Origin of the sequence: Sphingomonas kyungheensis, from assembly GCF_037120395.1 — a bacterium.
GTDB lineage: Bacteria > Pseudomonadota > Alphaproteobacteria > Sphingomonadales > Sphingomonadaceae > Sphingomonas > Sphingomonas kyungheensis.
The window spans coordinates 674,107-731,777 of the sequence record NZ_JBBBDM010000002.1; the positions used below are offsets into that span (position 1 = coordinate 674,107).

44 protein-coding genes and 1 tRNA gene (2 of these 45 only partly in view) are annotated in these 57,671 nt (G+C 68.7%); 24 read left to right on the forward strand and 21 right to left on the reverse strand.

Annotation, left to right across the window (positions count from 1 at the left end):
• From V8201_RS07235 to V8201_RS07250, 4 genes are all read right to left on the reverse strand, one after another.
• Window positions 1-580, reverse strand: partial view of a vWA domain-containing protein gene (locus tag V8201_RS07235; protein WP_336544855.1) — the 5' portion only. The gene continues 599 nt to the left of window position 1, outside the view; 580 of the gene's 1,179 nt are visible here — the first part of the coding sequence; its start codon is at window positions 578-580; the stop codon falls past the left edge of the window.
• Between the two features lie 44 nt (window positions 581-624).
• Window positions 625-1,176, reverse strand: coding sequence for a CHAP domain-containing protein (locus V8201_RS07240; RefSeq protein ID WP_037530975.1), 552 nt, complete (start codon window positions 1,174-1,176; stop codon window positions 625-627).
• Window positions 1,177-1,278: 102 nt separating this feature from the next.
• Entirely contained in the window at window positions 1,279-2,124 is an 846-nt protein-coding gene (locus tag V8201_RS07245) for an AAA family ATPase (RefSeq protein ID WP_336544856.1), read from the reverse strand.
• A gap of 71 nt (window positions 2,125-2,195) precedes the next feature.
• The gene (locus V8201_RS07250) at window positions 2,196-2,852 is read right to left on the reverse strand and encodes a DUF6975 family protein (protein WP_336544857.1); all 657 of its coding nucleotides are present in this window, start codon (window positions 2,850-2,852) and stop codon (window positions 2,196-2,198) included.
• A gap of 181 nt (window positions 2,853-3,033) precedes the next feature.
• On the opposite strand from V8201_RS07250, the gene V8201_RS07255 reads away from it, so the two are divergent.
• The 5 genes from V8201_RS07255 to V8201_RS07275 all read left to right on the forward strand — a co-directional run bounded on the left by V8201_RS07255 (window position 3,034) and on the right by V8201_RS07275 (window position 7,854).
• The gene (locus V8201_RS07255; RefSeq protein ID WP_336544858.1) at window positions 3,034-5,289 is read left to right on the forward strand and encodes a S9 family peptidase; all 2,256 of its coding nucleotides are present in this window, start codon (window positions 3,034-3,036) and stop codon (window positions 5,287-5,289) included.
• A 57-nt stretch (window positions 5,290-5,346) separates the two neighbouring features.
• On the forward strand, window positions 5,347-6,063 hold the full coding sequence (locus V8201_RS07260; protein WP_037530982.1) for an MgtC/SapB family protein: 717 nt from the start codon (window positions 5,347-5,349) through the stop codon (window positions 6,061-6,063).
• 62 nt (window positions 6,064-6,125) lie between these two features.
• Complete coding sequence (locus V8201_RS07265; RefSeq protein ID WP_037530985.1) at window positions 6,126-7,154, forward strand: aspartate-semialdehyde dehydrogenase; 1,029 nt, start codon at window positions 6,126-6,128, stop codon at window positions 7,152-7,154.
• A 31-nt stretch (window positions 7,155-7,185) separates the two neighbouring features.
• Window positions 7,186-7,437 (forward strand): FitA-like ribbon-helix-helix domain-containing protein, encoded by a 252-nt coding sequence (locus V8201_RS07270; RefSeq protein ID WP_081792847.1) that lies wholly within the window; start codon window positions 7,186-7,188, stop codon window positions 7,435-7,437.
• 231 nt (window positions 7,438-7,668) lie between these two features.
• A complete protein-coding gene (locus V8201_RS07275) occupies window positions 7,669-7,854 on the forward strand; it encodes a type II toxin-antitoxin system VapC family toxin (RefSeq protein WP_336544859.1) in 186 nt (61 codons plus the stop codon).
• Here V8201_RS07275 and V8201_RS07280 read toward each other — a convergent pair.
• Together V8201_RS07280 and V8201_RS07285 are read right to left on the reverse strand one after the other, a co-directional pair.
• Window positions 7,848-8,474, reverse strand: a complete 627-nt coding sequence (locus tag V8201_RS07280) for a YitT family protein (RefSeq protein WP_336544860.1) — start codon at window positions 8,472-8,474, stop codon at window positions 7,848-7,850. The genes V8201_RS07275 and V8201_RS07280 overlap by 7 nt on opposite strands.
• Window positions 8,475-8,575: 101 nt before the next feature.
• Window positions 8,576-8,848: a hypothetical protein gene (locus V8201_RS07285; protein ID WP_235199465.1), complete on the reverse strand. Its 273-nt coding sequence runs from the start codon at window positions 8,846-8,848 to the stop codon at window positions 8,576-8,578.
• 183 nt (window positions 8,849-9,031) lie between these two features.
• Between V8201_RS07285 and V8201_RS07290 the strand changes: the two genes are divergently transcribed.
• Entirely contained in the window at window positions 9,032-9,808 is a 777-nt protein-coding gene (locus V8201_RS07290) for an alpha/beta fold hydrolase (protein WP_271300593.1), read from the forward strand.
• 169 nt (window positions 9,809-9,977) lie between these two features.
• On the opposite strand, the gene V8201_RS07295 is transcribed toward V8201_RS07290, so the two are convergent.
• The 3 genes from V8201_RS07295 to V8201_RS07305 form a co-directional block, all read right to left on the reverse strand.
• Entirely contained in the window at window positions 9,978-10,517 is a 540-nt protein-coding gene (locus tag V8201_RS07295; RefSeq protein WP_336544861.1) for a hypothetical protein, read from the reverse strand.
• Between the two features lie 71 nt (window positions 10,518-10,588).
• Window positions 10,589-12,025 (reverse strand): AMP nucleosidase, encoded by a 1,437-nt coding sequence (locus V8201_RS07300; RefSeq protein ID WP_271300595.1) that lies wholly within the window; start codon window positions 12,023-12,025, stop codon window positions 10,589-10,591.
• Between the two features lie 247 nt (window positions 12,026-12,272).
• Window positions 12,273-12,752: a peroxiredoxin gene (locus V8201_RS07305; protein WP_037530998.1), complete on the reverse strand. Its 480-nt coding sequence runs from the start codon at window positions 12,750-12,752 to the stop codon at window positions 12,273-12,275.
• Window positions 12,753-12,874: 122 nt separating this feature from the next.
• Between V8201_RS07305 and V8201_RS07310 the strand changes: the two genes are divergently transcribed.
• The 9 genes from V8201_RS07310 (at window position 12,875) to trxA (ending at window position 26,948) form a co-directional block, all read left to right on the forward strand.
• The gene (locus tag V8201_RS07310) at window positions 12,875-13,435 is read left to right on the forward strand and encodes a YqgE/AlgH family protein (protein WP_271300596.1); all 561 of its coding nucleotides are present in this window, start codon (window positions 12,875-12,877) and stop codon (window positions 13,433-13,435) included.
• Between the two features lie 97 nt (window positions 13,436-13,532).
• The gene (ahcY, locus tag V8201_RS07315; protein WP_037531002.1) at window positions 13,533-14,969 is read left to right on the forward strand and encodes an adenosylhomocysteinase; all 1,437 of its coding nucleotides are present in this window, start codon (window positions 13,533-13,535) and stop codon (window positions 14,967-14,969) included.
• Window positions 14,970-15,131: 162 nt separating this feature from the next.
• Complete coding sequence (locus tag V8201_RS07320) at window positions 15,132-17,483, forward strand: PAS domain-containing sensor histidine kinase (protein ID WP_037531004.1); 2,352 nt, start codon at window positions 15,132-15,134, stop codon at window positions 17,481-17,483.
• Window positions 17,484-18,035: 552 nt separating this feature from the next.
• The gene (gene tsaE / locus V8201_RS07325) at window positions 18,036-18,482 is read left to right on the forward strand and encodes a tRNA (adenosine(37)-N6)-threonylcarbamoyltransferase complex ATPase subunit type 1 TsaE (protein WP_336544862.1); all 447 of its coding nucleotides are present in this window, start codon (window positions 18,036-18,038) and stop codon (window positions 18,480-18,482) included.
• Window positions 18,479-19,444, forward strand: a complete 966-nt coding sequence (locus V8201_RS07330) for an aminoglycoside phosphotransferase family protein (protein WP_336544921.1) — start codon at window positions 18,479-18,481, stop codon at window positions 19,442-19,444. The genes tsaE and V8201_RS07330 overlap by 4 nt, the downstream gene beginning before the upstream one ends.
• Window positions 19,441-20,196, forward strand: coding sequence for a nucleotidyltransferase family protein (locus V8201_RS07335; RefSeq protein WP_336544863.1), 756 nt, complete (start codon window positions 19,441-19,443; stop codon window positions 20,194-20,196). Before V8201_RS07330 ends, V8201_RS07335 begins: the two co-directional genes overlap by 4 nt.
• Window positions 20,189-23,155, forward strand: a complete 2,967-nt coding sequence (addB, locus tag V8201_RS07340; RefSeq protein WP_336544864.1) for a double-strand break repair protein AddB — start codon at window positions 20,189-20,191, stop codon at window positions 23,153-23,155. Before V8201_RS07335 ends, addB begins: the two co-directional genes overlap by 8 nt.
• Window positions 23,142-26,564, forward strand: a complete 3,423-nt coding sequence (addA, locus tag V8201_RS07345; RefSeq protein WP_336544865.1) for a double-strand break repair helicase AddA — start codon at window positions 23,142-23,144, stop codon at window positions 26,562-26,564. The genes addB and addA overlap by 14 nt, the downstream gene beginning before the upstream one ends.
• 60 nt (window positions 26,565-26,624) lie before the next feature.
• Window positions 26,625-26,948 (forward strand): thioredoxin TrxA, encoded by a 324-nt coding sequence (gene trxA / locus V8201_RS07350; RefSeq protein ID WP_037531017.1) that lies wholly within the window; start codon window positions 26,625-26,627, stop codon window positions 26,946-26,948.
• Window positions 26,949-26,986: 38 nt separating this feature from the next.
• Here trxA and V8201_RS07355 read toward each other — a convergent pair whose 3' ends face one another.
• The 3 genes from V8201_RS07355 to V8201_RS07365 all read right to left on the reverse strand — a co-directional run bounded on the left by V8201_RS07355 (window position 26,987) and on the right by V8201_RS07365 (window position 29,452).
• On the reverse strand, window positions 26,987-27,784 hold the full coding sequence (locus V8201_RS07355) for an inositol monophosphatase family protein (protein WP_336544866.1): 798 nt from the start codon (window positions 27,782-27,784) through the stop codon (window positions 26,987-26,989).
• 1 nt (window position 27,785) lies between these two features.
• A complete protein-coding gene (argJ, locus tag V8201_RS07360) occupies window positions 27,786-29,012 on the reverse strand; it encodes a bifunctional glutamate N-acetyltransferase/amino-acid acetyltransferase ArgJ (RefSeq protein WP_336544867.1) in 1,227 nt (408 codons plus the stop codon).
• Between the two features lie 182 nt (window positions 29,013-29,194).
• Window positions 29,195-29,452 carry a hypothetical protein gene (locus V8201_RS07365; protein ID WP_336544868.1) on the reverse strand — a complete coding sequence of 86 codons (258 nt, stop codon included), beginning with the start codon at window positions 29,450-29,452 and terminating at the stop codon, window positions 29,195-29,197.
• A 362-nt stretch (window positions 29,453-29,814) separates the two neighbouring features.
• Between V8201_RS07365 and V8201_RS07370 the strand changes: the two genes are divergently transcribed.
• Both V8201_RS07370 and secA read left to right on the forward strand, forming a co-directional pair.
• Window positions 29,815-30,069 carry a hypothetical protein gene (locus tag V8201_RS07370; RefSeq protein ID WP_336544869.1) on the forward strand — a complete coding sequence of 85 codons (255 nt, stop codon included), beginning with the start codon at window positions 29,815-29,817 and terminating at the stop codon, window positions 30,067-30,069.
• 94 nt (window positions 30,070-30,163) lie between these two features.
• On the forward strand, window positions 30,164-32,911 hold the full coding sequence (gene secA / locus V8201_RS07375; RefSeq protein WP_271300606.1) for a preprotein translocase subunit SecA: 2,748 nt from the start codon (window positions 30,164-30,166) through the stop codon (window positions 32,909-32,911).
• A gap of 303 nt (window positions 32,912-33,214) precedes the next feature.
• Here the strand turns inward: secA and V8201_RS07380 are convergent, their stop codons facing one another.
• From V8201_RS07380 to V8201_RS07400, 5 genes are all read right to left on the reverse strand, one after another.
• The gene (locus V8201_RS07380) at window positions 33,215-33,811 is read right to left on the reverse strand and encodes a CC0125/CC1285 family lipoprotein (protein ID WP_271300607.1); all 597 of its coding nucleotides are present in this window, start codon (window positions 33,809-33,811) and stop codon (window positions 33,215-33,217) included.
• A gap of 123 nt (window positions 33,812-33,934) precedes the next feature.
• Complete coding sequence (locus tag V8201_RS07385) at window positions 33,935-34,351, reverse strand: secondary thiamine-phosphate synthase enzyme YjbQ (protein ID WP_037531032.1); 417 nt, start codon at window positions 34,349-34,351, stop codon at window positions 33,935-33,937.
• A gap of 48 nt (window positions 34,352-34,399) precedes the next feature.
• The gene (locus V8201_RS07390; protein ID WP_336544870.1) at window positions 34,400-37,669 is read right to left on the reverse strand and encodes an error-prone DNA polymerase; all 3,270 of its coding nucleotides are present in this window, start codon (window positions 37,667-37,669) and stop codon (window positions 34,400-34,402) included.
• Window positions 37,669-39,450 carry a Y-family DNA polymerase gene (locus V8201_RS07395; protein WP_336544871.1) on the reverse strand — a complete coding sequence of 594 codons (1,782 nt, stop codon included), beginning with the start codon at window positions 39,448-39,450 and terminating at the stop codon, window positions 37,669-37,671. The genes V8201_RS07390 and V8201_RS07395 overlap by 1 nt, the downstream gene beginning before the upstream one ends.
• Window positions 39,368-40,126, reverse strand: coding sequence for an ImuA family protein (locus tag V8201_RS07400; RefSeq protein WP_336544872.1), 759 nt, complete (start codon window positions 40,124-40,126; stop codon window positions 39,368-39,370). Before V8201_RS07400 ends, V8201_RS07395 begins: the two co-directional genes overlap by 83 nt.
• Window positions 40,127-40,574: 448 nt before the next feature.
• On the opposite strand from V8201_RS07400, the gene V8201_RS07405 reads away from it, so the two are divergent.
• The 3 genes from V8201_RS07405 (at window position 40,575) to V8201_RS07415 (ending at window position 45,889) form a co-directional block, all read left to right on the forward strand.
• Window positions 40,575-41,246, forward strand: coding sequence for a DUF6445 family protein (locus V8201_RS07405; RefSeq protein WP_336544873.1), 672 nt, complete (start codon window positions 40,575-40,577; stop codon window positions 41,244-41,246).
• A gap of 206 nt (window positions 41,247-41,452) precedes the next feature.
• Window positions 41,453-44,320, forward strand: coding sequence for a TonB-dependent receptor (locus tag V8201_RS07410; RefSeq protein WP_336544922.1), 2,868 nt, complete (start codon window positions 41,453-41,455; stop codon window positions 44,318-44,320).
• Window positions 44,321-44,383: 63 nt separating this feature from the next.
• Window positions 44,384-45,889, forward strand: coding sequence for a tryptophan halogenase family protein (locus V8201_RS07415; protein ID WP_336544874.1), 1,506 nt, complete (start codon window positions 44,384-44,386; stop codon window positions 45,887-45,889).
• 10 nt (window positions 45,890-45,899) lie between these two features.
• On the opposite strand, the gene V8201_RS07420 is transcribed toward V8201_RS07415, so the two are convergent.
• Window positions 45,900-46,949, reverse strand: a complete 1,050-nt coding sequence (locus V8201_RS07420; protein WP_271300613.1) for a LacI family DNA-binding transcriptional regulator — start codon at window positions 46,947-46,949, stop codon at window positions 45,900-45,902.
• 146 nt (window positions 46,950-47,095) lie between these two features.
• Here V8201_RS07420 and V8201_RS07425 point away from each other — a divergent pair, with 146 nt between their 5' ends.
• From V8201_RS07425 to V8201_RS07440, 4 genes are read left to right on the forward strand one after another with little or no spacing between them, the layout of a single operon-like run.
• Complete coding sequence (locus V8201_RS07425; protein WP_336544875.1) at window positions 47,096-48,937, forward strand: alpha-amylase family glycosyl hydrolase; 1,842 nt, start codon at window positions 47,096-47,098, stop codon at window positions 48,935-48,937.
• Window positions 48,934-50,556 carry an alpha-glucosidase gene (locus V8201_RS07430; RefSeq protein WP_037531042.1) on the forward strand — a complete coding sequence of 541 codons (1,623 nt, stop codon included), beginning with the start codon at window positions 48,934-48,936 and terminating at the stop codon, window positions 50,554-50,556. Before V8201_RS07425 ends, V8201_RS07430 begins: the two co-directional genes overlap by 4 nt.
• Complete coding sequence (locus V8201_RS07435; protein ID WP_336544876.1) at window positions 50,553-52,643, forward strand: glycoside hydrolase family 97 protein; 2,091 nt, start codon at window positions 50,553-50,555, stop codon at window positions 52,641-52,643. The genes V8201_RS07430 and V8201_RS07435 overlap by 4 nt, the downstream gene beginning before the upstream one ends.
• A gap of 2 nt (window positions 52,644-52,645) precedes the next feature.
• Window positions 52,646-54,148 carry an MFS transporter gene (locus tag V8201_RS07440; RefSeq protein WP_336544923.1) on the forward strand — a complete coding sequence of 501 codons (1,503 nt, stop codon included), beginning with the start codon at window positions 52,646-52,648 and terminating at the stop codon, window positions 54,146-54,148.
• A 42-nt stretch (window positions 54,149-54,190) separates the two neighbouring features.
• On the opposite strand, the gene V8201_RS07445 is transcribed toward V8201_RS07440, so the two are convergent.
• The 3 genes from V8201_RS07445 to rodA all read right to left on the reverse strand — a co-directional run.
• Entirely contained in the window at window positions 54,191-57,010 is a 2,820-nt protein-coding gene (locus tag V8201_RS07445) for a TonB-dependent receptor (protein WP_271300616.1), read from the reverse strand.
• A gap of 402 nt (window positions 57,011-57,412) precedes the next feature.
• A tRNA-Lys gene (locus V8201_RS07450) sits at window positions 57,413-57,488 on the reverse strand.
• A 116-nt stretch (window positions 57,489-57,604) separates the two neighbouring features.
• Window positions 57,605-57,671, reverse strand: the final stretch of a protein-coding gene (gene rodA, locus V8201_RS07455) for a rod shape-determining protein RodA (protein WP_037531046.1). The gene runs 1,043 nt beyond the window's last position; the window shows 67 of its 1,110 coding nt (coding positions 1,044-1,110); the start codon falls outside the window, past its right edge; its stop codon occupies window positions 57,605-57,607.

A 57,671-nucleotide genomic window follows, 5' to 3' on the forward strand; every position in this document is an offset into this window, starting at 1 on the left:
ACCGCCGCAGCCGGCGCAGCGCGACCTTGATGTTGCGCGTGCCGAGCTCGACGTCGGCGTCGAGATTGCGGAAGTCGCGCTGCTCCCACACCTTGATCGCGCGACCGTGGCGGCTCTCGCCGCCGATGCGGACGCCTTCGGGATTATAGCCGGCATTGCCGAACGGGCTGGTGCCGCCGGTGCCGATCCACTTGCTGCCGCCCTGGTGGCGGCCGTGCTGCTCGGCGAGCCGCTCGCGCAGCGCCGCCATGATCTCGTCCCAGGAGCCGAGCGCCTGGATCCGCGCCATCTCCTCCGCGTCGAGATAGCGTGCCGCCACCGCTTCGAGCCATTCGGCAGGCAGATCCTGCGGCGCGACGCCCGCGTCGCTGACGACGCCGTGGAAGACCTTGCCGAACACCCGATCGAACCGGTCGAGCAGCGCCTCGTCCTTCACATAGGTCGCGCGGGCGAGGTAATAGAAGGCCTCGGGCGTCGACTCGATCACCGCGGCATCGAGCGCCTCGAGCAGCACGAGATGCTCCTTGAGGCTCGCGGCAATGCCGGCGGCGCGGAGTTCGTCGAGGAAGCGCAGGAACATCGACGCACGCTACGCCGCTTCGCGCGGGCGCGACAGCCCCCGGCTCAGCGCGGCGCGTAGGCGTCGATCAGCGCGCCGACATAATCGGGGTTGCGGGCGGTGAGCTGTTTCGACGGATGGCCGCCGTAGATGAAACCCTTGACCGGATAGATGCCGCCGCCGAGCCCGTCATTGTCGCGATACCAGACCTTGACCTGGCTCCAGTCATTGTGCGGCGAGACGTCGTAGAGCGTGACGTCCTGTTCGGCATGGCCGCGCTCGCCGTTCTGGCGCGACCAATTGGCGTGGGTGAGCATCAGCACGCGCTGTTCGACGACGCGGCTGACCACCGCGACATGGCCGAGCGGCAGCCGGCCGGTCTTGGCGAAGACGATCACCGATCCCTCGCGCGGGCGATGGCCCCGGTCATAGCGTCCCCCGGCCTGCTCCCACCATGTCCAGGCATCGCCGTAGATCTCGATGCCCGAGGCGGCGCGGGCGAAGGGCACGCATTGGCCGACATAGTCGAGCAGCCCCGAGGCGGCGAGCGGCGCGGTAAAACTTGCCGCCTGACCGGCAAGGCACGTGATCACGAATCTGGCAAGAAGGCCTCGCATTCCGCTGGCTTAGGGCGGTGCGGATGACTGCGAGATTGGCAGCTATGGTTAATTGCCGGGCCACCCGGCAAAAACTTGCCGGTCGTTGCGAGGCTGAAACGATCAGCGCTGCCGCTTCGCCATGAAGGCGAGCCGTTCGAACAGCATGATGTCCTGTTCGTTCTTGAGCAGCGCGCCGTGCAGCGGCGGGATCGCCTTGGTCGGATCGCGGTTTTGCAGCACGTCGAGCGGCATGTCCTCGTGCAGCAGCAGTTTGAGCCAATCGAGCAATTCGCTGGTGCTCGGCTTCTTCTTGAGGCCGGGGACGTCGCGCACCTCGTAGAAGATGTCCATCGCGCGGCGGACGAGCATCGCCTGGATGCCGGGGAAATGCACGTCGATGATCCGCTGCATCGTCTCACGATCGGGGAAGCGGATGTAATGAAAGAAGCAGCGGCGCAGGAAGGCGTCGGGCAGCTCCTTTTCATTGTTGCTGGTGATGACGACGATCGGGCGCTCGACGGCGCGGATCGTCTCCTTGGTCTCGTAGACGTGGAACTCCATCCGGTCGAGTTCCAGCAACAGGTCGTTCGGGAACTCGATATCGGCCTTGTCGATCTCGTCGATCAGCAGCACCGGCGGGGTCGGGCGGGTGAAGGCTTCCCACAATTTGCCGCGTCGGATGTAATTGGCGATGTCGTGGACGCGCGGGTCGCCGAGCTGACCGTCGCGCAGCCGCGCCACCGCATCATATTCGTACAGGCCCTGCTGCGCCTTGGTGGTCGACTTGACGTTCCACTCGATCAGCTCGGCCCCCGCGGCGCGCGCGATCTCCTGCGCGAGCACGGTCTTGCCGGTGCCTGGCTCGCCCTTGACCAGCAACGGCCGGCGCAGCGTCACCGCGGCGTTGACCGCGACCTTGAGATCCTCGGTCGCGACATAGCTTTGCGTGCCTTCGAAGCGCTTCATGCCGGTTCCCGCAGCTGGTGGAGGCAACGGTGGTAGGCGCAACCCGCGCGATCAGGCAAGTCGCGCGGGGATCACCCCTGGCGGGCGCTGGCGCGTGCTTCGAGCAGATCCCACAAGGCGCGATGCTGGGCGAGCAACTGTTCCGCACCGAAGCGCACCGCGCGCTCGGTCGCCGGGGTGCCGCCGAGCCGCGTCACGCTCGCCGCGGTTTCGGAGAGGCTCGGAAAGGCCGCCGGCACGGGGTCGACGCCGAACCGTTCGGCGGCGTGATCGAGCATCAGCCGGATCGCGGTCCAGTCCTGCACCAGCGCCGCCACCGCGCCGGTGGCGCAGCCGCGCCGTTCGGAGCGGGCGAGCGTCTCGAGCGCATGGCGGCTGGCGATCAGCGCCGCTTCGGTGTCCGACTGGCCGGGGGTCGACGGGGTCGGGCCGGCAGCGGCGGCGAGCCGGGCGATATAGGCGCGTTCGAGCACGAAGCCGTCGGCGACCGCCGACAGCCAGTCGCAGGCATCGGGCTGGACGCAATGGGTGCGCGCCTCGACCGCGAGGCCGGGGGGATCGCCATGAACCGCGCACAGCGCATGCACCGCATCCGACAGGTCGCGCGACGCCGCCGCGGGAGAAAGGAGCATCGACAGGTGCGGATGCGCGACGCTGCCGTCCGTCGCGCCGATCCGCGTGACCAGATCCCATGCACCCGCAGGCCAATGCTGTTGCGCCGTATCCAATCCGATATCCCGCGTTACGCGCCGTCCCGCCGATCCGGTCCGACCTGGTCCTTGTCTACCCACTAACTATACAGAAGCACGTAAAGACAGGGTTTATGGGGCGGTAACCCTGTCGTAATCGATCTTTACGCCGGCCGGCCGTGCCGTAAGAACGCCAATGTGTTGATTTTGGAGAAGGTGGATGCGCGGATGGATTGTGGCCCTGGCGCTCGCTTCGGCGGGGACTTTCGCCTTGTCGGCTGAGGCCGGGGCGCAGACGGCGGCGAATCAGGCGCCGGCGCAGGGCGAATCATTGACGCTGGCGCGCGTGTTCGGCAGCCCCGACCTGTCGGGATCGCAGCCGCGCGGCGTGCGGCTGTCGCCCGACGGCAGCCTGCTCACCTTCCTGCGCCCGCGCGCCGACGAGAAGGAGCGCACCGACCTGTGGGCGCGCGACACGCGCACCGGCGCGGAACGGATGCTGGTCGACAGCAAGACGGTCGGCAGCGGCGCCGAGCTCAGCGAGGCCGAGAAGATGCAGCGCGAGCGGGCGCGGATCGGCGGCAGCAAGGGCATCGTCGCCTATGACTTCGCGCCCGACGGCCGCTCGATCCTGGTGCCGCTCGACGGCGATCTCTACCTTGCGACGCTCGACGGCGCGGTGCGGCGGCTGACGCAGACGCCGGGTGGTGAGCTCAATCCGATCGTCTCGCCCAAGGGCCATTACGTCAGCTTCGTCCGCGACCAGAACCTCTTCGCGCAGCCGCTCGCCGGCGGTGACGCGCATGCGGTGACGCAGGGCGGCGGCGGCACGATCCATTTCGGCGAGGCGGAGTTCGTCGCGCAGGAGGAAATGCATCGCACCACCGGCTATTGGTGGTCGCCCGACGAACGCTTCATCGCGGTCGAGAAGTTCGATGAGGCGCCGGTCCACATCTTCACCCGCGCGTCGATCGGCGCGGCGGGGACCAAGACCTATGAACAGCGCTATCCCGCCGCGGGCACGCCCAACGTGCTGGTCGAGCTCTACGTGATGCGGCCCGACGGATCGGAGCAGGTCAAGGTCGACCTCGGCAGCGATCCCGACATCTACCTCGCCCGCGTCGACTGGACGCCCGACGGCAAGACGCTGCTGGTGCAGCGCGAGAGCCGCGACCAGAAGACGCTCGACATGCTCCGCGTCGATCCCGAGACCGGCAAGGCGAGCGTGCTGTTCACCGAAAAGGCGGGCGCGAAGAGCTGGCTCAACCTCAGCGACGATTATCAGCCGATGAAGGACGGCAGCCTGATCTGGCGGTCCGAGCGCGACGGCTATGGCCACCTCTACCGCCGCGCGCCGTCGGGGCAGTGGACGCAGCTGACCAAGGGGCCGTGGGTGGTGACGGGGCTGGTCGGGATCGACGAGGCCAAGGGACGGATCTATTTCACCGGGCTCAAGGACGACGTGCTCGAACAGCATGTCTATGCGGTCGATATCGCCAAGCCCAACGTCCTCACCCGGCTGACCGAGCGCGGCTGGACCAACACTGCGACGATGGACAAGGCGGCAAGCCGGCTGATCGTGTCGCGCTCCAACCCGAAGCAGCCGACGCAGGTCTATCTCGCCGACACCGCGGGGCAGCGGCTGGCGTGGATCAACGAGAATGCGCTGGTCGCCGGTCACCCCTATTTCCCGTTCCTGGCGCAGCATCAGCCGACCAAATTCGGTACGATCAAGGCGGCCGACGGTTCGACGCTCTATTGGGAAATGATCACGCCGCCGCTCGTCGCCGGCAAGACCTATCCCGTGTTCTTCGAACATTACGGCGGCCCGGGCACCGGCCAGCAGGTGACGCGCGGCTGGCAGGGCGCGCTGCCGCAATATCTGGTCAGCCAGGGCTGGGTCTATTTCAAGATCGACAATCGCGGCTCGTACAATCGCGGCAAGGCGTTCGAGGACCAGATCTATCACGCGATGGGGACGGTCGAGGTCGAGGATCAGCTCGCCGGCGCGAACTATCTGAAGTCGCTGCCGTTCGTCGACGGGCGGCGGATCGCCACTTATGGCTGGTCGTATGGCGGCTATATGTCGCTCAAGATGCTGGAGAAAACCCCCGGCGTCTATGCCGCGGCGGTGAGCGGCGCGCCGGTCACCGACTGGCAGCTCTACGACACCCATTATACCGAACGTTATCTCGGCGATCCCGCCAAGGACCCGCAGAGCTATGCCGGATCGGCGGCGGTCGAGGCGGCATCGACGATCCGCGATCCGCTGCTGCTGATCCACGGCATGGCCGACGACAACGTCTTCCTCGACAATTCGACCAAGGTCGCCGCGCGCATGCAGGCCACCGCGACGCCGTTCGAGATGATGTTCTACCCCGGTTATACGCATCGCGTCGCCGGACCGGGGGTGAGCCAGCATCTCTGGGGAACGATCCTCGAATTCCTCGACCGCAATGTGAAGAACAGGAAATAGCCGACAGGACAGGATCGGGACGCTGATTTCGTCACATCGCCGCCTTATGCGGCGGCGATGCGCTTCCTGACCCTGTTCCACCTCTGGCCGTTCCTCGACACGGTCGTCAGCCTGCTCACCGCCTTCGTGCTCGGCACGGCGATCGGGGCGGAGCGGCAATATCGCCAGCGCACCGCCGGGCTGCGCACCAATGCGCTGGTCGCGATCGGGTCGGCGGCATTCGTCGATCTCGGGCAGCGGCTCGGCGGCGACGTCGAGTCGATCCGGGTGATCGCCTATGTCGTGTCGGGGATCGGCTTCCTCGGCGCCGGGGTGATCATGAAGGAGGGGATGAACGTCCGCGGCCTCAACACCGCGGCGACGCTCTGGTGTTCGGCCGCGGTCGGCGCGATCGCCGGGTCCGACATGGTGGCGGAGGCGGTGCTGCTCACCGTCGTCGTGCTCGCCGCCAACACCCTGCTGCGGCCGCTGGTCGACGCGATCAACCGCGTGCCGCTCGCCGGCCATGCGGTCGAGGCGACCTATACGGTGACGATCACCGTCGATCCGGCGCAGGCGGGGCCACTCGGCGACATGCTCGTCGCGCATCTCGAGGCGGCGTCGCTGCCGGTCGCCGAACTCGCGACCGAGCCGCTCGGCGACGATCGCGTCGCGGTGACGGCGACACTGGTCAGCACCAACGTTCCCGATACCGAACTCGACGCGCTCGCCGATCATCTCGCCCGCGTCCACGGTATCGCCCATGCCACCTGGCAGCTGAGCACGCACGATTAGCAAAGCCGATGGACGCGGCGACGCAAGCGTATTAGGCGACGCGGCAACGCAGCGGAGGGTTTATGGGTTATCGGGTGGTGGTCGCGGGCGCGACGGGCAATGTCGGGCGCGAGATGGTCAACATCCTCGCCGAACGCGAATTTCCCCTCGACGAGATCGCGGTGCTGGCGTCGAGCCGCAGCCAGGGCGAGCAGATCGAATATGGCGACACCGGCAAGATGCTCAAGGTGCAGAACATCGAGCATTTCGATCCGGCCGGCTGGGACATGGCGCTGTTCGCGATCGGCAGCGACGCGACCAAGGTCTATGCCCCCAAATTCGCCGCCGCGGGCTGCACGGTGATCGACAATTCGTCGCTCTACCGGATGGACCCCGACGTGCCGCTGATCGTGCCGGAGGTGAATGCCGCGGCGATCGACGGCTATCGCGCCAAGAACATCATCGCCAACCCCAATTGCTCGACCGCGCAGATGGTGGTGGCGCTCAAGCCGCTCCACGATGCCGCCAAGATCACCCGCGTCGTCGTCTCGACCTATCAGTCGGTGTCGGGCGCCGGCAAGATCGGCATGGACGAACTGTTCGAACAGAGCCGCAACATCTTCGTCGGCGACAGCGCCGAGGCGAAGAAGTTCACCAAGCAGATCGCCTTCAACGTCATTCCGCACATCGACAGTTTCCTCGACGACGGTTCGACCAAGGAAGAGTGGAAGATGGTGGTCGAAACCAAGAAGATCCTCGACGCCAAGATCAAGGTGACCGCGACCTGCGTGCGCGTGCCGGTGTTCGTCGGTCATTCGGAATCGATCAACATCGCCTTCGAGCGGGAATTGTCGGCCGAGGACGCCAAGCGCATCCTGCGCGAGGCGCCGGGTGTGATGCTGATCGATAAGCATGAGGACGGCGGCTATATCACCCCGATCGAGGCCGCCGGCGACGACGCCACCTATGTCAGCCGCGTCCGCGAGGACCCGACGATCGAGAACGGCCTCAATCTGTGGTGCGTCAGCGACAATCTGCGCAAGGGCGCGGCGCTCAACGCGGTGCAGATCGCCGAGCTGCTCGGCCGGCGGCATCTCAAGAAGGCGGGTTGAGGGCGAACGGGCGTGGTGGTGTCATGTCCATATGGGACAGGTGCTCATCCGTGATCTCGACGATGCTCTGCTGCAGGATTATCAGGAGGCGGCCGACGGTAATGGCCGTTCTCTCGAAGCCGAGTTGCGGGATGCGTTGCGGCGGTTGAGGCCGGTGAACGACCACGACCGTCGCGATCTCCAGGCTCGACTTGCCGCTATTCGAGCGATGACCCCCAATGTCGCCCAAACTCCGGCGGAGGTGCTGGTACGCGAGGATCGAGAGGGCTTTCGCAGCGCTTGACCTGGATCGTCGATATCAGCGTCGCCGTCAAATGGGTGGTTGCCGAAGACGGCGCCGACCTTGCGGCACCATTCCTTTCCGGTGACGTCGTTGCGCCTGACCTGCTACGCCAGGAACTTGCCAATGCCTTGTGGAAAAAGGTGCGGCGGACGAGATTGGCAAGCAACAGGCGCAATTGGGATATGGCGCCATCATTGACGCCCTACGGTTCTTCCCACCGGTCATCTTGCCGTGCGGGCCTTCGATATCGCGCTGCGGATCGGGCATCCCGTATATGATTGCCTCTATCTCGCACTCGCCGAGTCATTGGATTTGATGATCCTGACGGTGGATCACAAGCTGATCCTCGCGTGTGGGCACACCGACTTCGCCGGCCTGCTGATCTCCCTGGAAGACGCCGCCCGTCTGCCTCAATGACCGGTATACCGCCCCGGCCGGTGCCAGGCGATCAGGATCAGGCTCATCGCGGCGGCGCTGACCGCCGACCAGCCGAGTTGCGTCAGCGTCAGCATCGGCGCGGAGACGGCGAGGATCACCACGTCGATCGCGATCTGCGAGCGGCCGGCATTCCAGCCGTGTTTGCGCTGCAGCCATAAGGTGATGACACCGGTACCGCCGACGCCGGCCTGATGGCGGGCGAGCGACAGGATGCCCATGCCGATCACCGTGCCGCCGACGAGTGCGGCGAAGGCGGGATGGATGTCGAGGATATGCACCGACACCCGCGCGAGCGTCGACAAGGCGGCGATGCCGCCGTTGACGATTGCCGACTTGACCGCGAACCGCGCGCCCATCACCCGATGCGCGAAGGCGAAAAAGGGGATGTTGATCAGCGTGAACAGCACGCCCGCGGGCAGCGGGATCGAATAGGAGAGCAACAGCGCGATGCCGGCGACGCCGCCGGTGACGAGCCCCGCCGCCTTGAGGAAGATCAGGCCGACGACGATGAGGATGCAGCCGATCAGCAGCGCATAGCCGTCCTCGGCAAGACTATGCGGGCGGCCGGGCGGATCGGCGGGACGGGCGGAAGACGGCATCGGACCTCATCAGGACGGGTCAGGCGCCTCTCCCGGGCGATGCCGCTCGTCGTGGCGGCATCGCGGTCTATACAGCAAGGATCGTCCGGCGAAAGCCGTGCTCAGCCGAGGCGGCGATGCTTGCCGCCATACCGATGGCCGACATATTCGCCGATCCGCGCCATCTCGCGTGCCGCGCCACGCGTCGCCTCGGTGCAGCAGGGCAGGGGATCGCGCTCGGCTTGCGCCGCCCGCATCGCGACGCGATCGGTCAGCTCCTCGATATCGGCGCGGCTGAGCAGGTTCTTTTCGCGCAACAGGCACAGCAGGCTCTGCAGGATCACCAGGCTCTCGTCGCCCGCGGGATGCACGCCGCCGACCGGCATATTGTCCATGATCGCTCTCCTTATGCTTTGAAGAAAGAGTATGCCTCTTTCGCAGACTTGCAAAGGCTCATTTTCGACGGTCCGTCCCGTCGCTTCTGGGCTCGTCGGCCGGGCGTACGGACAGACGAGGCTGGACATGGCCGCCGTGATGGCGGACGGAGCGCTCCCCATCGCAGCATCAGGATCGACGTCGTGGCCGCAGTCCCCACCGAACCGCAGTATTTCGCGAGCTTCGACGGCACGCGTATCGCCTGGCGGGAGCTCGGCACGGGGCGGCCGGTGATACTGATTCACGGCTATTTCTCGACCGCCGAGGTCAATTGGATCAAATATGGCCATGCCGCCAAGCTCGCCGCGCGCGGCTTTCGGGTGATCATGCCCGATCTGCGCGGCCATGGCCTCAGCGACCGGCCGCATGACGTAGCCGCTTACCCGCCGGATGCGCTGATGCGCGACGGCATGGCGCTGGTCGCGCATCTTGCGCTGACCGATTACGATCTCGGCGGCTATTCGCTCGGCGGGCGGACGACGATGCGGATGCTGGTCAACGGCGCGACGCCGCGGCGCGCGGTGCTCGCCGGCATGGGGCTGACCGGCATTCTCACCACCGCCGGGCGCGGCGATTATTTCCGCAAGGTGCTGACCAACCTCGGCAACTTCGAACGCGGCAGCAATGAGTGGATGACCGAGGCGTTTCTCAAGACGACCAAGGGCGATCCGGTCGCGCTGCTCCACGTGCTGGAGACGTTCGTCGACACGCCGATCGAGGCGGTCGAGGCGGTGGCGGTGCCGACCGCAGTCATCACCGGCGCGGAGGATGACGACAATGGATCGGGGGCGGCGCTGGCGGCGGCGATCCCGCAGGCCGTTTTCCAGGAAATCCCCGGCGGTCATATGAGCGCCGTCGCCAAGCCGGAACTGGGCGATGCGATCGCCGCCTTCTTCGCCGGCGATCACGCCCCGCAGTAAGGCGGCCGCCCGCTCATCGCTCTGGCGAGGGTTGGAGCGTCGATGAGGTTCGCGCGGAGGCGCGGAGGGTGATGGGCGGCGTCCGTCGCTCCGAAACCATCGCCCTAGGCGGGGCCGTCCGACCTTCTGCCCGCGGCGTTCGCGCCGCGATGCAGAAGGCCGCTCGCTATCACAGCTTGTCGGGGATGGTATTCTCGTCGGCGATCCCGGCTTCGAACGTTCCGGACGCATCCTCGCCGGCGGGGCTATGCGCCTTGGCCGATTTGGGGGTGCTGCCGCGCAGCGAGAGCAAGGCTGCGGCGGCGACCGCGCCGACCGTCGCGACACCGGCGCCGATCGCGGCGATGCCCCATTTGTTCGTCTCGCCGCTCTTCTTGGCGGCCGGCTTGCCCGCCTTCTTCGCGCCGGCCCGCGGCGTCGACCGTTTGGTCGAGCGCGGCTTGACCGACTTGGCCGCGGCGGCGACCGCGCTCTCCGCCTTGCCGGCGACCGCCTTGGCGCGGCGCGTGGTCGCGGCCGCGGCATCGCTGACCGCCTCTTCGACCTTGGCGACCGTCGATGGCGCCTCCGCCTTGGCGCGCGGGCGGCGTGGCTTGGCGGGGGCCTTGGCGGCGGTGGCGCGGGTCGTCGTGGTCTTGCGCGGCGCGCGACGACGCGGCGTTACCGCAGGCGTGTCGGTCTTCGGCGAGTCGTCGGTGTCATCGGCCACGGCGGGACCTCCCTGATTGATTCGGAAGCGAAACGCATTGGAACCCGATGGTTTCCGCCCGGCCTGTACGATCAGCGGAACGGCGGTTCGTCAAAGGCGCGCAGCTTGCGGCTGTGCAGCTTGGCGCCCTCGCGCCGGAGCTGCTCGCACGTCTCGATGCCGATCCGCATATGTTCGCTGATCGCGCGCTCGTAGAAGCGGTTCGCCTGCCCCGGCAGCTTGAGCTCGCCGTGCAGCGGCTTGTCGGAGACGCACAGCAACGTCCCATAGGGGACGCGGAAGCGATAGCCCTGCGCCGCGATCGTCGCCGATTCCATGTCGATCCCGACCGCGCGGCTGAGCGAGAAGCGCAGGGCGGAGGCCGAATAGCGCAACTCCCAGTTGCGATCGTCGGTGGTGACGATCGTGCCGGTGCGCAGCCGGCGCTTGAGTTCCTCGCCGGTCTGGCCGCTGACGATCTCGGAGGCGCGGGCGAGCGCCTGCTGCACCTCGGCGATCGCCGGCACCGGGATTTCGGGCGGCAGCACGTCGTCGAGGACATGGTCGTCGCGCAGATAGGCATGGGCGAGGACATAGTCGCCGATCCGCTGCGACGGGCGCAGGCCGCCGCAATGGCCGATCATCAGCCACGCCTCGGGCCGCATCACCGCGAGGTGATCGCAGATCGTCTTGGCGTTGGACGGCCCGACGCCGATGTTGACCAGCGTGATGCCGGTGCGGTCGTCCGCCATCAGATGATAGGCCGGCATCTGATGCCGCCGCCACGCACTGTCGTTGACGAGCTTGTCGACGTCGCCCGGCTGGTCGATGACGATATTGCCCGCGCCGGACAGCGCGGTGAAACGGCTGTCCGGCCCGAGCTGCGACGCACCCCAGCGGACGAATTCATCGACATAGCGATGGTAGTTGGTGAACAGCACGAAGCGCTGCGTATGCTCCGACGGCGTGCCCATATAATGGCGCAGCCGCGCGAGGCTGAAGTCGGTGCGCAGCGCGTCGAACAGCGCCAGCGGACGGGTGCCGCCCGTCTCGATCCACAGGCCGTCGGCGATCTCGTCGCCGATATGTGCGAGCTCGGTGGCGGGGAAGTGGCGCGACAGCTCAGTCGCCGACACGGTATCGAGGCTCAGCGCGTGGCCGGGATCGAGCACGTAGGGAAAGGGGATTTCCTGCCGCCCCGGCACCGCCTCGACCTCGACGTCATAATCCTCGATCAGCAGGGTCAGCTGTTCGGTCAGGTAATCGGCGAACAGCGCCGGCTTGGTGACGCTGATCGTATAGTCGCCGGGCGAGACCAGCCGCCCGAACGAGCGCAGCGGCGTCGGCCGGTCGCCGACGCTGCGGTAGCGCAGATGGATGACGGGATAGGCGAAGGAGCCGTCGATCCGGCTTTCGGGCGACGGCGGCGTGCCGTCGGTCAGGTAGGCGTTGAGCGCTGCCTGCAACCGCTCGACGGAGGCGCGGTAGAGCTGGTCGAGGTCGGCAACGATACGGGATGCGAGTGTCATCCCGGATGGTTACGCAAAGGTGGTGACGGTGGCAAGACAGTGGTGGGGACGGTGCCGCGGCGTGGCGGGTGCAGCCCCGGTGCCACCTGTCGATGCGGACCTACTCGTGAGCTGAGGAATGGCCGTCATGTCTTCGCGCAGGCGCACCACCCCGGCCTTCGCCGGGGCGGTCACACCTTTTGCAGCGCCCGGGGCGCGATCCGACCCCGCCGACGATCGCGTCCCGATCGATCGGGCCTCGACGCCCTCACATCGTCTCGAGCAGATGCTCCGCGCTGCTCACCTTGAACTCGCCAGGGGCTTCGACGTGGAGCTGCTTCACGACGCCGTTCTCGACCAGCATCGCATAGCGCTGGCTGCGCTTGCCCATGCCGAACTTGCTGCCGTCCATCGTCAGCCCGAGTGCCTCGGCGAAGTCGCCGTTGCCGTCGGCGAGCATCGTGATCCCCTCGGCGCCGGAGGCCTTCGCCCAGGCGGCCATCACGAACGGATCGTTGACCGAGATGCAGGCGATCTCGTCCACGCCCTTGGCGGCGAGCGCGTCGCGCTTCTCGACGAAGCCGGGCAGGTGCTTGGCCGAGCAGGTCGGGGTGAAGGCGCCCGGCACCGCGAACAGCGCGACGGTGCGGCCATCGAAAAAAGCGTTGGTGGTGACCTGGTCGGGGCCATCCGCGGTAACCTTGGTCAGGGTGGCGGCAGGAAGCGTATCGCCGACGGTGATCGTCATCTTGGGTCTCCGAAGCTCGGTGCAGGTGGCCGCCGGACGGCGTCACGAAAATCGCAGGTCGCACCCGCAGCGTGCGAATTCAAGCGTGGCAGAAGCGGGCGCGGGGCTTATGTTCGACGGCGATGCAACAACGACGCTTTTTGTCCGGTCAGTTCCTGCTCGCGATGCCCGGCATGCGCGATCCCAGCTTCGATCATGCGGTGATCGCGATCTGCGCGCATGATGCGGAGGGCGCGGTCGGCATCGGCATCGGCGCGACGATCGAGGGATTGGGGCTGCACGACCTGCTCGACCAGTTCGATATCGCGCACGGCGCCGCGCCGAACGTGCCGATCCATTTCGGCGGCCCGGTCGATCCGCGCCGCGGCTTCGTCGTCCATTCGGGCGAATGGAGCGGGCAGGATACGATCGACGTCGCCGGTCGCTGGTCGATGACCAGCACGGTCGACGTGCTGCGCGCGATCGCCGAGGGCAGCGGCCCGGCGCGCTTCGTCGTCGCGCTCGGCTATGCCGGCTGGGGCGACGGGCAGCTCGAGGGCGAACTGACCGGTCCGGGTTGGTTCCACGTCGCCGGAGACGCCGATCTGCTGTTCGACACGCGGCCCGACCGGCGCTGGACCGCGGCGTTCGAGGCGGCGGGGATCGACCCGCGGCTGCTCGTCCCGGATGCCGGCACCGCCTGACCGTCGGGGTCACACGAGATATAAAGATATCTTTATATTTGATCCACGGCACGCAACCGGCTAAGGCGCGCCATCCACTTCTTCAGGAGCATGCCACGTGGCTACTGCGCTCGCGCCCAATGCTGGGACCGGCTCGACCAACGATTACGTCATCAAGGACCTCAGCCTTGCTGATTTCGGCCGCGCCGAGATCAAGATCGCCGAGACCGAGATGCCGGGCCTGATGGCGCTGCGTGACGAGTTCGGCGCGTCGCAGCCGCTCAAGGGCGCGCGCATCACCGGCTCGCTGCACATGACGATCCAGACCGCGGTGCTGATCGAGACGCTGACCGCGCTCGGCGCCGACGTCCGCTGGGCGACCTGCAACATCTTCTCGACGCAGGACCATGCCGCCGCCGCGATCGCCGCGACCGGCGTGCCGGTGTTCGCGGTGAAGGGCGAGAGCCTGGCCGACTATTGGGATTATGTCGGCGACATCTTCTCCTGGGACCGTGACGTCGAGGGCCAGACCGCCAACATCATCCTCGACGACGGTGGCGACGCCACCATGTTCGCGCTGTGGGGCGCGAAGATCGAGGCCGGCGCGACGCTGCCCGAGCCCGAGAATGAGGAGGAAGTCGAATTCCAGCGCGCGCTCAAGGCGTTCCTCGCCAAGAAGCCGGGCTATCTGACCGAGACGGTCAAGAACCTGAAGGGCGTGTCGGAAGAGACGACGACCGGCGTCCACCGCCTGTACGAGATCGCCAAGAAGGGCGAGCTGCCGTTCCCGGCGATCAACGTCAACGATTCGGTCACCAAGTCGAAGTTCGACAACCTCTACGGCTGCAAGGAATCGCTGGTCGATGCGATCCGTCGCGCCACCGACGTGATGCTCGCCGGCAAGGTCGCGGCCGTCGCCGGTTTCGGTGACGTCGGCAAGGGCTCGGCGCAGTCGCTGCGCAACGGCGGCGCGCGCGTCATGGTCACCGAGATCGATCCGATCTGCGCGCTGCAGGCGGCGATGGAGGGCTTCGAGGTCGTGACGATGGACGAGGCGGTGAAGCGCGCCGACATCTTCGTCACCGCGACCGGCAATGCCGACGTCATCACCGCCGATCACATGAAGGCGATGAAGCCGATGTCGATCGTCTGCAACATCGGCCATTTCGACAGCGAGATCCAGATCGCCGCGCTGTCGAACTACAAGTGGTCGGAAGTGAAGCCGGGCACCGACCTCGTCGAATTCCCCGACGGCAAGCAGATCATCGTCCTCGCCAAGGGCCGTCTGGTCAATCTCGGCTGCGCAACCGGCCACCCGTCGTTCGTCATGTCGGCGTCGTTCACCAACCAGACGCTCGCGCAGATCGAGCTGTGGACCAAGGGCGAGAATTACAAGAACGAGGTCTACGTCCTGCCCAAGCATCTCGACGAGAAGGTGGCGGCGCTCCACCTTGAGAAGCTCGGCGTGCAGCTGTCGAAGCTGAGCGAGAAGCAGGCGAGCTATATCGGCGTGCCGGTCGAAGGGCCGTTCAAGCCGGATCATTACCGCTATTGATCGCATCGCGATCGTGGTGACGGGGAGGGCGGTGCCGCGAGGCGCCGCCCTTTCTCGTTTCCTCCCCGGCCGGGCGTGGAATGACGATCATTGCCGGTGGCGTAGCTTGCGTTCTACAGTCCGCACGTCCACCCGTATGGGTGTGGGACGAGGGGCAAAGCGTTGATCCAGCTTTCGGTGATGGCAGCGTTGCTGTGCGGGGCGGTGCTGGCGGCGCTGCTCGCCGGTGGCGGCGTCGCGCTGTTCGTCGGCTGGCGGCTGCGCGGCGAGGCGGCGGCGGTGATCGCGCGCAATCGCGAGGCGGAGGTACTGCGCAGCGTCTCGCCGGCGATGGCGATGCTGGTCCGCGCCGATGGCCGCGTCGAGATGCCGCCGCGGCTGGTCGACTGGCTCGGACTCGCGGTGGCGCCGCGCTTCCTCGGCGATCTTGCGGCGGAGGGTGCCGGCCTGCCCGCCGATGAGGCCGAGGCGCTCGCCGGCGACGTGCAGGCGGCGCAGCGTGCCGGTCGCGGCTTCGTCCGTGCGCTCCATCCGATCGGCTCGGGCCGCGCGATCACCATCCGCGGCAGCCGCGCGCCGGGCGAACTCGGCGCGACCGGCGCGGTGGTGATCTGGACGCTCGATGCCACCGACAGCGAGGCGGAGATCATGCAGCTGCGCGATCAGGTCGAGCAGCTCTCCGCCGCGTTCGAGGCGCTGAGCGGACTGATCGAGGCGGCGCCGCTGCCGATGTGGTATCGCGGCAGCGACATGCGGCTCGCCATGGTCAACACCGCCTATGTCCGCGCGGTTGACGGCGTCGATGCCGCGGACGTGATCGGCCGCCAGCTCGAACTGGTCGAGGGATCGGGTCGCGGCGGCCCGCGCGCCGGCGCACACGCCGCGCGCGCCTCGGGCGCGCCGCAGCGCGAGGTGCTGCCCGCGACGATCGGCGGCGAGCGGCGCTCGCTCGAGGTGCACGACGTGCCGCTGCCGACCGGCGGCGTCGCCAGTTTCGCGGTCGATATCGAGGATCTCGAACAGTCACGCGCCGGCGCCAAGCGCTTCGCCGATGCGCAGCGCGCGCTGCTCGACCGGCTGTCGGCGGGCGTCGCGCAATTCGGGCCCGATCGCGGCCTCGTCTTCTGCAACCAGCCGTTCCGGCGGATGTTCGCGATGCGCGCCGAATGGCTCGCCGACCGGCCCGAGTTCGACCGCGTCCTCGAACGGATGCGCGAGGCGAGCCGGCTGCCCGAGGTGCGCGATTTCCCGAGCTGGAAGGCGGAGCGGCGCGGCTGGTTCGTGCCGAGCGATGCGGCGAGCGAGGAGAATTGGCATCTGCCCGGCGGCACGCATCTGCGCGTCGTCGCCCAGCCGCTGCCCGACGGCGGCCTGCTGACGATCTTCGAGGATCGCACCGAGGAGGTGCAGCTGGCGAGCGCGCGCGATACCTTGCTGCGCGTGCGGACCGCGACCTTCGACAATCTGTTCGAGGCGCTGGCGGTGTTCGCCGCCGACGGCAAGCTGCAATTGTGGAACAACCGGCTGCGCGCGGTCTGGGGGTTCGAGGAGGAATTCCTCGCCGGCCATCCGCGTGTCGATGCCTTTGCGGCGGCGGCGGCATCCAAGCTCGCCACCCCCAATCGCGCGGCGCTGATCCCCGAACTGGTCCGCTCGGCGACCACCGAGCGGCAGCAGCGCGGCGGCCGCGTCGCCTTCGCCGACGGGCGGCATTTCGCCTTCGCGGCGGTGCCGCTGCCCGACGGCAATGCGCTGCTGACGATGCTCGACATCACCGACAGCCGCCGCGCCGAACAGGCGCTGCGCGATCGCGCCAATGCGCTGGAGGCGGCGGACCGGGTCAAGACGCAGTTCGTCGCCAATATGAGCTATGAATTGCGCACGCCGCTGACCTCGATCAGCGGCTTTGCCGAGATGCTGCATGCCGGGTTCGCCGGCAAGCTGACTGCCGAGGCGGACGGCTATGTCGAGGCGATCCTGCAATCGGTCGAACGGCTCGGCCTGCTGATCGACGACGTGCTCGACCTGACGCAGGGTGGCGACGACGCCGAGATCGCCCGCGTCGACGTCGATCTCGCCGCCACCGCGCGCGCCGCGGCGGAGACGATCCGGCCCGCGGCGAAGCGGCGCAAGCTCGACTTCGCGGTCGAACTGGCGCGCTCGACCGGCCGCGTGACGGGCGATCCCAAGCGGCTCAAGGAGGTGGTCGAGCATCTGCTGCGCCATGCGGTCGCCTCGACGCCGGAGGGCGGGCGCATCCTGCTGCACAGCGACGGCAGCGCGACGGGCGCGCGCATCGTCGTCTCGGACAATGGCTTCGGCATGGATGCGGAGAGCATCGCCCGCGCCTTCGACCGGTTCGGCGAACCCGGCATGCAGCCGAGCGGCGAGCGGGCGCTCGGCCTCGGCCTGCCGCTGGCGCGCCAGTTCGTCGAGGCGCATGGCGGCCACATCGACCTCGTCTCGCAGCCGGGCGAGGGGACGCTGGTGACGGTCGAGCTGCCGCGGCGATGATCGGGGCTCGTGGGGTGATGGGTGTTTCGCGTGGCGGTGGCGGGGCGTCGGGCGGGATGTGCCGCGAGGCCGCGATCTCTGGTATTGTCGCGCAGGCGAAACCTCTGCGAGGCCGCCTTCGTCATGCCGGCCTTGTTCCGGCATCCACTGCTCCGCAAGAGCGTAAAGCAAGGATTTCGCGACACGGTGGACCCCGGAACACGTCCGGGGTGACGGCGCATTTTGGGCTAGGGCAGGACTTTTGCAGAGGTCTTGCGCAGGCGGGATTCCAGTGGCCAGACAGACCGCGCGTCTGCGGCAGGAACGCTAAGCTCCCGCCTTCGCCGGAGCGCTGCGGGGTTGGCCAGTCTCTTCCCGCATTCACCACCGCGGCGAAGGCCGGGGTCCAGTGGGGCGACGGTCTGTGGCGATCTGCGGCTGTTCCCCGACTGGACCCCGGCCTTCGCCGCGGTGGTGCGGGTATCTTTGCGGATAGCTCTTCGTTGCCGGCCCACGGAATGTGGGACATCATCCCGTGGGGCGGGATCATCGGATCGGCCGACAGGACCTTGCATGACTGACCTTCACCTCGCCGACCCCGCCGCGACCGAAGCCTTCGGCGCGGCGCTGGCGGCGCATGTACGGCCGGGCGACGTCGTCACGCTGCGCGGCGACCTCGGTGCCGGCAAGACGAGCATCGCGCGCGGTCTGCTCGCTGCGCTCGGCCTTGCCGGCGAGGCGCCGAGCCCGAGTTTCGCGATCGTCCAATCCTATGACCCGCCCGAGGTGCGGCTGCCGGTGCTGCACGTCGATCTCTACCGGATCGACGATCCGGACGAGCTCGCCGAGCTCGGCCTCGACGAGGCGCTGTCCGATACGCTGCTGCTGGTCGAATGGCCCGAGCGCGCGCCCGGTTACTGGCCGCAGGCGCTGGCGCTCACCCTGTCGCCGGCACCGGACGGCGGACGAATCTTGACAGCCGACGTGCCGGCGTCATGGACACCGCGATGGCCGATATGACCCCGCCCGCCGGCGCCCCGGCGTTCCTCGCATCGCACGGCTGGTCGGGGGACATCCTCCCGGTCGCCGGCGATGCCTCGTTCCGCCGCTATTTCCGGGTCGTCAGCGGCGGTCGCAGCGCGATCCTGATGGATGCGCCGCCGCCGCACGAGGATCCGCGCCCGTTCATCCGCATCGCCGGCTGGCTCGGCGACCATGGCTTCGCCGCGCCCGCCATCCATGCTGCCGATCTGGCGCAGGGACTGGTGCTGCTCGAGGATTTCGGCGACGTGCGGCTGCGCGAGACGGCCGATGCGAGCGAGGCGGACGCGGCGCCGCATTATGCCGCGGCGATCGACCTGCTGGTGGCGCTGCGCGCGCATCCCGCCGGGGACCTGCCGCCCTATGATCGCGCCGTGCTGCATCGCGAGGCGGCACTGTTCGTCGACTGGTATTGCCCCGCGGTCGGCCTCACCGTCGATGCGGAGGGCTATGCCGCCGCCTGGGATGCGGTGTTCGATCATGCGCTGACCGATGCGCCGGTCACCGTGCTGCGCGATTATCATGCGGAAAATCTGATGCTGGTCGGCGCGGAGCGGCGGCTCGGCCTGCTCGACTTCCAGGACGCGCTCGCCGGCCATCCGGCCTATGACCTCGTGTCGTTGCTGCAGGATGCGCGGCGCGACGTCGACCCGGCGCTCGAAGTGGCGATGCTGGCACGCTATCGCGACGCCACCGGCGCGGACGAGGCCTTCCTCCACGCCTATCACGTGCTCGGCGCGCAGCGGAACGCCAAGATCATCGGCATCTTCACGCGCCTGTGGCGGCGCGACGACAAGCCGCGCTACGCCGCTTTATGTCCGCGCGTCTGGCGCTATCTGGAGCGCGATCTGGCGCAGCCGGTGCTCGCTCCGGTCGCGCGCTGGTTCGACGCCAACGTGCCGCCCGCGCTGCGCGGCGACCCGGCGGTGCTGCGCGCATGACCCGGCAGCGGACCATCCGCCCCGATCCCGGCGGCACCGTGCCGGCCACGGCGATGGTGATGGCGGCCGGCCTCGGCAAGCGGATGCGGCCGCTCACCGCCACGCGCCCCAAGCCGCTCGTCGAGGTCGCGGGCAAGCCGCTGATCGACCACGTCTTCGATCGGCTCGCCAATGCCGGGGTGCGGCGGGCGGTGGTCAACGTCCATTATCTCGCCGACCTGCTCGAAGCGCATGTCACCAACCGCGACGACGGCATCGCGGTGACGATCAGCGACGAGCGCGCGCAGCTACTGGAGACCGGCGGCGGGCTGGTCCAGGCGCGCGACCTGCTCGGCGACGAGCCGGTGCTGGTGATCAACAGCGACAATCTGTGGCTCGACGGTCCGGTCGATACGCTCAAGCTGCTCAGCCACCGCTGGGATGCGGATGCGATGGACGCGTTGCTGCTCGTCGTCCCCTATGCCCGCGCCAACAATCATCAGGGGCAGGGCGACTTCCGCCTCGCCGCCGACGGCCGCATCGTCGGCCGCCGCAAGGCCGGAACGGTCGCGCCGTTCGTCTATACCGGCATCCAGATCCTCCACCCGCGCATCATCCGCGACTGGCCGGAGGGGCCGTTCTCGACCAATCTGTTCTGGAACCGTGCGATCGAGGCGGGGCGCGCCTATGCGCAGGTGCATCAGGGCCTGTGGTTCGACGTCGGCACCCCCGCCGCCGTGCCGAAGACCGAAATGCTGATCGCCAATGGCTGAGGCGCGGCGGCCGCACCTCTTCTCGATCCCGTCGCACAAGGCGTTCGCCGATACGCTCGTCGCCGGGCTGATGCGGCGCGCGGGCGGCGATGCGATGGCGCTCGCGCGCGGGCTGGTGCTGCTGCCCAACAATCGGGCGGTCCGCGCCGTCACCGACGCCTTCGTGCGGGCGAGCGGCGGCGGCCTGCTGCTGCCGCGGCTGGTGACGCTCGGCAGCCCCGATCTCGGCGAGGCGGTCGGCGCGGCGCTCGATCCCGCCGACGAGCAGGAGCCGCCGCCGCCGGCGATCGCCCCGATGCAGCGGCGGATGATCCTCGCCCGCCTCGTCTACGAAGAGCGCGCGCGCGCCGGCGCGGCGATCGACGCGGCGGAAGCGGTGCGGCTGGCGGGCGAGCTCTGCCACACGCTCGACCAGTTGCTCGTCGAGGAGGTGGCGCCGGAGCGGCTGCGCGACATCGACCTCGCGCCCGAACTCACCGAACATTGGCAGCGCGCGCTGTCGACCTTCACCATCGTGCTCGAACGCTGGCCCGAGGAGCTGGCGCGGCTCGGCCGGATCGACGCGGCGACGCGGCGGCGGTTGCTGCTCGACCGGGTCGAACGGCGCTGGCGGCACCGGCCGCCTGAAGGCCTGGTCTGCGCCGCGGGGATCACCGATCCCGCGCCGGCGGTGGCGCGGCTGCTGCGCTGCGTCGCCGAGGCGCCGCAGGGGATGACGGTGTTCGCCGGGCTCGACCTCGCGATGCCGCAGGAGGAGTGGGATGCGCTCGGGCCGCATCGCCCCGATCCGGTCACCGGCAGCATCCGCCGCTCGCTCGAAACGCATCCGCAGTTCCACCTCAAGCTGATGCTCGACCGGATGAGCGTCGGCCGCGGCGAGGTGGCGACCTGGCCCGGCACCGCGGGGCCGGACGCGGGCGCGGCGCGCGGCCGTGCGATCGCCAATGCGCTCGCGCCCGCCGCCTTCACCGGCAAATGGACCGAGCTCAGGGCGGAGGACCGGCGGCTGACCGGCGTCGTCGCCGCCGAGCTCGCCACCCCGGCGGAAGAGGCGCAGACGATCGCGCTCGCGCTGCGCGGCGCGCTGGAGGAAGAGGGCCGGACCGCGGCGCTGGTCACCCCCGATCGCGCGCTGGCGCGGCGGGTGGTGGTGCATCTGCGCCGCTGGGGGATCGAGGCGAACGATTCGGCGGGGCGGCCCCTGGCGATCCTGCCGCCGGGAACGCTGCTGCTCGCGCTCGCCGAGGCGGCGGCGCAGCGGTTCGCGCCGATGGCGTTGCTCGCGCTGCTCAAGCATCCGCTGGTGCGCAACGTGTCGACCGATCGCAGCATTCGCGGCGCATGGCTCGACGGCGTGCGCGGCGTTGATCGCGGGCTGCGCGGGCCGCGGCCGGCGGCGGGGCTCGACGGGATCACCGGCCACCTGCTCGCCAACAAGCGCGAGCGCGCTGCCGCCTGGTTCGCCGAGCCGGTCGCCTTGCTCAAGCCGATCGAATTGGTGTTCGAACAGGGCATGCAGCCGCTGCCGGCGCTGCTCGCGGTGCTGCGCGAGACGGCGCAGGCCTTGTGCGGCGACGATCTGTGGTCCGGCCCGGCGGGGCGCGCCGCGGCGGAGTTCCTCGACGCGCTGGAGGCCGACGCCGCGGTCGGACCGCCGCGCGTCGCCCCCGACGGTTTCGCGCCGCTGCTGCGCGGGTTGCTCGACGAGGTCGCGGTGCGGCCGGGATCGGGCGTCGGCCATCCGCGCATCGCCATCTACGGCCTGATCGAGGCGCGGTTGCAGACCGCCGACCTGATGGTGCTCGGCGGGCTCAACGAGGGGGTGTGGCCGGGGCGGCCGGCGCCCGATCCGTGGCTCGCGCCGCGGATCCGCGCGACGCTCGGGCTGCCCGGGCTCGAACGCAGCGTCGGTGTCGCCGCGCATGAATTCGGGCAGGCGCTGGGCGCGCCACGCGCGATCGTGACGCGGGCGCGGCGGGACGCGGCCTCGCCGGCGCTCGCCTCGCGCCTGTGGCTGCGCTTGCAGGCGATGGCGGGCGACCGCTTCGTCCGCGCGCACGATCTGGAGCGCTGGGCGCAGGCGCTCGACGCACCGGGCGAGCATCGCCCCGCCGACCGCCCCGCGCCGCTGCCCGATCCCGCCCGTCGCCCCAAGGCGATATCGGTGACCGAGATCGACCGGCTCAAGGCCGACCCTTACGCCTTCTACGCGCGCCGCGTGCTCGGGCTGATGCAGCTCGATCCGGTCGATGCCGATCCGAGCGCGGCGTGGCGCGGCACCGCGGTGCACGACATCCTCGAACAATGGTGGAAGCAGGACGGCTGCGCCCCCGACGCGCTGCTGCCGCGCGCCACCGCGATGCTCGACGACGAGCGGACCCATCCGATGATGCGCGCCCTGTGGCGGCCGCGGCTGGTCGAGGCGATCGACTGGATCGCGCGCACCGTCGCCGAACAGGCCGCCGCGGGGCGCAGCGTCGCCTCGGCGGAGGGGCAGGGGTTCATCGAAGTGGCGGGGGTCAGGCTGTCCGGCCGTTACGACCGCGTCGACCGGCTCGCCGACGGCAGCCTCGCGATCGTCGACTACAAGACCGGCAAGCCGCCCTCCGCCGCCGCGGTGCGCGCCGGCTACAGCCTGCAGCTCGGGCTGCTGGGTGCGATCGCCGAGCGCGGCGGCTTCGCCGACGTGGCGGGGCGCGCCGGCGGCTTCGAATATTGGTCGCTCGGCAAGAAGCGCGACCAGTTCGGCTATGTCGAGACGCCGGTCGATGCCGAGGGCAAGCGCGACAGGATCGTCACCACCGATTTCACCACGATCGCGATGAGCAACTTCATCGAGGCGGCCGGCCACTGGCTGACCGGCAGCGCGCCGTTCACCGCCAAATTGGTGCCGGAATATGCGCCTTATGCGGAATATGACCAACTGATGCGGCGGGACGAATGGTATGGCCGGGACTGAACTCGCCACCCTGCCGCGGCTGAAGGGCGCGCAGGCGGCGGCGAGCGATCCGCGCGCGCACGTCTGGCTGTCCGCCTCGGCGGGCACCGGCAAGACGCAGGTGCTCGCCGCGCGCGTCTTCCGCCTGCTGCTCGGCGGCACCGAGCCGGCGGCGATCCTCTGCCTCACCTTCACCAAGGCGGGCGCGGCGGAGATGGCGCAGCGGATCAGCAACCGGCTCGCCGCCTGGGTGCGGATGCCCGGGCCGCAGCTCGCCGCCGATCTCGAGGCGCTGGGCGAGCGCGCGACGCCGGACGTGCAGGCGCGCGCGCGCACTTTGTTCGCGCGGGTGCTCGACGCGCCCGGCGGCGGGCTGCGCATCCAGACGATCCATGGCTTCTGCCAGAGCCTGCTCGCCGCCTTTCCGGTCGAGGCGGGGCTCACCCCCGGTTTCCGCCCGCTCGAACCACGCGAGGAAGCGGTGCTCGCCCGCGAGACGCTGGCGAGCCTGCTGGTCGAGGCGGAGCGTGAGGGTCGCACCCGCCCGATCGAGACGATCGGCGCGCTGTCGCTGCGGCTCGGCGAGGGCGGGGCGGAGAGCTTCCTGCTCGCCTGCGCCCGCTCGCTCGCCGCGCTGGAGGCATTGCCGAGCGGCATCCAGCCGTGGCTGCGCCGCGCGCTCGACCTGCCGCAGGGCGATATCGGCGAGGCGCTCGCCGCCGGTTGCGACGCGATCGATACCGGGCTGATCGAGCGGCTCGCCGCGGCGAACAAGGCGTGGGGCGCGGCGACGGGGCTCGGCCATGCCGAGACGCTCGACCGCTGGCTCGCCGCCGCGCCCGCCACCCGTGCCGCGACGATGCAGGAGCTGGCGAGCGTCGTGCTCACCGGCAAGAACGAACCGCGCAAGGCGTCGAAGAAGCTGACCGACGCCGAACCCGATTATGTCGAGCTCGCCGGGGCGCTCGGCGATCATTGCCTCGACCTGTTGTCGCTGACCAGCCGTGCGGCCTATGCCGACCTGCTCGCCGAGGCGCTCGACGTGGGGCGCGATTACGCGCGCGCCTATGCCGCGGCGAAGCGGCGGACGGGGGCGGTCGATTTCGACGATCTGATCGGCGTCACCGTGCGGCTGCTCGAACAGCCCGGCATCGGCGAATGGGTGCGCTACAAGCTCGATGCGGCGACCGAACACGTGCTGATCGACGAGGCGCAGGACACCAACCTCAACCAGTGGCGGATCGTCACCGCGCTGGCGGGCGAGTTCTTCGTCGGCCGCGGCGTCCATGCGCCGTCGACGCGCACGCTGTTCACCGTCGGCGACTTCAAACAGGCGATCTTCGGCTTCCAAGGCACCGACCCGATCAACTTCCGCTGGGCGGAGGGCCATTTCGCCGGGCGCGCCGAGGATGTGGCGGGGACGGAGGACTGGCCCGAGGAGGAGCGCGGGCTGCCCTTCCAGCGTCTGTCGCTGACCCATTCGTTCCGCTCGACGCGGCCGGTGCTCGAATTCGTCGACGCCGCGGTCGCGGCGGCGGGCGAGCCGGGGCTGGGCGCGATCGGCGCGTTGCAGGACCATGCCAGCGAGGTGGTCGGTCCGGGCGCGGTCGAGCTGTGGCCGCCCGTCGTCGCCGGCGGCAGCGAGGAAGACGAGGAAGCGTGGATCGACGACGCGGTCCGCGAACAGGCGATCCGCATCGCGCGCGCGGTACGCGACTGGCTCGATAGCGGGCTGATGCTCGGCAGCAAGGGGCGGGCGCTGCGGCCGGAGGATGTGATGATCCTGGTCAAGCGGCGCGGCGATCTTGCCTCGCTGGTCGTCGCGCGCCTCTATGCCGAGGGCGTGCCGGTGGCGGGCGTCGACCGGTTGCGCCTCAACGCGCCGCTCGCGGTGCAGGATCTGCTCGCTGCGGTGCGCTTCGCCCTGCAGCCGGAGGACGATCTGTCGCTTGCCGCGCTGCTGGTCTCGCCGCTGCTCGGCTGGACGCAGGATGCGCTGATGCACGCCGCGCCGCGGGATCACGGCAGCCTATGGCGGCACCTGACGCTGACCCAGCCCGAGGATCGGCTCGCCCCGCTGCGGACGATGCTGCTGCGCGCCGATATCGCCACGCCCTATCAGTTCCTCGAGGAATTGCTTTCGGGTCCGCTCGACGGCCGGCGCAAGTTGCTGCTGCGGCTGGGCAATGAGGCGCGCGATCCGATCGAGGAATTGCTCAACGCCGCGCTCGCCTTCGAGACCAGCTCGACTCCGTCGATGCAGCGCTTCCTCGACTGGTTCGATCGCGGCGATGTCGAGATCGTTCGCGATCCGTCCGCGCCGCTCGACGCGGTGCGGGTGATGACCGCGCATGGCGCCAAGGGCTTGCAGGCGCCGCTGGTCATCCTCGCCGACGCGACGGTCGATCCGCATGCCGCGCCGCGCGCGCTGGTGCGCTGGTCGCCCGAGCCGGGGGCGCAGCCGATCCCGATCTTCCGTCCGCGCAGCGCCGAGCGCGGCGGGCCGCTCGACGTGGCGGTCGGCGAGGTCGAGCGGCGCGAGCTGGAGGAGCATTGGCGGCTGTTCTACGTCGCGGCGACGCGCGCCGAGGAGCGGCTGGTCATCGCCGGCGCGCTCGGCCCGCGCGCCAAGGGCGAGCCGCCGGAGGCGAGCTGGTATGCCGCCTCGGCGCGCGCGCTCGACGCGCTGGGGATCGCGGGCGAGGCACCGCGCCTGTTCACCGGACGGGTGCCGCAGCCGCCGGTGCGCGCGCGTCCGTCCGCCGCCGCCGCTGTGTCCGAGCCGGTCGTGCTGCCTGACTGGGCGCGACGCGCGGCGCCGGTCGAAAGCCGGCCGTCGCGTCCGCTCGCCCCTTCGGCGCTCGGCGAGGACGAGGTCAGCGATCCGCCGCCCGGCCCGGCGATGCGCGCCGCCGCCGAGCGCGGCCGGCTCTTCCATGCCTTGTTCGAGCGGCTGCCGGCGGTGCCCGCGGCGCAGCGCGCGGCGAGCGGCGAGCGCTGGCTCGCCACCGCGGGCGGCGTCGGCGATCCGGCGGAGCGTGGCGTCATCGTCTCCGGGGTGCTGGCGGTGCTCGACGATCCGCGCTTCGCCGATCTGTTCGGCGGAGACGCGCTGACCGAAGCGCCGATCGCCGCGACCCTGGGCAACGGACTGGTCGTGTCGGGCACCGTCGACCGTCTGCTGATCGCGCCCGAGCGGATCCGCGTCGTCGACTTCAAGACCGGGCGGCGCGTGCCGGCGGCGCTTGACGATATCCCGCCCTATCATCTCGACCAGATGGCGGCCTATGCCGCGGCGCTCGCCACCATCTTCCCCAACCGGTCGATCGAGGCGGCATTGCTCTACACCGGCGGCCCGCGGTTGTTCGACCTGCCCGCCGATCTGCTCGCCGCGCACAAGCCGCGCTTTCGACCGCGGGAGCAAAGCTAGGCCGCCGGCGGTTGAGACGCGGTCCGCACCACCCTAGATGGGGGTGCAAAGGAGATCATCATGCCTACCAAAGCGATTACCGACGCCAGCTTCGACAGCGACGTGCTCAAGGCCGACGGCCCCGTGCTCGTCGATTTCTGGGCGGAATGGTGCGGCCCGTGCAAGATGATCGGGCCGAGCCTCGAGGAACTGTCGGAGGAACTGGGTGAGCAGGTGACGATCACCAAGCTCAACATCGACGAGAATCCCGATGCGCCCGGCCGCTACGGCGTGCGCGGCATCCCGACGATGATCCTGTTCAAGGGCGGCGCGCCGGCCGCGACCAAGATCGGTGCCGAGCCCAAGGGTCGCCTCAAGGCCTGGCTGGAAGACGCGCTGGCGTAAATCACCAAAGCCCCTCCTCTTCGGGGGAGGGGCTTTTGCTATCCGAACAGCACCGCCACCGCTTCGTCCCACAATGCAGGCGACGCCGCGGCAACCATTCCGCGCCGCTGGTCGGCGACGTGATAGTCCGATCCGTCCGGCCAGCGCACCACGCCGCCCGCCTCGCGCAGCAGCAGCGACCCGGCGGCATGATCCCAGGGCAGCGTCTTCTGGAACAACGCGATGTCGTTGGTGCCGAGCACCAGCCGCGCATATTGCTCGGCAGCGCAGCGCGGCATGGGTGCGACGGTGAAGACGCGGCCGGCGCGCGCGCAGAGCTCCGCCTCGGTCGCGGCATCGAGATGATAGGTGGCGAGCACCGCCGACGGCCGCTCGCCGCCGCTCGGCTGCGCCGTCACGCGCCTGCCGTCGACATGGGCGCCACCACCGCGGATCGCGTGGCAGAGCCGGTCGGTGACCGGATCGAGGATCCAGCCTGCCACCGTCTCGCCGTCCTCGACCAGTGCGATCATGATGCCGAAGGTGGCGATGCCGCTGGCGTAATTGTTGGTGCCGTCGATCGGATCGATGATCCACGCCCGGCCGTGCTCGATGCCGGCGACCAGCCGCGCATCCGCCGCCACCGCTTCCTCGCCGATGACGCGGATCGTCGGGTCGAGCGCGGCAAGCCCTTCCGTCAGCGCGGCTTCGCTCAGCCGGTCGGCGACCGTGACCATATCGTCCGCGGCCTTCTCCTCGATCTCGTCGGCGCCGAGGTTGCGGAAGCGCGGCAGCACGATCTCCGCCGCAACGCGCCGCATCAGCGTGACGACCGCCTCATGGTGCGGATGGTGCATGTCAGCTCCGATAGTCGGCGTTGATCGCGATATAGCCGTGCGTCAGGTCGCAGGTCCAAACCGTCGCCATCCCGTCGCCGAGGCCGAGGTCGACGCCGATCTCGATCTCCTGCCCCTTGAGGTGCGCGGCGACCGGCGCCTCGTCATAGCCCTCGACCGCGAGGCCGTCGCGCGCGACCTGGGTTGCGCCGAAGCGGATCGCGAGCTGGTCGCGCTCGGCAGGCTCTCCGGCCTTGCCGACCGCCATGACGACGCGGCCCCAATTGGCGTCCTCACCGGCGATCGCGGTCTTGACCAAGGGGGAATTGGCGATCGACAAGGCGATGCGATGCGCCGAGCGGTCGCTCTCCGCGCCGGTGACGCTGACCTCGATCAACTTGGTCGCGCCCTCGCCGTCCCGCACCACCAGCAGCGCGAGCTTCGCGCACAGATCGGCCAGCGCGGCGGCGAAGGCGTCCGCCCCGTCGCTGTCGGCGGCGCTCAGCGGCGCATTGCCCGCCGCGCCGGTCGCGAAGGCGAGCACGGTGTCGCTGGTCGAGGTGTCGCCGTCGACGGTGATGCACGAGAAGGTGTTGCGATTGGCGGCGTTGAGCGCGGCCTGGAGGAAGCCCGGCGTCACCGCCGCGTCGGTGAAGATGAAGCCGAGCATCGTCGCCATGTCGGGCGCGATCATCCCCGATCCCTTGATGATGCCGACCAGGGTCACGGTACGGCCGTCGACGATCGCGGTGGTCATCGCACCCTTGGGGTAGGTGTCGGTGGTGCCGATCGTCTCGGCGGCGGCACGCCAGTCGCACGCGCTGGCGGCGTAGGCGGCATCGAGGCCGGCCTCCGCCTTGTCGATCGGCAGCGGCACGCCGATCACCCCGGTCGAGGCGACGAAGACGTCGGACGGCTGGCAGCCGAGATGCTGCGCGGTGCGCGCGGCGATCGCCTCGACCGCGGCGCGCCCGCGGTGGCCGGTGAAGGCGTTGGAATTGCCGGCATTGACTACCAAGGCCCGCGCCGTGCCCAGCGTCAGCGCCTTGCGGCACCATTCGACTTCGGGCGAGGGGCATTTGCTCTGCGTGACGACGCCGGCGACGCTGGTGCCCTCGGCGAGCGTGACGAAGGTGAGGTCGCAGCGATCCCACGTCTTGTAGTGCGCTCGGGCAACATGCGGCACGACGCCGGCAATCGCGGGCAGGGCGGGGAAGGGCGTGGCGAGGGGGGAGATCGTCCAAGACATGACGCCGCCATAGTCCGCTTCCAAGACGGGGCAAAGACGGTTGCGGCGATGACGGCGAAAGGTCGTCAGCTTGATAAAGCCAAGCCCCGAATCTATCCTCCGCCCATCCATCTCAGCGTCGGCGATGCGGACAGCCGGTTGCCGGAGTTGGTCGCAGCGGCGGTCGCGGCGAGGATGTCATTCTAAACGACGCCGGTGATCCGCGGGTACGCCTTGTCCCAATCGTGTCGAGGACAGCTGACGAGGTCGAACGTATCGCCCGCAAACGCAAATCGGCGGTCGGCCTGTTCCGGGATCTGGCACAGGGGCTTGATCTCGATCTTGCTGCCCTGGAGGCTGATCGCGTCGATTATGATGCTCGGCTGGCTCGTATCGTTGCGCCTGCTGCTTGATGCCCACGTTATCGTCTCGATCTGAGCGCTGAGCAGCGACTGTCTCAAGCGGCTCGTCGGCTGTGTTGAGGCCGGGTGCGGAGTTGCAGGTCAGCGCAGTGATCGCTTGGGAGTATGCCGACTTGCACCGGCGTGGCCGCTCGCCCATGGCGGCCGATTTGGCGACCGCGCTGGACGCTCTGGCGCTCGATATCGTCCCCCTGCCAGCCGCCCTTTGGCAGGCCACCCGACTGTTGCCGTATCTGCACGGCGATCCGGTCGACCGCATGCTCATCCCCCATGCCGGCATTTGGATGCCATATTGGTCTTCGCCGATGCGACGGTGCGGCGATATCCGGTACGGAGCCTGTGGTAATACAGACGCTTCGTCGGTGGACGCCTGCGCATGCAGTCCCTATGGCAGGACTGCGATGAATTTGCTGCTGCTCCTTTCCGCTTTGCTGTCCGCCCTGACCGGCGGTGCGTCGGCGATGCGTGCGCCCGCTGCGGCGCATGCCGTCGCGGTGGCGGCGGCGGTCGCCGAGGCGCAGGCGGTGCCGGCGCGGATCGCCGCCCGTCCGGTACAGGCTTTGCCACGGGTTCGGCAGGTCGCCGCGACAGCGGCACCTGCGGCGTTCGCGCTCGCCGCGATCGTCCCGCTCTATGCGAGCCGCCGCCGCGAATAGCGCCGACCCGTCGTTGCGGCTTCGGCCGATCCCCCTTTGATGACACTCGATGCTGCGCGCCTCCGGCCGCGCGCGTCCTTGCAGGAATAAGTCTATGTTCGGCGGCTTTGCCAAATCGCTCTTCGGCTCGTCCAACGACCGCTACGTCAAATCGCTCAACCCGATCATCCAGAAGATCGCCAATTTCGAGCCGCAATTGCAGGCGCTGTCCGACGACCAGCTCGCCGCGCAGACGACGAAGTTCCGCGAGCAGCTCGCCAATGGCGCCAAGCTCGACGACCTGCTGCCCGAGGCGTTCGCGACGGTGCGCGAGGCGGCGGTGCGCGTGCTCGGCATGCGCCATTTCGACGTGCAGATGATCGGCGGCATCGTCCTCCACCGCGGCGAGATCGCCGAGATGCGCACCGGCGAGGGCAAGACGCTGGTCGCGACGCTGGCGACCTATCTCAACGCGCTGCCGGGCGACGGCGTCCACGTCATCACCGTCAACGACTATCTCGCGGCGCGCGACGCGGAATGGATGGGGCAGGTCTATCGCTTCCTCGGCCTGACCGTCGGCACGATCATCCCCAATCTCACCGACGAACAGCGCCGCGCCGCCTATAACAGCGACATCACCTACGGCACGAACAACGAATTCGGCTTCGACTATCTGCGCGACAACATGAAGTACGAGCGCGCCAGCATGGTCCAGCGCGCCTTCAGCATGGCGATCGTCGACGAGGTCGATTCGGTGCTGATCGACGAGGCGCGGACGCCGCTGATCATCTCGGGCCCGACCGACGACAAGTCGGAACTGTACATGAGCGTCGATGCGATCGTGAAGCAGCTGACCGACGACGATTACGAGAAGGACGAGAAGCAGAAGTCGATCATCCTCACCGAGAGCGGCACCGAGCGGATCGAGCGCATGCTCGAGGCGGCCGGGCTGCTCGAGGGCGCCAACCTCTACGACTTCGAGAACACGCAGGTCGTCCATCACGTCAACCAGTCGCTGCGCGCCAACAAGATGTTCAAGGCGGACACCGATTACATCGTCAAGGACGGCAAGGTCATCATCATCGACGAGTTCACCGGCCGGATGATGGACGGGCGGCGCTGGTCGGACGGTCTCCACCAGGCCGTCGAGGCCAAGGAAGGCGTGACGATCGAGCCCGAGAACCAGACGATGGCGTCGATCACCTTCCAGAACTATTTCCGCATGTACCCCAAGCTCGCCGGCATGACCGGCACCGCGGCGACCGAGGCGGCGGAATTCTACGACATCTACAAGATGAACGTCGTCACCATCCCGACCAACGTCGGCGTCCGCCGGATCGACGAGGAAGACGAATTCTACAAGGACACCAACGACAAGTTCCGCGCGATCGCCAAGAAGATCCGCGAACATGCCGCGCTCGGCCAGCCGGTGCTGGTCGGTACCGTGTCGATCGAGAAGTCCGAACTGCTCAGCGAGTTCCTCGTCCAGGAGGGCGTCGCGCACAAGGTCCTCAACGCGCGCTACCATGAGATGGAGGCGCATATCGTCGCGCAGGCCGGCCGCAAGGCGGCGGTGACGATCGCCACCAACATGGCGGGTCGCGGCACCGACATCAAATTGGGCGGCAATCTCGAATTCCGCATGCTCGACGAGCATCCCGATCTGGTCGAGGGCACGCCGGAATATGAGGCGGAGGCGACGCGCATCCGCGCCGAGATCGAGGTCGAGAAGCAGGAGGTGCTCGCCGCGGGCGGCCTGTTCGTGCTCGGCACCGAGCGGCACGAGAGCCGCCGCATCGACAACCAGTTGCGCGGCCGGTCCGGCCGCCAGGGCGATCCCGGCCTGTCGCGCTTCTACCTCAGCCTCGATGACGATCTGCTCCGCATCTTCGGCCCGGACACGCTGTTCGCCAAGATGATGCGCAACAATATCGACGATGGCGAGGCGATCGGCAGCAAGTGGCTGTCGAAGGCGATCGAGACCGCGCAGAAGAAGGTTGAGGCGCGCAACTACGACATCCGCAAGCAGGTCGTCGAATATGACGACGTGATGAACGATCAGCGCAAGGTGATCTACGAGCAGCGCGCCGACATCATGGATGCCGATGCGGTCGGCGACGTGGTCAGCGACATGCGCGCCGAGACGGTCAACGTCATCGTCGGCAGCGCCTGCCCGCCGAACAGCTATCCCGAGCAATGGGATATCGCCGGCATGAAGACGGGGTTGCAGGAGATCCTCAACCTCGACCTGCCCGTCGACGACTGGCTCGCCGAGGAATCGATCGATCCCGAACTGGTCGAGGAGCGGGTGCGCGAGGCCGCCGATGCCGCGATCACCGCCAAGGCGGGCGAGCTCGATCCCGAGACGTGGACGCAGGTCGAAAAGTCGATCCTGCTCCAGAACCTCGACCATCACTGGAAGGAGCATCTCGCGACGCTCGACGCGCTGCGTCAGGTCGTCCACCTGCGCGCCTATGCGCAGAAGACGCCGATCAACGAATACAAGCAGGAAGCCTTCTCGCTCTTCCAGCGCATGCTCGATTCGATCCGTGAGGACGTGACCAAGACGATCGCCCACGCGCAGTTCCAGATCCAGGAAGCGCCGCCGCTCCCCGAGCTGCCCGACTTCATCACCACCCACTTCGACCCGTTCACCGGCGAGGACAATTCGAACGACGTCGATGCGGGCACGCTGGGCCGGATCACTACCCAGATCCCGCCGATGCAGATGATCCAGCCCGATGCCGAGGCGGTGCTCGGCGACAATCCGGAACATTGGGAAGGCCGCGTCAACCGCAATGCGCCGTGCCCGTGCGGCTCGGGTCGCAAGTACAAGCATTGCCACGGCGCGGTGACGGTCTGAGGCAAGGCTCGCCGCTCGGTGCTCCTGCGAAAGCAGGAGCCTAGGGTCTGGGAAGCAACAGGCCTCTGTCTTTTGGATCGGCCGAATGCCGTAAGTGCGACGACTTAGGCTTACCAGTGCTCCCGCGCAGGCGGGAGCCTAGTATCCTTGCTTCAGTCGTCGTTCTGTTTGACACTGGATTCCCGCCTGCGCGGGAATACAGGGATGGTGCCAAACTCGCGCTTGGATGCATAACGGACGACGATAACAAAAAGGCCGGGCCACCTGGGTGACCCGGCCTTTTTGGCAGACGGAAAGCCGCGATTACTTCGGCAGCACCACCGTCGGGCCGATGCTGTCGACCACCGCGCGGGCGTTGAAGGCGCGCAGATTGTCGCGCGGGATCGGGCCGCGGCGCATGACGATCTCGGCGCTCGCCTCGTAGCGGTCGATGGTGCGGATGTCGAAGTCGTTGCCCCACGGACCGCCGCCGAAGCCGCCGCCGAACCACGGGTCCCAGCTGCGCCAGCCGAACCCGCGGCCGTAATAGCGCCACGACGGACCCCAATAGCCGCCGAACCCGCCATAGCCCCAGCCGCCGCCGATCCCCGGCGTGCTGTAGGTGCGCGATTGCAGATCGGTGTCGCGATTGGCCATGACGAAATAGTCATAGCCGTTCTGCAACGTCAGCTCCGCGGCGCGGAACAGCAGGTAGCGTTCGACCGTGTCGCGCGAGGTGACGCTGTTGCCGGCGAAGGTGATCAGATAGCGGTCGGGTTCGATCCGGCGATCGCTATAGCCGGTACGATTGAAGCCCTGCCCGGTGGCGGGGCGATAGGTGGTCTCGGTCGCGCAGCCCGCGACCATCAGCGTGGAGGCGGCCAGCGCCGCGACCACGGCCTTGCGGCCCAGATGAATCATGACTCCAATACTCCATTCGCTCGCGGATGCGGCGAACCCGTCGCCTATACATCGTCCCAGTGGAACGAGCGATGAACGACTTGGCTCCAAACGGCAACGTTTCACCGCGGAGGCGGGGCCGCGTCATTCGCCGCTCAGGTGCAGCGCGAGGCTGCGCCGGTGCGGGCTGGTGCGATGCTCGAACAGGTAGATGCCCTGCCAGGTACCGAGCGCCGGCGCGCCGTCGATCACCGGGATCGACAGCTGGACGCCGGTCAGCGCGGTGCGCAGGTGCGCGGGCATGTCATCGGGGCCTTCGTCGTCATGTTCGTACGTCCCGCTTTCGGGCGCGAGCCGGTCAAAATAGGCCTCCATGTCGCGCCGTACCGCGGGGGCGGCATTCTCCTGGATGACCAGCGAGGCGGAGGTATGGCGGCAGAAGACGGTGAGCAGCCCGGTCGTCATTCCCTGCGCCGCGACCCAGCGCAGCACGTCGGGCGTGACGTCGAGCAGGCCGCGGCGGCGGGTGTCGATGCGGAGGAGGGTGGTCGCCTGGCGCATAGGTGTTCCTCGAAAGTGGTTGGTCGCGGCTGTGGCCTGCAACGGCGGTCAGTGGAAGTCCCGCGACTTGACGCGCACCACCGCTTCCGGATCCATGCCGTCGGCATGCGGCGGCCAATAGCTGTCGCGCGGACCCGGGCGCCAGCCGGCATCGCCCCGATCGGGGGCACCGGAATGGCGCGCACCGTCGCCGCGGCCGGTGGCGTGCGGAAAGTCCATCTGGCCGACCTGCGCGAGCAGGCCGCCATGGTCGACGATCCGGTCGCATATGACGTGGATCACCTGCCCCTCCTTCTGCACCCGGCCCTTCATGCCGATCATCGCCGCCGACATGACGGTGCGGCGCTGCGCCTCGAACCGGTCAGGCCAGAGGATGCCGTTGGCGATGCCCGTCTCGTCCTCGATGGTGATGAACAGCACGCCCTTGGCGCTGCCCGGCTTCTGGCGGACGAGGATGATCCCGGCGACCTCGACGAAGCGGCCGTCCTTGATGGTGGCGAGATCGGCGCAGCGGGTGATGCCGCGGCGGGTCAGCTCGTCGCGCAGGAAGGCGAGCGGATGCGCGCGCAGCGAGAGTTGCAGCGCGCGATAATCCTCCACCACCTCGCGCCCGTCCGACAGCGGGCGCAGCGACACGTCGGGTTCGAGTCCCTCCGGGCTGAACGCGGCGTCGCGCGCATCGGCGGCGGCGAACAGCGGCAGCGGCGCGTCGCCCAGGCCCTTCACCTTCCACAATCCCTGGCGACGGTCCGCGCCGAAGCCGTGGAAGGCATCCGCCTCCGCCAGCCGCTCGATCGCCGCGCGCGGCACGCCGGCGCGGCGCCACACTTCCTCGACCGAGCCGAAGGGCGTGTCGCCGCGCGCCGCGACGATCGCGGCGCCATGCGCATTGGCGAGCCCGCGCACCTGGCGCAGGCCGAGCCGCACCGCCAGATACCGGCCGCGCGTCGGCTCGAGCGTACAGTCCCAGCGGCTGGCGTTGATGCAGGCGGGACGGACCTCGACGCCATGGTCGCGCGCATCGCGGACCACCTGCGCCGGCGCGTAGAAGCCCATCGGCTGCGCGTTGAGGAGGGCGGCGCAGAACACGTCCGGGTGGTGATGCTTCATCCAGCAGGAGGCATAGGCGATCTTGGCGAAGGAGGCGGCGTGGCTTTCCGGGAAGCCGTAGGAGCCGAAGCCCTCGATCTGCTTGAACGTCCGTTCGGCGAAGTCGCGGGGATAGCCGCGCGACACCATCCCTTCGACGAGCTTGTCGTAGAAGTGGCTGACCCCGCCGGTGAATTTGAACGTCGCCATGGCGCGGCGCAGCTGGTCGGCTTCGGCGGCGGTAAAGCCCGCGCCGACGATCGCGACCTTCATCGCCTGTTCCTGGAACAGCGGCACGCCGAGCGTCTTCTCCAGCACCGCGCGCAGCTCCGGGCGGGGATAGTCGGGCGTCTCGCGCCCTTCGCGGCGGCGCAGATAGGGGTGGACCATGTCGCCCTGGATCGGGCCCGGGCGGACGATCGCCACTTCGATGACGAGGTCGTAGAAGCGCGTCGGCTTCATCCGCGGCAGCATGCTCATCTGCGCTCTGGACTCGATCTGGAAGGTGCCGAGCGTGTCGGCCTTCTGGATCATCGCATAGACGTCGGGATCGTCGTCCTGCAGGTCGGCCATGCCGACCGCCACGCCCTTCGTCTCGGCGAGCAAGTGGAAGGCGCGGTTCATGCAGCCGAGCATGCCGAGGCCGAGCACGTCGACCTTCATGAACTTGAGCGCGTCGATATCGTCCTTGTCCCATTCGATCACCTGCCGGTCGACCATCGCGGCGGGCTCGATCGGCACGAGATCGTCGAGCCGGTCATGGGTCAGCACGAAGCCGCCGGGATGCTGCGACAGATGGCGCGGCACGCCGATCAGCTGGCGCGCGAGGTCGAGCGCGAGGCGCAGCCGCCGGTCGTTCATGTTGAGGTTGAGCTGCGCGACCTGCTTCTCGCCGACGCCTTCCTGGCTCCAGCCCCAGATCAGCCCGGCGAGCGCCTTGGTCAGGTCCTCCGGCAGGCCGAGCGCCTTGCCGACCTCGCGCATCGCGCCGCGCGCGCGATAGCGGGTGACCACCGCGGTCAGTGCCGCATGGTTGCGGCCATAGGTCTCATAGATCCACTGGATGATCTCCTCGCGCCGCTCATGCTCGAAATCGACGTCGATATCGGGCGGTTCGCGCCGCTCGCCGGAGATGAAGCGTTCGAACAAGAGCTCGTGGCGGATCGGGTCGATGCTGGTGATGCCGAGCACGAAGCAGACGCAACTGTTCGCCGCCGATCCGCGCCCCTGGCACAGGATGCCGCGCCGCCGGCTTTCGGCGACGATGCTGTTGACGGTGAGGAAATAGGGCGCGTAGCCGAGCTCGGCGATCAGCCGCAGCTCATGGTCGATCTGCGCGCGATAGGCCTGCGGCAGGCCGTCGGGGAACATCCGCGCCGCGGCCGCCTCGGTCAGCTGTTCGAGCGCGCCCTGCGCGGTCAGCCCGGCGACGACGCGCTCGTGCGGGTATTGGTAGCTGAGCTCGCCGAGATCGAAGGTGCAGCGGCGGGCGATGTCGGCGGTGGCGGCGATCGCCGCGGGGAAGGCGGCGAAGCGGCGTTCCATCTCCGCCGGCGACTTGAGGTGCCGGTCGGCGTGGCGCTCGCGCCGGTAGCCCAATGTATCGACGGTGCATTTCTCGCGGATCGCGGTGACCACGTCCTGCAGCAGCCGCGCCTCGGGCGCATGATAGAGGATGTCGCCGACCGCAACGGTGGCGACGCGTGCGGCGGCGGCGAGCGCGGCGAGATCGTGCAGCCGCAGCGCATCGTCGGGGCGGCGGCGGAAGGCGAGGCCGCAATAGCCGCGGTCGGCGAAGACCGCGCCGAGGTCGGCGAGATGCGCGGCGGCGATGGCATCGGCCGCATCGGGCAGCAGGATCGCGACCAGCCCCTCGCTCCACGCGACGACATCCGCCCAGCCGAGCGTGCAGCCGCCCTTGCCGGCGCGCGCCTTGCCGATCGTCAGCAGCCGGGTCAGCCGCGACCAGGCGGGCTTGTCGATCGGGTAGAGCAAGAGCGCGCGGTCGTCGTCGAGGTCGACGCGGGCGCCGGCGATCATCCGCACGGCGGTCGCCTTCTGCGCCTCCCAGCCGCGGACCAGCCCGGCGACGCTGCCGCGATCGACGATGCCGAGCGCGGTGTGGCCTTGCAGCGCGGCGGCGGCGAACAGCTCGTCGGGGGAAGAGGCGCCGCGCAGGAACGAGAAATGGCTCGTCACCTGAAGCTCGACATAGGTGGTGGCGGCCATCAGCCGAACAGCCCGTGCAGATACCAGCTGAGATCGCCGGTCGCCGCATCGACGCCGTCGCCGCGGCGGAACAGCCAGAAGCGCGCGCCCTGCTCGTCCTCGACGCGGAAATAGTCGCGCACCGCCCAGATCTCGCCGTCGCGCCGCCACCATTCGCCGTGGATCCGTTCGGGGCCGTCGCCGGCGACCACCGCATGGACCTTGCCGCGCCAGGTGAAGCGGCGCGGCGGCGCATCGGGCAGCAAGGCGAGCACCGCGTGAAGCGGCTCGGGCCGGCTGAGCAGCCGCACCGGCCGCCGCCACGCCGGCCAGCCGGTCGGCGCGGCGAGCGCGTCGGTGCGGCGGACGGCGCGTTCGGGCACGTCGCTCTCGACCGGCGCAGCGGTGAACAGCGCCGCCTCGCCGACCCGCCCGGCGATCTGGTCGACCAGGGTCGCGACATCGGCGACCGGTTCGTCGCCGGCGAGCCGCGCGGCGAGCGCGGTCGCGCCCAGCGGATCGCTATGCGGCGCGGCGAGGCGCATCGTCTCGATCCCGTCGCCCGGCTCGATCCGCTCGATGCGCAGGTGGAACAGGCGGGCGAGATGCGCGGCGTCGCGTGTCGCGCGGGCGGTGCCGATCGCGATCCGCTGCGCGCTGCCGTCGATCCGCTCGAGCGTCAGCACCAGCGTCCGCGCGCCGCGGCCGCGTTGGCGCAGCAGCGGGATCATGTCGGCGAGCAGGTCGCCGATCACCTGTTCGATCGCCTCGGCGGTGGCGATCGGTTCGAGCAGGCGGCGCACCGTCTCCGGGGTCTCTTGCGGCACCACCGCGACGATCGGTTCGGCGACGCGGCCCAGCGCCTCGTCGAGCCGCCGGACGCTGGCGAGACCGAGCCGACGCGCGAGCGGCCCGCGCGGCAGCGGCAGCAGATCGGCGATGCGATCGAGCCCGAAGCGCTGTGCGGCGGCGAGCGCGGATGGCGCCAGGCGCAGCGCGGCGGGGGGCAAAGCGGCCAGCGCCTGCGCCTCGCCGCCGCTGGCGATCCGCATCAGCGGCTCATGGCCATAGCGGGCGAGCGCATGCGCCGCGCCCGGCGTCCCGGCGATGCCGACGCGCGCGCTATAGCCGAAGCGGCGGCAGAAGCGGATCAGCCGCGCGCCGAACCGCGCCTCGCCGCCGTGGAGATGCGCGACGCCGGTGAGATCGAGCCAGATCCCGTCGGCCTCGCCCGCGGCGGTCGGCGTCCAGTGACGAATCGCGTGGAGGACGAGGCCGTCGATCACCGCCCGGTCGGCGGCGGGATCGGCGGCGCGGACGTCGAGCGTCGCGACCAGGGCGCGCGCCTGCGTCACCGCCATGCCCGGCGTCAGCCCGAGCGCCTGCGCGGCGGGGCAGGCGGCGGCGATCAGCTGGCGCTGCCCGATCGTCTCGGCGAGAATCAGCGGGACGGCATGCGCCGCCGCGGCGACGGGGCGCGCCTGACCCGGCGGGGCGGGGAGGGGGCGTTTGAACGGATGGTCCGCCGCCTCCGACCGGCGGCCGAGTTCGCGCATCGTCGGCTGCTGGTGGAGCGGCAGCGTCGCCGTCTCCTCGACGATCGCGGCGCGTGCATCCGCGTCACGCGCCCAGCGTGCGCCGGGACGCCAGCCGCCGCCCCGCGGCACCGAACAGGCGCCGGGGTCGTCGTCGACCGGAAGCTGCGGCGTGCGTTGCGGTTCAGGCAGCGCGCGCGGTCGCTCGATCCGCCGCAACCGCTCGATCGCGAGGTGCGGCAGGTAGAGCGAGGCGACCCGTGGCATCGCATGCCTCCAGTTCGAGGGTGAAGCCGGGCCCGCCGCGCTGGCGGGCGAGTTCGACGGTCCAGCGCGGCCGGCCGACGCCCGGCGCGGGCAGCCGCGCCGAGGGCGCGCAGGCGATCCGCCAGCGCGTCATCGCCGCGGACAGGTCGCTGAGCGGATCGACGCCCTGCCGCCGCCAGCGCCGCGACAGCAGCGCCGGCGCGCCGCCGCTCATCGCCGCGAGCTGGAGCCGGCGGGTGGCGACCATGTCGGCGCGCTTGACCTCGCCGACCACCGCGGCGAGACCGCCGTGGCGCAAGCCGTCCTCCATCACCGCGAGCACGTCCTTGTCGTCGCGCGCCTCGACGAACAACAGGGTCGCCGGGTCGAGCCCCGCCTGTTCGAGCCCCGGCGCGTAGAGATCGAAGCGGGTCAGCGCCCACAAGACCCGCCGACCGTTCGCCGCCGCGGCGCGCGCGGCGACGCCGACGGCGAACAAGGTCGCGGCGGCATCGTCGCTCAGCGTCGGCGTCGCCGGCGACACCTCGTGCAGCCCGCCGAGCGCCAGCCCATGGTCGGCGATGCGCGCATCGAGCGCGTCGACCCCGAACGGCAGCACCCCGCCCACCACCGGACGCACCGCTGCCAAGGCACGCAGATGGCTGAGGGAGGCGGGCGAGGGAGCGGGAGCGGACATGCGGATTCGACTCATTTGTTCGCCTTATGTTCCAGTACTATGAACAAAGGGTCAAGGCTTGGAATCGAACCGATGCACCGGGTTGGGACGGCCACGGGCGAGTCGCGCCGCGGTCTTGGGCGAGTCGCCGGCGGCTGATTTTTTATCGTAGCCGGTGCGATTGGATCGCTTCACGAGCCGACCGCGGCAGCCGCTGTGGAAGCACTCAGCTCGCCGCCATGACCATATTGCCGCGCAGGCGGGAAGCCGGTGGCCAGGCAGAACAACCGCCCGCGGCAAAGGGAGACCTCGGCTCCCGGTTGCGCGGGAGCATTGGTAGGGCGTGCCCCAGGGGCGGCCGCACAGGCGCAGCCATCGTACCGTGCGGTTCTCCGATTCCCCATCTCCCCAACGGCTTGGCGAGGCCCTCCCCATTGTCTTTGGCCGCGCCATCATCGAAGAGGCGCGCATGGCGTGGACAGTATCGATCGAACATCATGGCGCCGAGGCGCAGCCGGTGGTGGTGATCGACGGGTTCGCCGATGCCGAACGGTTCCGCGACGATGCCGCCTTCCTGTCGTTCGCGCCGATCGGGCCGCATTATCCCGGCATCCGCGCACCCGTCGCGCCGCGGCTGTTGCGCGATCTGCTGGCGCGGCTCGAGCCGGTCGCGCGCGCGGCGTTCGGGGTCGGCAGGCTGACGATCGCCGATGCCTTCTATTCGATCGTGACGACGCCGCCCGCCGCGCTCACCCCGATCCAGCGGCTGCCGCATTTCGACGAACTGTCGCCGCGCCGCCTCGCGCTGCTCCATTATCTGTCCCCGGACGAGCGCAGCGGCACCGCTTTCTACCGGCATCGCACCACCGGCTTCGAGTCGATCGATGCGGCGCGGATCGGCGCCTATCGCACTGCGCTCGATGCCGATCTCGCCCGCCACGGCCTGCCGGAGGCGGGCTATATCGCCGGCGACACGCCGGTGTTCGAGCGGCTCGCGGTGCATCAGGGACGGTTCAACCGCGCCATCCTCTATCGTTCGAACACGCTGCACTGCGCGGATCTGCCTGTCGATCTGGCGCTGCACGCCGATCCGGCCCGCGGGCGGCTGACCGTCAACACCTTCCTCGACGCGACCGGATGACACATTGCGTGGCAGGAAAACCACGCCGCTAACCCTCTGCCGTGAATACGTATGTGGCCAACTTGGCTGTTTCTCCCCCCGCGTTCACAAGCCGGACACACAGTCAGCTGATCATCCGCGATGGAGCGGGTGGGGGCATGACGCCATCAGGGGGAGGATTCTTCGTGTCCCAGACCGACATCAATTCCGCACGTCGCACCCGCGCGATGCTGCGTTCGACCACCGTCACCATCGCCAGCGTGCTGCTGGTCACCGGCGGGGCCGCCTTCGCGCAGGAAGCGCCCAATCCGCAGTCGCCGACCGCCAATCCGCCCGCCGCCGCGACCGCGCAATCGCCCGCGCCCGCCGCCGAGCCGACCCCCAATCAGGACGCCGCGCAGACGCAGACCGCCGAGAACGCCACCGCCGACAACGACATCGTCGTCACCGGCATCCGCGCCAGCCTGGCCAATTCCGCCAAGATCAAGCGCGATTCGACGCTGATCGTCGACAGCGTCTCGGCCGAGGACGTCGGCAAGCTGCCCGACGTGTCGATCGCCGACAGCCTCGCGCGCCTGCCCGGCGTCACCGCGCAGCGGCTCGAAGGCCGCGACCAGCGCCTGTCGATCCGTGGCCTCGGCCCCGATTTCTCCACCACCCTGCTCAACGGCCGCGAACAGGTGACGGTCGGCGACAACCGCGGCGTCGAATATGACCAATATCCGTCGGAGTTCTTCCGCAACGTCAACGTCTACAAATCGGCCGACGCATCGCTGATCGCCGCCGGCATCTCGGGCACGGTCGACCTGCGCATGCTGCGCCCGCTCGAACAGCGCGGCCGCGTCTTCGCGATCAACGCGCGCGGGCAGATGAACGGCATCGACAACCTCAACCCCGATTCGTCGCGCTACGGCTATCGCGCGTCGGCGACCTATATCGACAAATTCGCCAACGATACGCTCGGCATCGCGATCGGCGTGTCGGGGACGCAGACGCCGTCGCAGGACGAGCGCTACAACGCCTGGGGCTATTCGGGCAGCGGCACCGCCGCCGATCCCTATGTGCTGGGCGGCGCCAAGCCCTATGTCCAGTCGAACGAGCTCAAGCGCTATGGCGCGGTCGGCACGATCGAATGGCAGCCGTCGGACACGTTCCATTCGACGTTCGACGCGCTCTATTCCGACTTCCAGGAAACGCAGCATCTGCGCGGCATCGAATTCCCGCTCGGCTTCTCCGATCCGACCAAGAGCGGCATCACCGTCGACAACGGCTTCGCCACGACGACGACCTTCACCAACGTCTATGCGGTGCAGCGCAACGACTATAACCAGCGCAAGGCGAAGAACCTGTCGCTCGGCTGGAACAACGATTTCAAGATCGCCGACCGGCTGCACTTCAACGTCGATGCGAGCTGGAGCCGCGCGACGCGCACCGACTTCCTGCTCGAGACCAACACCGGCACCGGCTTCGCCAAGAGCGGCGCCGCCGATACCGTCACCGTGACGCAGAACGGCAACGGCACCTACCGGATCGTGCCGACGCTCGATTACACCAACACCAACGTGCTCAAGCTGACCGACCCGCAGGGCTGGGGCAACAACGGCACGCAGCAGGTCGTCCAGTCGGGCTTCCTCAACCGGCCGAGCTTCAAGGACGATCTCAAGTCGCTGCGCGCCAGCCTCAACGGCGAGTTCGACGGCAGCCTGGTGCGCGGCTGGGAAGTCGGCGGCAATTACAGCCGCCGCGAGAAGACCAGCGCCTATACCTCCTACTTCCTCTGCCCGAAGGGGACGGGGACGGGCTGCACGCTCGCCAGCGGCACGCCGACCAGCGCGACGGTGCCCAGCGAGGCGCTGCTCGGCACCAATATCCCGCTGACCTATCTCGGCATCCCGGCGATGCTGACCTACGATCCGCTCTACGTCTACAACAACAGCTTCGCCTCGGCCTATGACAACCGCCCGTCGGCGCTGGTCCGCGACAATCGCGTCATCGAGAACGTCTACACCGGCTATGCCAAGCTGACGCTCGACGGCGACCTCGGCGGCAAGGCGGTCAAGGGCGCGCTCGGCGTGCAGGTGGTCCATTCGCAGCAGCGTTCGGTCGGCCAGATCGCCAGTGTCGTCACCGGCAACGTCACCATCGCTCCGGCGGACGAGCGCGTCACCTATACCAACGTGCTGCCCTCGGCGACCTTCTCGGTCGAGCTGATCGACAACGGTTACGTCAAGCTCGGTGCGTCGCAGACGATGGTGCGTCCGCGCCTCGACCAGGAGCGCGTCACGCAGGACGTCGCGATCAACCTCACGAATATCGGTCGTACGCCGGCCGGCCTCTATCCGGTCTTCTCCTCGACCGGCGGCAACGTCGCGCTGCGCCCCTATCAGTCGACCAACATCGACATGTCGTTCGAGAAATATTTCGACGCCGGCGGCTATGTCGCGCTGTCGGGCTATTTCAAGCACCTCACCGATTTCGTCGATCCGAACAACAGCTATGCCTATGACTTCACCGCGTTGCTGCCGGCGCTGACCGCGGCGCAGCAGGCGCAGGTGATCGCCGCGGGCCAGACAACCGGCGTGGTGTCGGCGCCGGCCAATACCGGTCGCGGCGAAGTGCTCGGCGTGGAGGCGACGGTGTCGCTGCCGTTCAAGGCGCTGACCAGCGCGCTCGACGGCTTCGGCATCTTCGCGAGCGGCAACTACACCCAGTCGACGATCAAGTTCGCGAGCAACCCGACGCAGGCGATCACGCTGCCCGGCCTGTCGAAATGGACCGGCAGCGGCACGATCTACTTCGAGAAATGGGGCTTCCAGGCACGCGCCAACTATCGCTACCGGTCGGACTTCCTCGCCGAGGTGGCGGGTCTGTCGGCGACGCCGACCTATCGCACCGCCAAGTCGGAAGGCATCCTCGACGCGCAGATCGGCTATGAATTCCAGGAGGGCTTCCTCAAGGGCTTCTCGATCCTCGCGCAGGCGAAGAACCTGACCGACCGGCCGTTCATCACCTATCAGAACGACGATCCGCGGCAGGTGATCGACTATCAGCGCTATGGCCGCGATTATTATATCGGCGTCACCTACAAGTTCTGATCCCCAGGGGCGGCGGCGTGCAATCCCCTTCGCACGCCGCCGTTTGATCGCGGAGCGCACCCGATGACCGAGCCACCCGTCACCACCATCGTCATCGCCGGCGGCGGCACGGCGGGCTGGATGGCCGCGGCGGCGCTCGGCCATCTGCTCGAGGACGGTTATCGCATCCATCTGGTCGAGTCGGAGGCGATCGGCACCGTCGGCGTCGGCGAGGCGACCATCCCGCAGATCCGGCTGTTCAACCAGGCGCTCGGGCTCGACGAGGATGCGTTCCTGCGTGCGACCGGCGGCACCTTCAAGCTCGGCATCGCCTTCGACGGCTGGGGCGCGCCGGACGAGAGCTATATGCACGGCTTCGGCGATGTCGGCCGCGACGTCGGGCTGATCGCCTTCCAGCATTATTGGCTGCGCGCGCGCCGGCTCGGGCTGGCCGGGCCGCTCGACGGATACAATCTCAACACGATCGCGGCGCGGGCCGGGCGGATGCATCGCGGCGATCCGCTGACCGCGGCGACGATCCCGGCGATGCCCTATGCCTTCCACTTCGATGCAGGCCTCTACGCCGCCTATCTGCGCCGCTTCGCCACCAACCGCGACGTCGAACGCAGCGAGGGGCGGATCGTCCGCGTCGAGCGGGACGGCGAGGGCGGCGATGTCACCGCGCTGCTGCTCGACAGCGGCGCGCGGATCGCCGGGGACCTGTTCATCGACTGCACCGGGTTTCGCGGGCTGTTGATCGAGGAAACGCTCGGCGCGGGCTATGAGGACTGGCGGCAGTGGCTGCCCTGCGACCGCGCGCTCGCGCTGCCGACCGAGGCGGCGGCGGCGCCCTTGCCCTATACGCGCGCGATCGCCAGCGCGGCCGGCTGGCAGTGGCGTATCCCGCTGCAGCATCGCACCGGCAACGGCTATGTCTATTCGAGCGCGTTCACCAGCGACGAAGACGCCGCGGCAACGCTGACCGGCACGGTCGAGGGCGCGCCGCTCGGCGATCCGCGGCCGCTGCGCTTCGTCACCGGGCGGCGCAAGCAGGCGTGGCAGCGCAACGTCGTCGCGATCGGGCTGGCGAGCGGTTTCCTCGAGCCGCTCGAATCGACCAGCATCCACCTCATCCAGTCGGCGATCGCGCGGCTGGTCAAGCTGCTGCCGGCGCTGCCCGTCGCCGCGGCGCTGCGCGACGAATACAATCGCCAGACCGCCTTCGAGATCGAGCGGATCCGCGACTTCCTCATCCTCCATTATTGGGCGAACGGGCGGAGCGAGCCCTTCTGGCAGGCGTGCCGCGCGATGGCGCTCCCCGACAGCCTGCGCGCGCGGATCGCCTTGTGGCAGGAGGCGGGGGTGATCGTGCGCGAGGCGGACGAACTGTTCACCGAGGACGGCTGGCTCCAGGTGCTCGCCGGGCAGGGGGTGGCGGCCGGGGCGCATCATCCGCTCGCCGACCGGATCGCGCCGCAGGACCTGGGCGATTATATGGAGACGCTCGACCTGCTCTACCGCCGCGAGGCGGGGGCGATGCCGCGCCACGCCGATTATGTCGCCCGCCATTGCGCGATGCCGGCGCGATGAGCGCGTCGGCTCAGGTCGAGCCGCGCACGATCAGCCGCGGTTGCAGCAAGGCGGTGTCGGTCGGCTCTTCGGCGATGCGGCGCAGCAACGTGTCGACCAGCACCTCACCGGCCTTGCGGTAATCCTGCGCGATCGTGGTGAGCGGCGGCTGCGTCGTCGCCGCGGCGGGAATGTCGTCGAAGCCGATGATCGCGACATCCTCCGGCACGCGCCGCCCCGCCTCGGCGAGCGCGCGCACCGCGCCGAGCGCGATGATGTCGGAGGCGGCGAACAGCGCATCGAACGGGATGTCGCGGGCGAGCAGCCGGCGCGTCGCATCATAGCCCGATTGCTCGACCGACAGCGCATCGACGTGCAGGCCGGGATCGACCGACTGCCCCGCCTCGCGCAGCGCCGCGCACAGGCCGCGATAGCGGTCGCGGAATTCGGGATAGTGATCGTCGGCGTCGCCGATGAAGCCGATCCGCCGTCGGCCGCGGCCGAGCAGGTGCGTTCCCGCCATCCGCCCGCCGGCGATATTGTCGCAGCCGATCGTCGCGCCGCCGGCATCGGTGTCGACCGAGCCCCAGCGGACGAAATGCGTGCCCTGCGCGACCAGTGCCGCAAGCCGCGCCTTGTAGAGCTCATAGTCGCCATAGCCGAGCAGGATGATCCCGTCCGCCTTGCGGCTGTCCTCATAATCGGTGTGCCAGTCGGCGGAGAGCTGCTGGAACGAGCTGAGCAGGTCATAGCCGCGCGCCGCGCAGGTGCGCAGGATCGATCCCAGCATCGACAGGAAGAAGGGGTTGATGAAGCTGCCGTCGTCGAGCGGGTCCTCGAAGAACAGCAGCGCCAGCGTCATGCTCTGGCCGCGGCGCAGCGACGAGGCGTTCTTGTCGACCTTGTAATTGAGCTGGCGCGCGATCGCCTCGATCCGCATCCGGGTGGCGGCGCTGACGGTACGGTCGCCGCGCAGCGCCCGGCTGACCGTCGGCTGCGAGACGCCGGCGCGCGCGGCGATGTCGAACGAGGTCGGCTTGTCGTTCGCGCCCGCGCCCCGTCCTCTGCCTTTCACCGTCATCGTCCGGCTTTACCGCAGCCCGGGCCGTGGCGAAAGCGGTCGTGAATACGTATGCCCTATGCTTGGCTTGCTGCCGTAGCATCCGCACAACGGCGGCGGATGCGGCCGGCAATGGATCGGCGGCACGGCATTGGCCGGGGGGATGTATGCTGAAGTTCGCCACACGCACCGCGACGGCGCTCGCGCTGCTGATCGGTGCGCCGGCGGTGGCGGCACAGGCCGCGCCCGCTGCGTCCGCCGCCGACTATCGCGCCCGCCTGCCGCAGGACGAGGTGATCTACTTCCTCCTCCCCGACCGGTTCGACAATGGCGACCCGGCGAACGACCGCGGCGGGTTGAAGGGCGGTCCGCTCGTCACCGGCTTCGATCCCACCGCCAAGGGCTTCTACCACGGCGGCGATCTCAAGGGGCTGACGCGCCGGCTCGATTACATCCAGGCCTTGGGCGCGACCGCTCTGTGGGTCGGGCCGATCTTCAAGAACAAGCCTGTCCAGGGCAGTCCGGGCCAGCAATCGGCGGGCTATCACGGCTATTGGATCACCGACTTCACGCAGGTCGATCCGCATTTCGGCAGCAACGCCGATTTCGCCGCGCTCGTCACCGCGGCGCATGCGCGTGGGATGAAGGTCTATATGGACATCATAGTCAACCACACCGCCGACGTCATCCAGTATCGCGAATGCGTCGGTCAGCGCGACTGTCCGTATCGCAGCCGTGCGGACTATCCCTATCAGCGCCGGTTGGGTGTGGACGGCGCGCCGATCAATCCCGGCTTCGCCGGCGATACGGTGCACACCGAGGCGAATTTCGCCAAGCTGACGCGCAGCGACTATGCCTATACGCCCTTCGTCCCCGCCGCCGAGCGCGGCGTCAAGGTGCCGGCCTGGCTCAACGACGTGCGCTATTATCACAATCGCGGCGACACGACCTATCTCAACGAAAGCGCGACGATGGGCGATTTCGTCGGGCTCGACGATCTGATGACGGAGAACCCGCGTGTCGTCGCCGGGATGATCGACATCTTCGGCGACTGGATCGATCGCTACGGCATCGACGGGTTCCGCATCGACACCGCACGCCACGTCAATCCCGAATTCTGGGCGCAGTTCGTCCCGGCGATGCAGGCGCGTGCCAGGGCGAAGGGCATCCCCAACTTCCACATCTTCGGCGAGGTATCCGATCACGAGGTGCGGCCGGCGGTGCTGGCGCAGCATACCATCGTCGACAAGCTGCCTGCGGTGCTCGATTTCTCCTTCCGGCAGGCGGTGATCGACACGGTCGCCGGGCGCGCCGGCACCGATACGTTCGAAAAGCTGTTCGACGGCGACGCGCTCTACGCCAAGGGCTTCGACACCGCGGTGCAATTGCCGACCTTCACCGGCAATCACGACGACGGCCGCTTCGCCACCTTCGTCCGCAAGGCCTTTCCGCAGGCGGACGATGCCGAGGTGCTGGCGCGGGTGATGCTGTCCAATGCGATGCTGCTGACACTGCGCGGCGTGCCGACGATCTATTCGGGCGACGAACAGGGGTTCGTCAGCGACGGCAACGATCAGGATGCGCGCGAGGACATGTTCGCGAGCCGGGTCGCCGTCTACAACGACAACCGCCTGCTCGGCAGCAGCACGACCACCGCGACCGCGCATTTCGCCACCGACAATCCGCTGTTCCGCCAGACCGCGGCGCTCGCCCGACTGCGGCTGGCGACGCCGGCGCTGACCCGCGGCCGGCAGCAGCTGCGCGCGCGTGGCGAGACGCCGGGGCTGCTCGCCATCTCGCGCTTCGATCCGGTCAGCGGCGCGGAGGTGCTGCTCGCCTTCAACACCGACACCAGGCCGCTTACCCGGCAGGTCGAGGTCGGCACCACCGCGCGCGCCGCGACGACGCTCGCCGGCAGTGGCTGCGGCGCGGTCGCCGCGCCGGGCAGCCTGACCGTCACGCTTTCTCCCCTCGGCTATGCCGTCTGCGCCCTGAAGGCCCCGCAATGATCCCGACCGAAACCGCTGCCGAACGCCCGTGGTGGCACGGCGCGACGATCTACCAGATCTACCCCCGCAGCTTTGCCGATTCGAACGGCGACGGCATCGGCGACCTGCCCGGCATCACCGCGCATCTCGACCATGTCGCCAGCCTCGGGGTCGAGGCGATCTGGCTGTCGCCCTTCTTCCGCTCGCCGATGGCCGACTTCGGCTACGACGTCTCCGACTATTGCGACGTCGATCCGATCTTCGGCACGCTCGCCGACTTCGACGCGCTGGTCGCGCGCGCGCATCAGCTCGGCCTCAAGGTGATCGTCGATCAGGTCTGGGCGCATACCAGCGACCAGCATCCCTGGTTCGTCGAAAGCCGGGCGAGCCGCGACAATCCCAAGGCGGACTGGTACGTCTGGCGCGATCCGCAGCCGGAGGGGTCGCCGCCCAACAACTGGCAATCGGTGTTCGGCGGCCCGGCATGGACGTGGGACGCGCGCCGCGGCCAATATTACATGCACAATTTCCTCAAGGAGCAGCCGCAGGTCAACGGCCATCATCCCGAGGTGCAGCAGGCGTTCCTCGACATAGCGCGCTTCTGGCTGGAGCGCGGGGTCGACGGCTTCCGCATCGACGCGATCAACTTCTTCATGTTCGATCCCGCCCTGCGCGACAATCCGCCGGCGCCGCTCGACGACGGCATCCCGCGCACCCGGCCCTTCGACTATCAGCTGCACCGCTACAACCAGAGCCATGAGGCGATCCCCGCCTTCCTCGAACGCGTCCGCGCCCTGTTCGACAGCTATGACGCGCGCTTCACCGTCGCGGAGGTCGGCGGCGCCGACAGCGATCGCGAGATGAAGCTGTTCACCGCGGCGGGGCGGCGACTGCACAGCGCCTATGGCTTCGACTTCCTCTATGCGCCGACGATCACGCCGGCGACCGTCGCCGCGGCGATCGGCAAATGGCCCGAGCAGGACGGCGTCGGCTGGCCGAGCTGGGCTTTCGAGAATCACGACGCGCCGCGCGCCATCTCGCGCTGGGTCGCGCCCGAATCCGCGGCGGCGTTCGCGCGGATGAAGATGCTGCTGCTCGCCGCGCTGCGTGGCAATATCTTCCTCTATTATGGCGAGGAATTGGGGCTCACGCAGGTCGAGGTGCCGTTCGAGGCGCTGCGCGATCCCGAGGCGATCGCCAACTGGCCGCAGACGCTGTCGCGCGACGGCGCACGCACGCCGATGGCCTGGCGCAGCGATGCGGTGAACCTTGGCTTTTCGCAGGCGACGCCGTGGCTGCCGGTCGGGCCCGATCACGCCGCGCTCGCGGTCGATCGGCAGGAGCGCGATCCGCATGCGCTGCTCCACTGGACGCGCGACGTGCTGACCCTGCGCAAGGCGCATCCGGCGCTGCTCACCGGCGACATCCGCGTCGTCGCCGCCGAGCCGGCGATGCTCGCGATCGAGCGCCGCGCCGCCGACGAGACGATGCTGTGCGTGTTCAACCTCTCGCCCGAGCCGCAGCGCTGGGCGCCCGAGCAGCCCGATGCGTGGCGGCCGGTGATGGAGAGCGCGACGCAGGGGTGGCATTTTGACGGATATGGCGCAGTGATCGCCACCAAAACGGGAGAGACGGCATGAACTTCTATTCGATCGGCAGCGCGCTGGCGCTGGTGCTGGTCAGTCCGGCGGCGCGCGCGCAGACCGACGGCAATGCCGTCGCGCAGATCCCCACCGCCGCGGCCGCGCCGGCCGCCACCGCGACCTCGCCGGACGGATCTCTGGTCGTCGCGATCGCGCTCGATAACGACGGGCGCGCGACCTATGCCGTGACGCGCAAGGGCAAGCCGGTGCTCGCCGCCAGCAAGCTCGGCGTGATGTTCACTGATGCCCCGAAGATCGAGCGCAATCTCACGCTGATCGGCCAGAGCAAGGCGAGCGGCGACAGCAACTGGACGCAGCCGTTCGGCGAGTGGAAGACGATCCGCGACCGGCACAACGAACTGACGCTGCGCTTCCGGGAAAAGACCGGCCTGCAGCGCGAGATGGACGTGATCTTCCGCGTCTTCGACGACGGCATCGGCTTCCGTTACCGCTTTCCCGACCAGCCGCATCTGCATCAGGCGAACATCGCCGACGAGCTGACCGAATTCGCCTTCGCGCAAGGCGGCACCGCTTGGTGGAAGCCGGCCTATCAGTGGAACCGCGAGGAATATCTCTACAACAAGACGCCGCTCGATGCGGTCGGCACCGCGCAGACGGTGATGACGGTCAAGCTCGCCGACGGCACGCACGCCGCGGTGCACGAGGCGGCGCTGGTCGATTATGCCGCGATGAACCTCGCACGCAGCGAGGGCAACACGTTCAAGGCGTCGCTCACCCCCGGCGCCGGCGCGCCCAAGGTGGTGCGCACCGCGCCGTTCGATTCGCCGTGGCGGACGGTGATCCTGTCGGACGACGCGCCCGGCCTCTACATGAGCCACGTCGAACTGAACCTCAACGAGCCCAACAAGCTGGGCGACGTCAGCTGGATCAAGCCGGGCAAGTTCGTCGGCGTCTGGTGGAACATGATCAAGGGCGACTGGACCTGGGCGACCGGGCCGAAGCACGGCGCGACCACCGCCAACGTCAAGACCTACATCGACTTCGCCGCCGCCAACAAGATTCCGGGCGTGCTCGTCGAGGGCTGGAACGTCGGCTGGGACGGCGACTGGTTCGGCAATGGCAATGCCATGCAGTTCGACCAGCCGACCCCCGATTTCGACGCCGCCGAGCTCGCCCGCTACGCCAAGGCGAAGGGCGTCTATCTGATCGGTCATAACGAAACCGGCGGATCGGCGAGCCATTACGATTCGCAGCTCGACCGGGCGTTCAGCTACGCACGCGATCACGGCATCCCGGTGATCAAGACCGGCTATGTTACCGACGCCGGCCAGATCGAGCGCGTCGACGCCGACGGCACCAAGACGCGCGAATGGCACGAGGGCCAGTGGATGGCGAATCACTATCTGCGCGTCGTCCAGACCGCCGCCAAGTATAAGGTCGGCATCGACAGCCACGAGCCGATCAAGGACACCGGCCTGCGCCGCACCTATCCCAACTGGCTGGCGCGCGAAGGCGGCCGCGGCATGGAATATAACGCCTGGCCGGGCAAGAACCCGCCCAACCACGAAGCCAATATGTTCTTCACGCAATGGCTCGGCGGCCCGATGGACTTCACCCCCGGCGTGCTCAGCCTCGAAGGGTCGGGCGGCAGCCCGCTGCTGTCGACCGAGGCGAAGCAACTTGCGCTCTACGTGGTGATCTATTCGCCCGTCGTGATGGCGGCGGATACGCCCGAAAATTACGCCAAGCACATGGATGCCTTCCAGTTCATCCGCGACGTGCCGACCGACTGGTCCGACACGCGCGTGCTCAACGGCGAGGTCGGCGATTATGTCACCGTCGCGCGCAAGGACCGCGCGAGCGACGATTGGTATCTCGGCAGCATCACCAACGACACGGCCCGCACGCTCGACGTACCGCTCGACTTCCTCGACGCGGGGCGCAGCTATACGGCGGAGATCTACCGTGACGGTGCCGGCGCGGATTACCGCACCGACGCGCGGCATGCGATCGCGATCGAGAAGCGCACGGTGAAGAAGGGCGACCGGCTGAGCCTCGCGCTCGCGCCCGGCGGCGGACAGGCGATCCGCTTCGTCGCGAGCGGCAAGGCGCGGCGGCGGTGAGCCTGCGCCGCCCGCGGCAGAGCTGGGCCGGCCTCTGGAACATCTCGTTCGGATTCTTCGGCATCCAGGTCGGCTTCGCGTTGCAGAACGCCAATATGAGCCGGATCTTCCAGTCGCTCGGGACCAGTCTCGACGATCTGCCCGCGCTCTGGGTGGCGGCGCCGCTCACCGGTCTGCTGGTGCAGCCGGTGATCGGCCATCTCAGCGACCGGACATGGCTCGGTCGACTGGGGCGGCGGCGACCCTATTTCCTTGCCGGCGCAGTGCTGGCCGCGATCGCGCTGCTGCTGATGCCGGAGAGCCCCGGGCTGCTGATGGCGGCGCTGCTGCTGTGGCTGCTCGACGCGTCGCTCAACGTCTCGATGGAGCCGTTCCGTGCTTTCGTCGGCGACATGCTCGACAAGGATCAGCATGCCGCCGGCTATGCGGTGCAGACCGCCTTCATCGGCGCGGGCGCGGTGTTCGGCTCGATCTTCCCGTGGCTGCTCGAACAGGCGGGCGTGTCCAACATGGTGAGCGGGGGCGGCATCCCCGACACGGTGCGCTACGCCTTCTGGTTCGGCGGCGCGGCCCTGTTCCTCGCGGTGCTGTGGACGGTGTTGACGACGCGCGAGTACAGTCCGGCGGAGATGGCGCGCTTCGACGGCGACGCCGCCGCCGATGCCGAGGATCAGGCGCGGGTGACGCAGGCGCTCGCCCGCCGGCCGCTCGGCGGCAGCCTCGCCTGGATCGCGGCGGGAGCGCTGGTGATCGCCGGGGTCGCGCTGCTCGGGCTGGAGAAGGAGCTTTACCTGCTCGGCGCGCTGCTCGTCGCCTACGGCGTCGCCAGCATCGTCGCGATCCGGCGCGCGCGGGGCGGGCAGGCGGCCGACATGCTCGGCCATATCGTCGGCGATTTCGGCGGCATGCCGGTGCTGATGAAGCGGCTTGCGGTGGCGCAATTCTTCAGCTGGTCGGCGCTGTTCATCATGTGGATCAACACCACGCCGATCGTCGCGGGCGCCTTTTACGATGCGCCCGATGCCCGCAGCCCGCTCTACCAGGCGGCGGCCAATTGGGTCGACGTGCTGTTCGCGACCTATAACGGCATCGCCGCGGTGGCGGCGCTGACGCTGCTGCCCTTGCTCGCGCGCCGGATCGGGCAGGCGCGCACGCATATCGTCGGGCTGCTATGCGGCGCGGCGGGCTTTGCGAGCTTCTTCGTGGTGCGCGATCCGCACTGGCTGCTGGCGAGCGAGATCGGCATCGGCATCGCCTGGGCGTCGATCCTCGCCATGCCCTATGCGATCCTCGCCTCCAGCCTGCCGCAGCGCAAGCTCGGCATCTATATGGGGCTGTTCAACGTCTTCGTCGTCGTGCCGCAATTGCTGGTGGCGACGGTGATGGGGTCGATCACCAAGCATCTCTTCCCGCACGCCCCGATCTGGACGCTGGCCTTCGCGGCGGCGGCGCTGCTGATCGCCGCGGTGGCGATGACGCGGGTGGAACGCGCCCGCCTCGCCTGACGATGGGGATGCGCCGGGGGAGACCCGGCGCATCCGGTCGCATCAGAAGGTGATCCGCGCCACCCCGGCGATCTGCCGGTCGCTCATGATCGCATCCCGCGGACGGGTGGTGATGCCGTAATAGGTCCGCCGCACCGTGTTGGTCAGGTTGGTGCCGTTGAGCGTCAGCGACATATGCGGCGTGACGTTGACGGTGATCGAGGCATCGAGCTGCCCCGACGGCCGCTGGAAGATCGGCAGGTTGCCGGTGCCATTGGCCGAGGTCGTCACCAGATATTTGCTGCGCCAGTTATACGCGGCACGGGCCGAGATCAGGCCGTGTTCGTAGATGCCGATCAGATTGTAGTTATACTTTGACAGGCCCTCCAGCGACAGCTGCGTCACCGGGCCCTGACTGGCCGGGCTCGGCGCCTGGGAATCGACATAGGTCGCATTGGCCTGGATGCCGAGGCCGCTCAGCGCCCCCGGCAGGAAGTCGAAGAACTGCTGATAGGCGATTTCCGCGCCCTTGACCTTCGCCTTGCTGGCATTGTCGTAGGTGGTGACGTCATAGACCGCGGTCACGCCATCGGTGAACGTCACCGTACGCGGCGTAATCACCGTCTGGATGTAGTTGGAGATGTTCTTGTAGAAGCCGGCGACCGACAGCGAGCCGGTGCGCGCGAAATACCATTCGATCGAGGCATCGAGATTGCTCGACTTCATCGGCTTCAGATAGGGATTGCCGGTCGAGGTGGTGTGCTGCTGATCGATCTGCGCGGTACCCGGCTCGGTGATGGTCAGCGTCGGGTTGAGCTGGTTGAAGTCGGGGCGCGAGATGTTCTTCGAGGCGGCGAGCCGCAGCTGCAACCGCTCGGTGAGATGCGCACGCAGATTGAGGCTCGGCAGCACCGACGTGTAATCGTTCGACTGGCTGACCGGCGTGAAGGTCGGCGCCGCGGTCGACTGGGTGCCGTCGGGCGCGGTGATCAGGTCGATCTGCTGGTAATTGCCGGCGACCGCCACCTTGGTGCGGACGACGCGCACGCCGACATTGCCGTCGATCGGCACCGGCAGCGTATCCGCCTTGAAGAAGGCGGCGATATAGCCGGTATAGGTCTTCTGCGTCTCGCTGTTGGTGCCGCTCGGCAGATAGGGCGGCGTCGTCGTCACGCCGAGCGTGGCGCGCGTCGCGTCATAGTCGAGCACGGTCGGCAAGGCGAAGGCCTGGATATCCCCAAACAGATTGGCACTGCCGCGGAAGAAGTCGCCGAGGTCGACGTAGCGCAGATTGCCCGCCGCGCCGGTCAGGCCGGTATAGCGATAGCCGGTGTCGTTGGTCCGGTTGGCGCGATCGGCATAGCGGATGCCCGCCTTGACCGAGCGGAGGAAGCCGCCGTCGAAGCGATATTCGCCGTCGAGCCGCCCGACCGTGTCGGTGCCCTTCGAATTGTTGAGGTCGTCGAGGTAGAAGCCGTAATTGTAGGTCGCCGGATTGGCGAGGCCGGCGGCCGAGGTGATCTGGAACGACGGAATGGCGCCACTGATATCCTGCGTCAGCGTCGTCGCGGTGCCGCTCAGCCCGACGATCGAGTTGAGGTTGTTGGTCTTCGAATCGACATATTGGAAATCGCCGGTGATCGTCAGCCGGTCGGTCGGCTTCCACTTGCCGTTGAGCGAATAGTCGGTGGTGACGGAGTGGCGCGCGCCGATCGACGTGTTGTTGCCAATCGGCACGTCGACGAAGGTGCCGCTCTGGAAATCGCCGTTCGGCGCATAGGTGAAGGGCGCGCCAGCGAGCGGCGTGATAGCGACGCCGCTGGTGTAGGCGAAGTAGCTGTAGCCGTAGCTGCGGAGCTTGTAGTCGTTGCGGAAATATTCGCCGGTGAATTCGAGCGTGTCGGTCGGCCGCCATTGCAGCGACACGTCGACGCCGAAGCGGCGGCGGTCGCCCGGCACCTCACCGATGCCGGTGCCGTGCGGCAGCGTCGTGGTCTGCCCGGTCCGGCCGAGCGTCGCCAGCGTCGCGGCGTCGCCCGCATTGGTCGGGTCGAGCGTGTAGAAGGGCTCGGTCGAGATCGTGTCCTGACGGAAGGCGGTCTTCTGATAGGAGGCGCTGGCGAGGATGCCGATCTCGCCGATGCCGGTCTGCCAGCGATCGCTGAGCAGCAGCGATGCCGCCGGCTGGCTGCGACGTGCCAGATCATAATAGGTGTTGGTCACCGAGGCCGACGCCTTGGCGCCATCGAAGTCGAACGGCTTGCGGGTCCGGAAATTGATCGTGCCGCTGAGCTGGTCCTCGATCAGATCCGCCGACGGGTTCTTGTAGACGTCGATACCGGCGAGCAATTCGGAGGGCACATCCTCCAGGCTGAGCGAGTTGCTCGAGCCGCTGGCGGTGAAGATGTCGCGGCCGTTGAGCTCGGTACGGACCTGGGTGAGGCCGCGGATCGCGACCGTGCTGCCCTCGCCGAAGGCGCGCTGGATCTGGATGCCGGAGATGCGCTGCAACGCCTCGGCGATGTTCCGGTCCGGCAGCTTGCCGATATCCTCGGCGACGATCGAATCGACGATCTGCGTGGCGTTGCGCTTGATGTTCTGCGCCGACTGGAGGCTGGCGCGGACGCCGGTGACGACGATGTCGTCGGCTGCGGACGGCGTGCCGGGCGCGGTGTCGACCGCCTGTCCCTGATCGCCGCTCGGCGCGGTGGCGCCGCTGGTCTCCTGCGCCTGCACGGCCTGCGCGGCCTGCGCCGGCGGGCTCGCCTCGGGCGCGGTCTGCGCCTGCGCGGTGGCGCTCGCCAGCGTCATCGCCAGCAGCGACACGGTCGCATGAAAGCCGCCCATCCGGGGGAGGCGGTTGGGGACAATCGAACCAATCATCAGTCTCTCTCCAGCCGAACCGGCTGCACTGTTACGCGTGCAGCCGACCAAGGGCGTCCGGCTCTGCGCGCCGTGATCGTCCCGGTCGGCCGCCTACTCCCGGAAGACGCTGATGCATATGTCAGACATGCAATCACCAGCGAATTTCTTGGTGCACTGGTAAAAATGTCGCAAAGCGTCCCGATCGGCCTGATCCACGTAGGGGCGCAGGGGCTGAGAGCATTCGTGCGCTCGATCCTCCAGCGGCACGCGCGCGTGAACACGACGGAGGATGGCTTCAGATCGCGCCAGGCGGGCGCGAGGGGCGGGCTTATGCGCGACAAATCCACCGGCGACCGATTGCACGATCGCACACAACATCGCCTCTCGGGGGAGGGATAGTCGCTAATCTGGAAGGGGGGGTGGTGGACGCACTTGGGCTCGAACCAAGGACCCGCTGATTAAGAGTCAGCTGCTCTACCAACTGAGCTATGCGTCCACATGACCTGGCCTGTTTTGGCGCTTTGGAGAGGCGCCGGCCCCGTCGGGAGGCGGCCAATTAGCAGTCGTGCCGCAGGATGCAAACCCTTTTTCGCAGCCGCAGCGATTTTTCTCTCAGCGGCGCGACACGCGGCGATTGGTGCGGTCGATCGACATCAGGATGCCTAGGCACAGCAGCACC

What these genes read in the sequence shown, in the direction of transcription:
- V8201_RS07380 (WP_271300607.1), bottom strand. Translation starts at nt 33,811, where the DNA reads ATGATTCATCTGGGCCGCAAGGCCGTGGTCGCGGCGCTGGCCGCCTCC.
- V8201_RS07310 (WP_271300596.1), top strand. Translation starts at nt 12,875, where the DNA reads ATGCAACAACGACGCTTTTTGTCCGGTCAGTTCCTGCTCGCGATGCCC.
- V8201_RS07265 (WP_037530985.1), top strand. Translation starts at nt 6,126, where the DNA reads ATGGGTTATCGGGTGGTGGTCGCGGGCGCGACGGGCAATGTCGGGCGC.
- V8201_RS07300 (WP_271300595.1), bottom strand. Translation starts at nt 12,025, where the DNA reads ATGACACTCGCATCCCGTATCGTTGCCGACCTCGACCAGCTCTACCGC.
- V8201_RS07400 (WP_336544872.1), bottom strand. Translation starts at nt 40,126, where the DNA reads ATGTCCGCTCCCGCTCCCTCGCCCGCCTCCCTCAGCCATCTGCGTGCC.
- V8201_RS07255 (WP_336544858.1), top strand. Translation starts at nt 3,034, where the DNA reads ATGCGCGGATGGATTGTGGCCCTGGCGCTCGCTTCGGCGGGGACTTTC.
- V8201_RS07415 (WP_336544874.1), top strand. Translation starts at nt 44,384, where the DNA reads ATGACCGAGCCACCCGTCACCACCATCGTCATCGCCGGCGGCGGCACG.
- V8201_RS07390 (WP_336544870.1), bottom strand. Translation starts at nt 37,669, where the DNA reads ATGGCCGCCACCACCTATGTCGAGCTTCAGGTGACGAGCCATTTCTCG.
- V8201_RS07410 (WP_336544922.1), top strand. Translation starts at nt 41,453, where the DNA reads ATGCTGCGTTCGACCACCGTCACCATCGCCAGCGTGCTGCTGGTCACC.
- V8201_RS07305 (WP_037530998.1), bottom strand. Translation starts at nt 12,752, where the DNA reads ATGACGATCACCGTCGGCGATACGCTTCCTGCCGCCACCCTGACCAAG.
- V8201_RS07285 (WP_235199465.1), bottom strand. Translation starts at nt 8,848, where the DNA reads ATGGACAATATGCCGGTCGGCGGCGTGCATCCCGCGGGCGACGAGAGC.
- V8201_RS07395 (WP_336544871.1), bottom strand. Translation starts at nt 39,450, where the DNA reads ATGCCACGGGTCGCCTCGCTCTACCTGCCGCACCTCGCGATCGAGCGG.
- V8201_RS07370 (WP_336544869.1), top strand. Translation starts at nt 29,815, where the DNA reads ATGAATTTGCTGCTGCTCCTTTCCGCTTTGCTGTCCGCCCTGACCGGC.
- V8201_RS07425 (WP_336544875.1), top strand. Translation starts at nt 47,096, where the DNA reads ATGCTGAAGTTCGCCACACGCACCGCGACGGCGCTCGCGCTGCTGATC.
- tsaE (WP_336544862.1), top strand. Translation starts at nt 18,036, where the DNA reads ATGACTGACCTTCACCTCGCCGACCCCGCCGCGACCGAAGCCTTCGGC.
- V8201_RS07405 (WP_336544873.1), top strand. Translation starts at nt 40,575, where the DNA reads ATGGCGTGGACAGTATCGATCGAACATCATGGCGCCGAGGCGCAGCCG.
- V8201_RS07435 (WP_336544876.1), top strand. Translation starts at nt 50,553, where the DNA reads ATGAACTTCTATTCGATCGGCAGCGCGCTGGCGCTGGTGCTGGTCAGT.
- V8201_RS07240 (WP_037530975.1), bottom strand. Translation starts at nt 1,176, where the DNA reads ATGCGAGGCCTTCTTGCCAGATTCGTGATCACGTGCCTTGCCGGTCAG.
- V8201_RS07260 (WP_037530982.1), top strand. Translation starts at nt 5,347, where the DNA reads ATGCGCTTCCTGACCCTGTTCCACCTCTGGCCGTTCCTCGACACGGTC.
- secA (WP_271300606.1), top strand. Translation starts at nt 30,164, where the DNA reads ATGTTCGGCGGCTTTGCCAAATCGCTCTTCGGCTCGTCCAACGACCGC.
- V8201_RS07420 (WP_271300613.1), bottom strand. Translation starts at nt 46,949, where the DNA reads ATGACGGTGAAAGGCAGAGGACGGGGCGCGGGCGCGAACGACAAGCCG.
- V8201_RS07385 (WP_037531032.1), bottom strand. Translation starts at nt 34,351, where the DNA reads ATGCGCCAGGCGACCACCCTCCTCCGCATCGACACCCGCCGCCGCGGC.
- V8201_RS07445 (WP_271300616.1), bottom strand. Translation starts at nt 57,010, where the DNA reads ATGATTGGTTCGATTGTCCCCAACCGCCTCCCCCGGATGGGCGGCTTT.
- V8201_RS07245 (WP_336544856.1), bottom strand. Translation starts at nt 2,124, where the DNA reads ATGAAGCGCTTCGAAGGCACGCAAAGCTATGTCGCGACCGAGGATCTC.
- V8201_RS07335 (WP_336544863.1), top strand. Translation starts at nt 19,441, where the DNA reads ATGACCCGGCAGCGGACCATCCGCCCCGATCCCGGCGGCACCGTGCCG.
- argJ (WP_336544867.1), bottom strand. Translation starts at nt 29,012, where the DNA reads ATGTCTTGGACGATCTCCCCCCTCGCCACGCCCTTCCCCGCCCTGCCC.
- addA (WP_336544865.1), top strand. Translation starts at nt 23,142, where the DNA reads ATGGCCGGGACTGAACTCGCCACCCTGCCGCGGCTGAAGGGCGCGCAG.
- V8201_RS07280 (WP_336544860.1), bottom strand. Translation starts at nt 8,474, where the DNA reads ATGCCGTCTTCCGCCCGTCCCGCCGATCCGCCCGGCCGCCCGCATAGT.
- addB (WP_336544864.1), top strand. Translation starts at nt 20,189, where the DNA reads ATGGCTGAGGCGCGGCGGCCGCACCTCTTCTCGATCCCGTCGCACAAG.
- V8201_RS07355 (WP_336544866.1), bottom strand. Translation starts at nt 27,784, where the DNA reads ATGCACCATCCGCACCATGAGGCGGTCGTCACGCTGATGCGGCGCGTT.
- V8201_RS07430 (WP_037531042.1), top strand. Translation starts at nt 48,934, where the DNA reads ATGATCCCGACCGAAACCGCTGCCGAACGCCCGTGGTGGCACGGCGCG.
- V8201_RS07330 (WP_336544921.1), top strand. Translation starts at nt 18,479, where the DNA reads ATGACCCCGCCCGCCGGCGCCCCGGCGTTCCTCGCATCGCACGGCTGG.
- trxA (WP_037531017.1), top strand. Translation starts at nt 26,625, where the DNA reads ATGCCTACCAAAGCGATTACCGACGCCAGCTTCGACAGCGACGTGCTC.
- V8201_RS07270 (WP_081792847.1), top strand. Translation starts at nt 7,186, where the DNA reads ATGGGACAGGTGCTCATCCGTGATCTCGACGATGCTCTGCTGCAGGAT.